We start from the raw sequence: 54,848 nt of genomic DNA, 5'->3' as shown, positions 1-54,848 counted from the left end.
GTTCGCCGTCGTGTTCGGCGAAAGGTTCGTCAGCCAATGACGAAACCGGCCTCGCGCACAGAATTCCTGACAGTCCCATCCCCTCCACGGCGCATGAAGTGAGCGCCTCGAACTGCCAAGACATAGGCCTGCTCCCGAGCTTCCAGCATCCGGCTAAGGCTGCTGTCCGCCCCGTAGACAGCGTCGCCCAGAACGTAAGCGCACGGGACGCCGGCATCGAGCGCCGCCTCGATCATGGCGCGCGCCATCTTCGGCTTGGTCGCAAACTCGACCGTCTCCGGGATCGCCGCCCTGGCACATCGCGCCCGATCCTTTGTCCAGCTCTCCGGCAGATAAAGGCGACGATCGACCAGCGCTTGGCCGTAGCGGCTCGCGTAAGCCAAGAACACGCCGATCTGGCTGTTCTCGATCCGCCCCGCCGTTCCCGAGTACTGACGCGCGACACCAGCCGAACGATCGCCCTTCTTCACAAATCCCGTCTCGTCGACGATCAGGACGCCATCCTCATCGCCCAACGCCTCCACCACATAATCGCGAACCTCGTCTCGGAGCCGATCAGCATCCCAGTGGCTGCGCCCCAACAGCGACTGCATCCGATAGGGGCGCCCCGCTCCGGACTGCTCGGCCATCAGCCAGCCCGTCTTGCGCTCAATACCGGAAAGAAGGCCGTCAAGGAAATCTGCGCCCGTCTCTCGCAGCTCACGGCGAGGAAGCACCCGTCCAACCCGCGCCTTTAGCGCTGAGAGCTCCTGCTCCCAACCCAACAACGACCCTGACCACGAAGCGACAGACATGGTTCCCTCCATAACCTCGCGAAGGGAATCACAAAATCAACTGATCCGCAACTGTAGTACTAATGCGGCGCCTTGGCCGGCGGCCTCGAGCCAGCTTCTGTCTCGCGCCTGCATGGCTTCCTGACAGGTCACGATGCGGCGCAGGTTAGGCGGCACGCCGATTTTGGTAACGCTTGCCTGTGAACTGAAAGATTGAAGGTCGGACTTGCGGCACATCGATTACCTTCAAATGAATAAGTTGCTGCCCGGCGAGGTCGTTTCAGCGCATCTCGACTGGTGGGTCGGCAAGACAATAGGGAACGGAAATGATCGCAGGCGTAAAGGGACGGCTTTGGGGCCGGAAGCTTCGGGCCTGGAACCGGACCCCAGTTGGGTGCAAGCATCGTGGCCTCCGCCCGGTCAGGCATTCACCGGCTCGGGAAATGCCAATTGATTCTGCTCAACCGGGCATGCCTAAACGGCCACCTGCGTCCCGATCTCGACCACACGTCCGGTCGGGATCTGGAAATACTCGGTCGCATCCGCTGCCGTGCGCGCCAAGCCGATGAACAGCTTGTCCTGCCACACGGGCATGCCGGAATTGGGTGACGCCTTGAGCGAGCGCCGCGACAGGAAGAAAGAGGTCGTCATGACGTCGAACTTCCAGCCCTGCTTGCGGCAGATCGCCAGCGCACGCGGAATGTTGGGCTGTTCCATATAGCCGAAGGTCAGCGTCACCCGCATGAACAGATCGTTGATCGTTTCCATCTTGACCCGCTCGCTGTCGGGCACGACGGGTTGTTGCGCCGTCACCACCGAGAGGATGACGTTCTGTTCGTGCAGCACCTTGTAGTGCTTCAGGCTGTGCATCAACGCGGTCGGCGCGCTGGCGGGATCGCTGGTCAGGAACACCGCCGTACCGGACACCAGCTGTGGTTTCTTCTTCAACAAATTGGCGGCAAGGAAATCGAGCGGGATCTCGTTCCGGCGCGTCTTGTCGAACAAATAGCGGCTGCCGCGGATCCAGGTCCACATGGTCAGCACAATAACTGCGGCAATGGCAAGCGAGGACCAGCCCCCTTCAAACACCTTGACTATGTTGGCTGCAAAGAAGCCGGTATCGACGAATGCGAACACCGCCATCAAGGCGACCGCGACGCCAAGCGGCCATTTCCAGATGCGCGTCATTACAACAAAAAGCAGTACGTTCGTCACCAGCATGTTGCCGGTCACCGAAATACCGTAGGCCGAGGCCAGGCGGCTGGATTCGCCGAAGCCGACCACCAGCAACATCACCACCAGCGCCAGCATCAGGTTGATGCGCGGCAGATAGATCTGGCCCGACTGTTTTTCCGACGTGTGCTGGATGACGAAACGCGGCAGCATATTGAGCTGCACCGCCTGTCTGGTCAGCGAAAAAGCGCCGGAGATCACCGCCTGGCTGGCGATCACGGTCGCCGCCGTCGCCAACACGACCATCGGAATAAGCGTCCAGCCCTGGTTCATCTCAAAGAAGGGATGGCCGACAACACCGCCATTTGCCAGCACGAAGGCACCTTGCCCGACATAGTTGAGCAACAGGCAAGGGAACACGATTGCCAGCCAGGCGAGCACGATCGGCTTGCGGCCGAAATGGCCGAGATCGGCATAGAGCGCCTCGGCGCCGGTGACGGCGAGGAAGACCGCACCAACCGTGACGAAGGCGACATCGGGCGAGTTGACCAGGAACGACACGATGTAATGCGGGCTGATCGCCAGCAGGATTTCCGGATCGGCGATGATGTGGTTAATGCCGGAAAGGCCGATGGCCAGGAACCACAGCGCCGTGACTGGCCCGAACACCAAACCTACGCCGCCGGTGCCGAATCGCTGCACCGCAAACAGGATCGCCAGGATGGCCAGTGTCAGCGGCACCACATAGGGCTGGAATGTCGGCGTGACGACATTCATACCTTCGACCGCCGATAGTACCGAGATCGCCGGCGTAATGACTGCGTCGCCGAAAAAAAGCGCCGCGCCGACGATGCCGATGCCGAGGATCACCGCCGAGCGCGTCGGGAAACTGTTGCGCGCCAGCGCCATCAGCGACAGCACGCCGCCCTCGCCGCGATTGTCGGCACGAAGGACGAACATGATGTATTTGATGGTGACGGTGATCGTCAGCGACCAGATGATCAGCGAGAGTACGCCGAGGATGTCGCCACGGTTGGCGACGTTGCCACCGGCCGATGCATGCAACGCCTCGCGAAATGCATAGATCGGGCTGGTGCCGATATCGCCGTAAACCACGCCGAGCGCGCCCAGCATCAGCACCTTGGTGCTGTGCTGCTCGACCTCAGAATGGCTCGATTGTTCGACAGGTTCTGCCTCGTTACCAGCATTGGTAAGGGCCATGGATGACACTCCGATAAGCGGGCGGTGCTCTACGCTTGCTGCACTGCAATATCAAGTGCCGTAACGTAATGTCTGCCGGCATCGCCTGTCGTTGCTCGCCTTGGCAGACTCGCCAGCCCCGAAGCCCTACCGACGAGCAATAGCGCACCGGCAGAACCCTCAAGCGCCAGATCAATGAATGGTTCTCGACCACAGTGCCCCCCGCGATGCGACCGATGGCGACCAGGGTGTCAGGGCGCACAAGGATGGCGGTTTCCTGAGAGATGATGGGGGAGAACAAGTCCGCGCTTGGGAGGGCCACAAACGCCCGCTCAGCGGCTGCCTCGGCCTCCGCAACGCTGAGGAAGGCCCGATCGCCTAATGGCAACTGCAAGCTCTCCTACCGAACAATCAGTTCGGCACGCCCGCTTCGGAATTCGTGCTTGGCAAGGAACGACACGATTCCCGCAATCTTTTTGCCGCCCTGTTCCGAAGGCTCGATGGCGTTGACAAAGTCGGCGTCCTCGCCGCAGAAAGACCCCAAGGCCGTGGTGCACTGGCTTAGGCACAACATGAAGGACCGGCTTCGGGTGGCGGGGTGTCGAAACCCACCCAGGATATGATCCTCGGGCATTCAAGCGGGGGTGTGGGGGAGGACTATGGGAGCGACGAGGCGCGGCTTAGGGTCGCTGGATGCGACGTTGGCTGTGGAACGCCTCATATGATTTCTTAAAACCAGCCCATGAAGTTCTGCAATGAGCGTTACGCCCGCGCCTTCACCCGAGGCTTTTCATTGATACGGAAGTAGGAGTGCAGCATCTTGACGACTCTAACACCGGTCCCCTCGCCGACCTCTTGTACGCCGATGATCGCGCGACCGCGATGAGAATACATCACAGGTTCATCGGGGGAGAGCTTTAGCCCTACAGCCCCGACCCTATACAAGACCGCAGCAACAGTCCTAATAAATTGCTTTCGGCTATGATCGGTGTACGCGTCACAGTGGGCGGCTGCCGATCTTGTGAGCGGGTCCGTAGCTGTCTTTCCCTGCCCCACCGCCTCCAGTGCTATGTTGTCAACTTCTGAATCGTCCAGGCCGGAAAGCTTGAACGAGATCTCTTTGGCCCGCAGAATCTCAAGCGCTGCAGCTAGAGACGGAAACGCAACTCTCCATTCGTCCACCAACGCTTCATACCTGAACTGAGAGTAGCTTACCTCGGCGGTGTAGACATCGCTTGGAGAAATGCTGCTCTTGTTGTCTGCTGCCTTGAAACATTCGTTTACGAACGAGATTAGGTCTCGCGGCCGCAAAAGGGTGCGGTCGAGAATATAATCGTACGGCATCTGACCGCGCACTTTATCAGCAAAAATGTCCTCAAAAAGAACCTGCCTCTGTGGCGAGTATTTCCGCCGAAAGATTAGCCCTATACGCTTGTCAATCAATTCCTTTAGCTTCTTCTCGTCCCACTCTATGGCTACCACGTAGTCTCGAAACTTCTCCCTTTGAAATCCACTATCTGCGTTCTCTTGAATGGATCGTTCTATTACATCTGATCTAAGGGCTACTATGACCTTCAAATTTCGTATTGTCCTAAATTTTGTAAGGGCCTCGACAAGCGAGTTAATCATCCGGTACTTCAGGCTATCGTCTATCCACCGCTCGTCCAGGTGGTCTACCAGAATGTAATAATTATCGTTATCGGTTCGTTCGGCAAGCAGTGATATTACCCTAGAGAGGTCTTGCAGCTGCTCGGAGTTCATTATTTTCCTAACTCTTGCGATGTACTCGCTCTTGTTCTGGTTGCTTAAATTTGCTCCGTACCCCGCTTTGCTTGCGAATTTCGAGATGTCGACCCCCAACTCTGCGAGAAACCGTTTCTCGTAGGTTTGGGTAAATTGGCGAACGTTCTCATCCATCTCAATCCAGAGGCTTCCGGCGTACTCGCGTAGATATTCTATTGCGCGAGCTTTGCTCCTGTCGCCCTTGACGCGATCAAGAATTACTAAGAACCAGTTTCTAGACTGCTGCTCGTCCCTGATCTTATAGCGCAGTCGAATGAACTCTACCAACAGCGCGTGCTTCCACACGGCTTGGAAGAAAAGGTTCAAATCTGCCCCTATGTCGTGGAGAAATCTTAGCACGTCAGAATTGGCGATGTGTGTCATCGCCATTTCACTCGGCGACACAAACGCGGCATTCTTATTTCGTGTTACATATTGGATTATCGCGCTTTTCCCCGACCCGGTCCTTCCTGATAATATTGAGGCATTTGTCGAGACGTCCAATACCTCATTCAGAGCCGTGTTGCCTACAAAGCACTCGTACAGAAGGTCCTCGTCTTCTTCGGCTGCATTTTTTCCAACTCGGATGTCTCGAGTTATAAGATGATTATTTCGCGCCACTGCCCGTCACTCCTCCCAAGTGAGCATAGTGCACATGCGCTGTTAGAGGGGCAACTCCCTCTGTTTATTCCGCACACACTTTTCTCTCCAGCCCAAGTTCTCGCTATGTGGTGAGGCTTGATGCAATGATCTTATGGGTTTGCTAACATCCTGCTGGGTTGGGGCGTTGGCACATGCAAGAATTTTGGAATCTCATTGTAGACAGCACTTTTTTCTACGAGACGCTCAAGATATTGATCACTGCGGGGTTGGCTGTAGCCGGAACGCACTTAGCTGCGAGATACTCAAGTCGGGTGAGCGACCGGAGAGAGAAAGAGGAGCGTCAGCGAAACGCTGAACATCTGGCGATCAGCGTTGTTTGCGCCCTAGACCCGCTTGTAGCGGCCTGCGCTTCTGTTGCCCACGATACCGGTACCAGGGACGGCGACGACTTCCTGACCACAACCACTTCGAGGTCGTCAGTTCTCATCCCTACAGACGCAGACTGGAAAGCTATCTCAGCCGAGACGGCTTACAGGATTCGGAGCCTTCCCAACCGGGCCGAGCTGGCCGATGCCTTGATTCAATCAGCTTCGTCAATTGCAACACCACCCGACTACGAGGAGGTTTTCGAGACGCGACGGGAGGAATATGCCAAACTTGGCCTAGCTGCGTTGGCGATCACACGAGAGCTGAGGTCCGTCTACAAGCTTCCGAATGCTGAACATTTGGAAGATGACGGAAACGCTTTGCATATGGCCCTTCAGCAGGTTGAGCAAATCCGTGAAAAAGCCACAGAGCACAAAGCGGCACTGATGCGGCTTCACGCGAAAGCCTTCGCCGAGGTCTATGGATTAGAGGACAAGGTGGCTGAATAACCTTACAAACAAGCAGGGCCTATTGAAATTAGACGGAAAAATCCGAGGGGTCGAACTCGACAGTTGTGGCCGCGCGATACCCCCGTAGGGTCCAGCTTTCTCGGGGTTGGACATGAAAACGATTGGAACACTTCTGCTTATGGCTCTTAGCGGCCCCGCATCGGCGGCGGTCTATTTGTCAGACAACGCCAACGCCGCAGCCGACGTGTGGGTCATAGTTACGGACAATCCGGGGGCGGTGGACTGTTGGTTGCTCCGATCCGACATCACCTCCGTTCCGTCGCCTGGACGAGGCGCTTCAGCGCGGCGTCGCGAAGGTCACGCGTCGTCAGCACGCCTCTAGGTAGGTTTGCGCGGACGCGCTGCTCGATCTCGGCATATCCGCCAGTCGGGCGCTGTGATCATCGCCTATTGGCAGCGAAAGGTCGGCCTGCCAGATTTTGGCGAGTGTTCTTGCGATGGCACGGATCATACCTGGAACCTGCCGGATACTTTCTACCTCGGCAAACCATCGGAGCGAAGGAAAGACTAATGAAAAGGCCAGACGTTATGATGAGATGACTCGGCACAGGTCGCCGTTGATGCCGCACTGCAATATTATGCGACTTTCGCCGCATGTCGCTGAACGGGCGGTAGCCGTATCCCACAAGCGAACATTCAAGCGAGCAAGCGGGAGAGCATGTTCACTCCCAAGTCCAGGGCGTATCCCGGCCTACTCTTTACTTTACCCGCCAAATAGACGGGAGAAGAAGCCACGCTTCGCTTGTTTCTGCGTGACATGCGGCGGTTGGACCTGACCGTTTTGCTTATTCGGCAGACTGGGAACGGCTCGGGACTCGCCTGGTACTGGCGGATGCAACAGCTACCGGACTGCCCGCCGCTTCCGTGGACGTCGTTGTTTCGTCGCTCGGCGACCCCTACAATTCGCCGCTCTTCTGGCAGGAGGTCTCGCGCATCCTCAAGCCGGGCGGAATCTGCCATTTCACCTTGCCAGCATTTGAATGGGCGATGGCTTTTCGCGACAAGGAAAACCTGTCGACCGCCGAATTCCTGCGAGCAGACGGGGTCAAGTTGCTTTTGCCGTCGCCAGTGTTGAACGAACTGGATCAGCGGAGGATGTTTGCCACAGCAGGACTCAGGTTGGTAGGCGAAGAGGCGCTCACCCGGCAAGCACTCGCTTCGAGGCCGGCTCCAAAGCTGATGTGCGTGCCCGTCGATGCACCAGCAGTCCGTGGGTACTCGTTGCAGCGGCCCTAGGCCAATTCCCAGACGTAGCTCTCAGATCTAGCATTGGACCTTGGCTAGACCCGGGCGATCGACGAATTGAGTGGAGGCGAACAGAGCGAATGTCGGGTTTTGGTAATCACGAATTTACACCTGAACGGCTGACATTGGGCGCATAGCTGAAGGGCGGCTTGGTAGGCGAATCGCGCCCGGCGGACTGGATGACCCGCCAAGGATGCGGAACCCTCAAGCTAACCCTGTTAAGTCAGCACGCTGCCTTAATGAGCCGCAAAAGAGTCGCGTTACGACAATCTTGGTTGTCTGGCCTCCTCATTCGGGCGGACGCCCTTGCCCGATGCTACGATCGCGATTGACGCGCTCGCCGTAAAAGCGGTCGAGACCATGATATGGCATGGCGTCTGCGGCTTCATCACTCGTGTATCGCGGCACGAACTCAACGAACTGAAAATACATGTCCGGCCCCCGTTTGACGATCAGATCACCCTCCTGCAGTCCATAATTGTGGGTCCGCCCTAGCAGCCATCGCCGGAGTGTCTCCAGATCATCATCGATTTCGGCGCGGATGCGAGGTTGGCCGCTGCCGAGAACGTAGCTGCTCCAGCTTGTCCAGGTATCGAGGTGCGCAAGGCGGGCCCACTCGTCAACAAATCGGCGTATATCGTGTCCTCGCGCAGTTTGATCCGGTCGAGCCCAAGCGATTGCTCGACCCACGCTTCGTGCGCCTGAGTGCCTCGCACCGTCCACGTTTTCTCGTTATCGTCGATGATTTTGTGATGGACATTGCATAGAAGAATAAGGTTTCCATATCGGTTGCGGTCTTCCACGGGCATAGCCGAATCGCCGCGCGGACCGTCATCCTTCTCGGCAACGATGTGGCAATTTTCGCCGACAAGGGTGGGATCATCGGTTTCGGTGATGTCTTCCACCAAGTGTCGCCTACACTCGGGAAATGCGCAGCGCGCAGCCGCGCGGCCCCATAGCACCTTCTGCGTTTTTAGGCTGACGGGCATTGGTTCGATACTCCAGAAATTGAACCGCCTTTCTTGATTAATTTTCGTTTTATAGCAATGAGAGTCGAATGGACGAATGGCGGCTTTTGGGATCCGCCTGTCGATAGCGTAATGATCGACTTGGGGCGCAGGTGTGCCGCCACCTCAGCGCGTTTTGCATTTCCGCTTCTAGGATGCCGGCATGGTCCGCTCGGCGTCCGAAATCGGCGCATTGCTAACCGGCAGTATAGGGGCATGAAAGCTGTCTGGCCGCTTTTGGAAAAGAAGATCGCCATTGCTGCCGTTCGTCTCGCGGAGCTGGCGCTCTTGTCATGGCCGTCAGGAACATATACAGAACATACCGAGCTGTAGCGAGGAAGCTGGACTAACGTCGCTCGACGGATTACTCCTCGCTGCATTGCAAAGCGCGACGCTGGCGGACATCGGGCGATCGGGGGACTAATGCCGGTTGAATATCTGCATTGCCTGTCGAGGTTGCGTTGATGGCACCGCTCAGCCAGAAGCATAGCGGCGCCTATTTCACGCCCGATCCTGTGGTCACCGCGCTGGTGCGCTGGGCGGTGAGTGATCCAAACGACCGGATGCTCGACCCGTCTTGCGGCGACGGGCGCTTCCTCGCCGGGCACCGTAACAGCGTCGGCATTGAGCAAGACGCGCGTTCGGCCGCGACCGCCATGGATCGTGCTCCTTGGGCGCTGGTCCATGAAGGCGATTTCTTCGCGTGGGCGGGCGAGACGTCGGAGCGCTTCGAATGCGCGGTCGGCAACCCACCCTTTATCCGCTATCAGACGTTTAAAGGCGCGGTGCGTGCGCGCGCGCTGAACCTCTGCAGCGAGCTCGGTGCTGAGTTCAACGGACTCGCCTCCTCCTGGGCGCCGTTCCTGGTCGCGACCGCGAGTCTGCTCAAGCCTGGTGGCCGGATGGCGTTCGTGGTGCCGGCCGAGATTGGTCATGCGCCCTACGCTGCGCCGCTGCTTGAGTATCTAGTAGCGAACTTCTCACATGTGCAGCTGGTGGCGGTTCGTGCGAAGCTGTTCCCTGACCTCTCCGAGGATTGCTGGCTGCTCTACGCCAATGGGCATGGCGATCAGACTGATCGCATCCGCTTTACCGCGCTCGATCGTTTCGAGCCGGCCAAGGCGATGCAGCCGCTTGCCGGAGGCGAAGATGTTCTGGTCACCGAGTGGCGCGGGACTTGGGGCCGGCGGCTGCGCCCGTTCGTGCTGCCGGCGTCGATCAGAGCGCTATACGCTCGAGCCGCCTCGCACCCCAAATCGCTCCGCTTCGGCACGGCTGCGCAGATCGGCATCGGCTATGTATCGGGTGCCAACGGCTTCTTCCACTTGAAGCCGTCGCTCGCGAAGAGGCTGGGGATCCCAGCACAGCTTCTGTATCCAACGGTGCGCAACGGCCGAGCGCTGCCTGCAAAGCAGCTGACCCAGAGCACGCTCCAGCAATGGCATGCCGCAGACGAACCCTTTATGCTGCTGCGGTTGCCTAAGGCGCCGCTTTCTGAGCTGCCCAGCCAGGTGCGTCGTTACCTCGACAGCGAAGCAGGGCGCGAAGCTCGGGAGGCCTATAAGTGCCGGGTGCGCGATCCCTGGTTCTCAGTGCCAGATGTCCATCAGCCCGATTACTTCTTGAGCTATATGTCAGGCGTATCAGCCAGTCTCGTGCGCAACTCGGGCGGTGCTACCTGCACCAATTCTGTGCATGGCGTGCGCGTTCGCGATGCCAAGGCCATGCGGCGCATTGCCGAGCACTGGACGGACGATTTTGTCGCGCTCAGCCGCGAGATTGAAGGACATCCGCTTGGTGGCGGCATGCTCAAGCTGGAGCCGCGTGAAGCGACTCGAATCTTGGTGCCGACCGACGAACTGGCGCCTGATATCGACGGAGATGCATTGGTCGGAGCGGTCACGACGATGCAGCGCTGGCGCCACTATGTCTGAACCCGATCTGCCCGATCCAGAGCTGCCCGATGAGGAAGATGCGGCGGCACAGCCGCCCGAGGATCCGACCTTCCCTAAGACGTGCCAGTGGATAAACCAAAGCGAGGCGCTCGCGCATTTCGCTTCCTATGAAGGCGCGACGCAAAGCCAGCAGCATATCAAGCCGCTGCATTGGTATGTCGCCTGCCGGCTGGTGATCGAGGGCGGCTTTCGGCCTGATGAGATCACGCCCCGACCACCCTTCACATTCAAGAAGCGCAAGGGCAAATGGCATCTCGCCTATGATCCAGCACTCGCGGAAGGCGGCGAGGCAACGGTGCTCGGCGGGTTGAAGACCAAAAACGTCGACGTGGTGGTGAACAAGCCGGGTCTGGGCCCGGTGCTCGCAGTGTCGTGCAAGGGCATGACCGGTGCATTTCGCAATCTCACTAACCGCATGGAAGAGACGATCGGCGAGTGCACCAACCTCCACATCACCTATCCGGCCATGGTGTTCGGCTATCTGTTCGTGATCCGCGCTAACCGGCTAATCGAAGAAGCCGCGGCAATTGCCGGGGCCGAGGATGCACCGCCCGCTAAGCAGCTCAAGGCCAACGACATCGCTATGGCAATGGGGGGCGAACCGGTGGAGAGCATCATCCGCTTTCACTCTGCGCTGCGAGAGCTTACCGGCCGCCGCGGCATCCGTAACGATGTGTCGCGATATGAGGCCGTGTCGCTGGCGCTCGTCGAAATGGCCGATGCTGACCTCGGGGCGCTGCTACCGACCTACCCGGCCGAAGACAGCCCTCTGCGGCTCGAGCAGTTCTTCGAAATGTTATACCTGCGGTACGATGAGCGGTTCGTCTATGCGGCGCCCGATCTCAAAAGCGTAACGCAGAGGCTCGAGTGGGCGCCGGAGTCCGCGGCTTTCCTAGCCGATCAGAGCTATCCGAATATCGACTATCCGGTGCGCTTCTCGGAATAGCTGGTGACGCGAATCCGAGCGGTTGCGTACCAAGCGCTCTGGCGGAATAGGTTGCTGCGACTTGGTTTCGTGCCAGAAGAGGACTAGCGGCTCTCGAGGTTGTTTCGGAGCTATGCAAAGCCGATCGCGCGGCACCGGCGCCCGTGGGTTGCCTAATGACCAATGACCGTTTGGCGCCCCCAAAGGCGCCGCCGCTGGAAGGGCGGTACGGCTCGAGTTCAAAGAGCTTGAGAAGCAGCGAAAGGTAAAGAAATGATGTGGAGGAACGAACCAGGTCTGCTTGCTTAAGGGGCCTTCATTTACACAAATCCCCACGCCCGGTAGCGCCCGCGCCCGGTCACCTCGCGGATACCAAGTTCGGCGACCAAGCCAAGAGCGGCGCGCTGGCTGATTTTCAGCTCCGCCGCGATCAATCCCGCCGACACCACCGGCCGCGCCAGCACGAGCTCGATCAGCGCCGGCAGGCTCGAGTTTTTTCGCCGGTTCCTGAGCCGGCGCTCCATCTGGCCTTTGGCCAGCGCCAGCCGGTCGAGTTCTTTCAGCCCGGCCGCGGCGGTCTCTGCAAAGGCGTCGAGGACGGCCAGCATCCGGATTGTCCGGATGGGGCTTTTGCGCCGGTCGCGCGGAACGATGCGCAGTCAGGCATGAAGGCAAAAAAGATGCGAAGCGACCTTGCCGCGCTCCCGGAGCAGCGCGGCAACCAGCAGCGGTCCGAGCCAATGCTGGTGCTGCAGCGGTTCGATGTCCTGCCACGCCTCCCAGGCGACTGCCGCGGCCAGTACGGCCGGCATGGTTTCGCCGCGCAGCTTGTCGACGACGGCGAGCCAGTCGGCCAGCCGCTGGTCCTCGTCCCAGTCGAGGTCGCGGATCAGCGGCCCGAGACTGTTCGGCAAGGCCTCTCGCGCTGTCGCCCCGTGCCCTGCTGTGTCGACGTCCGAGCTATCCGCCGCGCGGCGCGAAATTTTCGCCCGCCAGCAGCCGGCTGGAGCGGGCCAGCACGGCGTCGATCTCCGCCATTTCTTGCGCGAGGGCATCGGTTTGTTCAGTCTCATCGGCAAGCCCGCTGTCGCCAGCGTCCTCGTCTGGCCCACCGGCCGTCGTCGCGGCATCGGGTCCGGAGCCAGCCCGTGCCACGTCCGTCCCGTTTCCGCCGCCCTGCCCTTGTCGCTTGGCAGTTAATTGTGAGAATGCAGAGTCAATGATATCAGAGGTTTAGCTTTGCACGTAATTTGAGAATGAGCACTTAATTTGATAATCGTGCCGCGGCCGTGGCACTTAATGTGAGAATGGAGCACTCGAGAATCGGCGGAGCCGTATCTGCTGTGGCTCGGCCACAGCGCCGAACGAATGCCCAAATCGCGCGGCCTGAGAGTTAATACCCTCGGCAGTTAATTTTGAGAATCTCAGCCCGATGATTCTCATAATTAACTGCCGAAAATGACCGAAACGACCGCATTCTTACAATTAACTGCCAAGCGACATCGGCCAAGCATCGCCCACGAAACGGCGAAACTATCTCGATATTTTCGCGACGACGGTCCCCGATCCCGTCGAACTCGGCCTGGAGGCGACCGAAGCCCAAGCATAAAGAGCCGCGAATTGCGGGTTTTTGTGCTTGACTCGCAGGTTCGCGCCTAGCTTCGGATGCCCACGTCGTCGGCAGAGGACGCTGACTGGAGAAGGGTCGCCAGGATCGTTCTGCACAATAGATCAAGAGAAGGAGCCTAAGCGTGCATTCAGGGGTTGGGAGACGCCTCTCGACCGCGCCCTCTGGATGACGACACATGGCTACAAATATCTTCTGGCGGGCGGCACTCTGCACCGAAATTTGGTGACGTAGCGCGCTCACAAATCGTCGGCTGTGAACAATCTTGATTGCTAAGCGGCAAGCTGCTTCGGCCGGTTCAGGAACGCGGCGATCAAGAGCCACAAAAACGCCTTCAGCCACCTGAGCAGGAGGGAGAAGTTGTAACCGGCTGCGGCCAGGATGGCGTTGATCGCATCGCCTTGGGTGTGAGCGAGGTAATTGCGGCCCATTCTGTGTTCGTTCTTGATGTGGCCGATCACCGGCTCGACGGCCGATCGCCGCCGCATCTGGCGCTTGATGGCCGGTGTCACGCGGCGCTTTTGACCAGCGGTGAAGACCCTGAACTTATGACTTTGCGGCGCATTGTGGCCGCGGTAGCCGGCATCGGCGAGGATGCGGCCGATCTCGTTGCCGATGGTCTTTTCCATGTCGGGGATGACGCTTGCCAGCGTGTGGCCGTCATAGGGGTTGCCGGGGAGCGCCATGGCGTGCAGGGCGAACTGGCCGCCCTTTGAACGCTTCAGCGTCGTCGCCACGGACACCTTCACCCCGAACTCGTAGGGCGCGTGCGCCTTGCCCTTGCCGATGCATTCCACCTCGTGCGCATGCAGGCTGTAGATCTTGCGGCCGCGCTGGCGCTGACGCTGTTCGAGAACGGTGGAGGCCTGGTAAGAGCGACCATTTGAAAAGCGCGTCCAGCTCCGCGTCGCCGGCGATCTGACGGGAGATGTCGCGGACGGTGCGCCCCAGATACGTCCTGAGCCTGCGCAGCGCCGTGTTGGCCCGCTTGAATTGCTTGGCGTGGGCGTAGCGCTGATACATGATCAGCGCCTGTTTACCGACCCGGACATAGGACTGACGCAGGTCGAGCCGCGCCTTCTTCGCCAGCCGCACCAGCCGCTCGCGGGCGCGATGGATGAGCTTTGGCGTCGGTCGGGAACATCACGTTCTTGGGTTGAACCGTCGTGTCGACAATGGCCCGGCGCGTTTCCTGCGGCTTCATCGCCCCAGTCTTGACCGCAATGCTGAGGCTTTCCTGCAGCAGCACCATGATCCGCTCCTCGCCCATGCGGCTGCGCCAGCGCGTCATCGAGGAGCGGTCGAACGGCAGGTCGTGGCGGAAGAACTCCTCGCCGCACAGATACTGGAAATACGGGTTCTCGATCCAGCGTGCGCACAGCGCCTCGTCCGACAGGTTGAAGGTGTGCTTGAGGATGGCGAGCCCCGCCATCAGACGGGTCGGCAGCGGCGGCATGCCGGGACCGTCCGAATAGACCGCACCGAAGCGCGCCTCCAGCACCGGCCAGTCGATGGTGCGGGCCAGCCGCACCAGCTCATGGTTCATGTTGAGGATCTGATCAAGGCGAGCGCGGAACAGATCCTGTTCTCCAGTCTCGCGCCGCTCGCGTGGTCTGCCCATCGCCTGGCTCCCGATTCACTGCGATGAAAGCAGTGAATCACGCTTCGCTAGGCGGCGAAATCGCAAACTGGAATTGCAAGAAAACTATCCACAAACTGGCCGTTACCTGCAATTCGGAAGCCTGAAAAGTAGACTATTCCTAGCGGCTTCCGTATTTTTCACGGCCGACCAAATCACCAGGAACGCGACGGCCTAACCGATCGTTGACTCCCTTTGATCGAGCCGCCGTCATGCCGTCTACCTCGATACGCAAAACGGAATACGATCCGGATAGCAGAATGCTCTCGGTGTGGTTCGTCGCCAGCGGCACACGATACGAGTTTGAGGACGTGCCGCCGGATACCTTTGCCGCGTTCAAAGTCGCCTTTGCCAAGGGCCGCTATTCAACGAACACATCCGCAATCACTTCCGGTACCGTTTGGTTGCGGCTGGTAATAACCATGGATGATCTGCGCTCACGAGAAGCAGCTTTTTTGCTGACCGAATGGAACACCGGATTGGGAAGGAAGGTCGGCTCCTGCAGCATTATTTCCTGTGCCAGACCAATGCTGCGAGATCGGATCGTCCCCTCTGATCAGCCCGCGGCCTTTTCGTTCAGTTGGTCTCCGGAGGTGGATCCCGCGTTGGGTTAACCCTCGTACCGTTGCATATCAGATTGACGGGCCACCCCAGGCCCAGCAATCATAGGGACTAGCGTGGTGGGGCTATGTCTATGATGCCAACTGGAACGTCTGCCTCACACCCTGCACCAACTATGCCTGGCGCGGAGATCATGAGGAGGGTGTTCAGTTCTTGTCGGTTAAGGCCGCCGTGCAGACCACCTCCAAGGGGTACCATATCCGTGAAGGTGCCAGTTCCCGCTAAACCGTAGGGGCCCGGGTTGGTTAAACGCGAAGGTGTAGCCAACCGAGATTGGCGACGAGACCCGCGTTTCGGTGTGCTTCTAGCCCGCGATGCCAGTGCCTGATCTTCGGGCTGTTAAGAGCCGTGCGACACGTCAAGTTTCTGCCCCGATGCGGGCAACAGTTGGCAAAGAGCTCGCGTAGCGGACAACGTAGCTTCGAGCTCGTCCCAAAACCTCTCGAGAAGCTCGATTGTGACACGGGTTCCTGGAGCAATCGACAAACCGGACATCGCTTCCTCGAAGGGCACCGTACCCCAACCTACGGGCAGGTGAAGGTCATAGACGCCATAGGCGACGTCGTCAGAGAATCGGGCTTGGGGCTCTAGAGGTGGTTTGCCGTGTGAATCATGGATGTGAAGATGCCCAACGGCTGGCCCGAGCGCTTTAATTGCCTCGATGAAATCGAACCCGCAATATGACGCTGCAATCCAAGCGTGGCTGAAATCTAACGTTGCATGCAGGTTAGAATGAGCCGCGCGTTTCACTTGAGACAGAACATCGGATGGATTCAAGCCATGAGCATCGATATTCCCTGCGACGACGTCGCGACTTGGTGGGGGATTTTCGAGTGATATTGAGGCACCAATGCCTGCAGCGCGCTCCGCCAGATACCACAGCCGTTCCCTCTCGTGATCAAGTAGCGCTTCCCGGTTTGATGTAGTCAGTCCGGTCGGCATTCTGCCTGGGTGCAGCACCAGCACGTCGGCATTAATCTCCCCCGCCACATCGATGAAAGCGCTCAATACCTGTTGATCCGAAGAAGTTCGAGACGGATCCGTGAGATTTGAAACCAGCGGAAGGTGAAATGTGTACCCGAGGGAGCGGGCCCGGCAGATCTCGCGGAAGCGCCGAAGTCGATCTGGAAGAACGCGACCACCAGACACAACGTCGAGCTCTCCAATGTATAGTTCACAATGACCCGCGCCCGCTCCAACCAAACGATCTAAGAAGGCCTCGAGTTGAGTGAAACTGCCGTTGATGTGGCCGGCACTAAACCCGTATGTAGAAATTGGATTTACCATCGCTAGTCTTCCTGAATATCCTTGCGGGTCAATGATTTGGTGGCCGAATAGAAAATCAGACAGGACACCATCGACGTGGCGCCCAGCATCAGACTTTGCAGGTTATATCCCCATCCGACTGCAAGAAGCAGTGCGAGGACTATCGGGCCTGTAGCCCGTGCGACTATCGCAGGCCCCATCAGGTATCCCTGAACACGGCCAAACTCCTGCCGCCCAAATATCCCGCGAATTGACTCGGCCTGAAGCAGCAACATTAGTCCTGATGAAACGCCGTGGAGCACCGAAAAGCATCCGGCGAACCACGACGACAACGATGCAAAAGAGAGGCAAATGAGGGCGCAACTCTCGAAGGCAAATGTCAGGAAGCCAAGATGAGGGGTCGCTAAGCGGGCGCCCCACAATATTAGAAGCAACCGAACACCAAATTGAACTGGTCCGCTCAACGCGGAAATTGCGACGGCGGTCACTTGGTCGATTCCGGAGGTGGTGAGGATGGGTAAAATATGAACTGCGAGCGCCGCGGACGTCAGCCCTGTAGTCGAGAACGCAATCATCAGGAACCAAAACCTGTAGTCACGAAAAAGTCTTGGCGTTCGCTGAGCGGTCGACTCAGTCTCGGGCTTCAGCGTGGGCTTTGCTGAATTGCGACCCGAACCACGAAGACACGCGGCTTGAATTGCTGCAACGACAACGTGTACGACTGCATACACATAGAAGGTGCCGCGCCAACCGATTGCGGAGACCGCGAAGCCGGCAAGCCCAAGAAATATAGAACCACTAAGGCCGGTGAGTAGTGTAACGAAGCTGATTGATTTGCGCACATCAACTCGCTCCTGTTGCACGATGGACACAAACAACGATTGAAAGAACACCATTTCCATGCAGACCCCGATCACGATCCACACCACAACGTAGCTGTCGTAGTCGGTGACGTTTGCCAAGACTGTGAAGCAGCCCGCGATGAGAAGAGAGCCGGTAACGGCTACGCTGCGAGGTCCGAAGCGTTGAATGGCTTCCCCGATGATCGGTGTAGTCCCTCCGGAAATCACAATCGCGAGGGAGAATGGGGCTATAAGGCTGCTCTGATCCCAACCGAGATCAAGCCTCATCGGCTCGACAAGTGCCGTGAACGAATAGTAAATCGTTCCCCACGCAGCAATTTGGCAAAGAGACAAGAGGAAAAGACGGAGGACATTGGCAGGCAACACTGTTTTTGCCGCCGAAGACTTGACCATCCGGGGTGGTGTTTTCGAAGCATAAATCTCATGTGGTGCAATATCGGTCCGGTCCATGTCTGTCAGCCGACCGCAGCTACCACGGTAATTTCAAAAAGGGTCCCGGGGGACAGCGCCACGACTACGCAGCATCTTTGGGGCCAGTTGCGCTGATCAGGACCGATCCAATCGTCCCAAAAGCCATTGAGAACGCCACGATGACCTTCCTCAGTCAAATACATCGTGACCGAAATTATGTTCTCGCGGCGACTGCCGAGCTCCTTTAGTACACGATCGACTTTTTCGAATGCGGACGGGATCTGGATTGATATGTCTGGCGATTTAGCTTCGTCTGTCGCCGCTAGCCACGCCAGCCCAGCGCAAGATCCGCCGGAGCTCCGTCGTGACACAACTCCTGCAACCCTCGCGATCGGTACAATTGCCGCATTATCTATTGCTTCATTGGAAGACATCATCGCCCCTATTGGTTGGTGTATTATGTTCAGGGCAGCAGACCTCAAAAAAGCCCAGGATATGCTCCTCCATCGACTACAATGTTCTGCGCGGTGACTTGCCCAAACTGAGTGCCGCATAAGATTGTGCACAACGCGGCAACCTCATCGGGTCTAGCGAGGCGCCCAGAGGGAATCCGTGCCACCGCTTCCGCACGAATGGCTTCTACACTTTTCCCGGACGCACTAGCGCGTGCCTGCCAAGTCGCCGCAAGTCCCTCCGTTTCGGTGGGTCCGGTAAGCACGTTGTTGATGGTGACGTTGAAGCGCGCCACTTCACGCGCGAGGCTCGCCAGCCCACCCGCCAATCCGGTCCGGGCAATATTAGCCATTATGTGCGAGGGTTGCGGGGCCTTCGTCGAACTTCCTAAGATGGTAACTATCCGGCCGAACCTTCGCTCGCACATACCGTCAAGAACGGCGAGCGCCACACTCAGAGGTGACATCAATCCAGCAGCCAAGCCGGCTCCCAGTCCCTCATCCGTCGATACGGCCGCCCGGCCTTCTGCGAGGCGGGGAGTTGTCAGAACGAGTATGTCAGGTTTGGGACAGACGCGACGAATGACGCTCGCGGCTTCGAGGGTGGCTAGATCCGCTGCGACGACGGCTATTCGGGTGTCGTACTCGGCTTGCAGCAATTTGGCGGCGGCGGCGAGACTGGCGTTATCGCGAGCTACTAAGGCGAGATTGGCCCCCTCCCAAGCGAGCGCCCGCGCACAGGCGAGACCTAAACCTCGACTGGCACCACACACTACAGCTTTCTTACCCCTCAGTCCCAGATCCATGGGTTCATCTTCGCTTTGCTTGAATATTACTAATTGCTCGCGGCAGGGAAGCCGGGGCGGCCCCAGCCGACGTAATCCAGCTGAGCCCACGGCTCCGCGTCGCCGGCATCCGTTTGGCTATCCAGCAACGGACGTATTTGTGGCTCTGAATAACGCCATACCGCCCTCGTCGAGCAGTCGGGTAATTCCGGTGAAACCGGCATCCCGCAATAAAAGGGGTTGCTCATCGCTAGTCACGTACAGCTCCGGGTTCTTCTTGCTGCCAGCCTCCGTGTAGTGATCACAGAAGAGAAAGACTCCGCCGGGCCGGATCAGCTGCCGTGCCCGCTGCAAAAGCAATGGTAGGTGCGTTTTGTGCCGAACCTCGTGGGCCGCTTGCATTGTGACGACGGCATCGAACAAGCCTAGGCCGGCAGTCCAGTCAGGCTTCCGGAAGTCGCGCTCAACGAACCTTGCCCTGTCCGCTAGATCGCCCAACTGCTCCTTCGCGAGTATGTGCATTGCGGCGGAAAAATCGAGCGCGGTGTACGTGTCGATCGGGCAATTTCGGAGGATATGATCCGCCAAGTGACCGGGCCCTGACCCCATCTCCAGGACATTTCCGTGCGCGGTAAGGTGCGCATTCAGAGCCGCCGCGAAGGCCGCAAAGAATCTCGGCCGCCATGGCCTGGTAGCAACCGTGTTGTTGACCCACTCACGGACTTGTTTGATGTCATGAAAGTCAACGGGAGAGGCTACTTCTATCGCCGGCATGGTAAGGGCCTTTCTGAGCGTTGCGGACTAGAATTACGCCAATAACCGAACCGGCAGTTCCTCATGATCTTGTCGCCAGTACGATGGATGCTCCGACACAAAATGCCGTGACGACGACGTCGCAAATCGGTCAGCGGACGTAATCGAGAGCCGAAGCCGGCGGCGAGAATGACGGCTTTTTTGGGAGCACTGACAGTCATTTCATTTCCCCTTTTTTGCTCGCCGCGTCATTCTCAAGCGTTGAGGACTTCGACGAGCCGTTTGAGGCCGGTCGATGACCCCGTCACCGGCAAGACTTCCGCTCCAAACGAAATCGCCTCGCCCATTGTATGACCTCCTCCATAAACTCAGGTCCAATGAACTCGGTGAAACGGGATGATTACTCATCGTCGCCCTGACCTCGCTGTAGAAAAGTCCTTTGGCCTACATATGCGCAATGCTCGTGAGATCCGCTGGAAGCGGCTCTGTGCCGGAGCGCACGTTACAGTTCAAGTGGCAAGAGCCATGCCAGCTAAAACGCTGTTGTTATTGCAATAGGTTGGCTTTGCGCGGCTGGTTCCGTTTGTTAGCGACGATACAATTCTGTCGGGATCGCGACAGTGGACAAGCTATATCACGGTGCGAGATTGGCAGGTCGCCCACTAATCGTGATGTCCTTGGCCACGCTAGAGCGCGTCCTGTTTAATCCGGTTCATATCTTGCAGCCTTGAATTAGTTATGCGCACTCGACGGGGGTGAATTGGCCGAGGACCGAGCCCACGGCGTCCCATAGTGCCTTGATGGTCCTCGCTCGGCCTTGGCGCGCAGCAGCGCCTTGAGCTTGGAAAAGGCGTCTCGATCGTGTTGTCATGACGACTCTCCAGTCCGGATTCCTGTTGAGGCGTGGGACAGGCTGACGAGCCAGATCCGTTGTGCCCCTACATTGGCGATGCGCCCCTTAAGCTTTCCGCGCCGGAGCCAGCCGTAGGCGGTCTGACGATGGACGCCGAGTTGTTCGGAGAGTTCATACAGTGTCACCTCGTCGTCGCCGCGACGGGGGACATTGCCGGACCAGATGGGTCGTTTCTTTCCAAGCCCCTTTCGTGCCAGAAGCTTCTGGACGATCAACGCGTCGAACATTGGTTTCTTCGCAGGCGTCCAGCCTTTCGCATTGAGATCGTCGGCGATCTGTCGGGCGGTCACCCCCTCGGCACGCAACGCCGCGATCCGACCCAGTATTTCGTCGTGATGCTCGAGTTGTTCAAAGCGTCTCACGGTTCGAATGATCGGATGTGTCGTCACGACCTCGCCTGCCCAGTGGCATTTTATTTCGGCACGTTCGGTCTCTCCGAACACCCGTATGACCACGCGATCGAGCATCATACGGGCGATAGTCTGTCGGTCTCGCGATGTAGTGGACTGCGCCTTCCACAGGGAAGGCACATCTTCTGCCAACTGGCGAACCGCGTCCTTTTCCTGCGCCGTTAGCCGCTCAGGTTGTCGCGCAAGGGCTCGCTGGTGGTCATCCGCGAGCGCCTGTTTCGTCGCCAGCGCTGCTTCCCAGTCTCGTTCCAGCGTCCGCGCGACCAGGCGGTTGTCAGGGTCGACAGCTTCGTAGGGGGCCGGCTGCAAAGTGGGACGACTATGACGAGCGAAAACGATCGGCCGTGGACAAGGCCCTGAAGGGAGCTCCTGAAGAGACTGGAGACCGAGTTCGTGAGGCATTGCTTAAAGTCGAACATATTGGGTTGGCTCGTCGATTTCGGTCATTTGCCCTCGAGAACTTGGGTCCTTACTTCAGGCAGGAGGCGGAGGGCCAAGTGCGGCCGGTTGGCAAAGCCGACCTGGCCGAGGCAATCTCGCAAGCCTACACCATCCGGTCGAAGTACATTCACACGATTGCTCCTGTTCCGAAGCAGATCAGCAACATCTGGGATCTGGGTGAGACTGCCAGCCACGACGGCCGACCTGTCTTAACGCTGAATGGACTGGCGCGTTTGGCCCGCCATCTCATTTTTGAATATGTGCGCAATGGCCCGAAGGTCGAGAAGGAAAGCTATCGATACCAAAGCGATTTTCCAAACATCGTCGAAGTTGAAATGGCTCCCCAGTATTGGGTTTGGCAACACGAACGATTTCGGCCTGGCATCGCGCTCAAAAAAATGAGCGGCTTCTTGGACCTACTTGCCCAAGTTCAGCAGAAGGTTCCCGATGCGGCGCTAACGGACATCCGCGACCTACTTCGCAAATACGAACTTCTTATCCCTCGAGCCAAAGCCGTCCACAGGCTGCCCATGGTCGCTCTCTATGGCCTCTTCCATGTTCTCGTCGGGCAGGAAGTTCAGCTTCCAGAGGGCGCTAAACTAGTCGAGCGCTACGATAAGCTCCTTGACCCGCCGTCACTCGAAGGTCTCGCCGTGCGGTTCGCGCTGTCACGAGACGTCGAATGGCCGGTTGCTGCAATCGCGTCATTGTATCAGGGATACTACAAGCAAAAATACCAGAAGAACGGACTGAAACTGACGGGTCTTTATGAGACAGCGTTCGCGCTGACGCTCGCTGAAGCGTACCGAAGGGACGGCAATGTGGCGGCCGCCAGCAAAACTCTATATAGCGCGATTGATAATCAGCCAAAGACCAGGGCATTTCAGTCCTCCCTTGATGCTCTAGAGTCGAATGAGAGCGCGCCCATTTCGTGGCAAGCGCTGCTTCTGCCGGAACCCAGAGCTATGGCGGAAACTGGGTGATGACGGTTTGAGGAGAGCGGCGTATCAAGGCGGGTGATGAAGCCTGCCAGAACCTCTCAAGGAGAGCGATACGCCATGAACGAGACTATCAACATTGTTCGCCTTCGTCAGCCCGACGAAATCGATGATCCCCGGATGTGCTTCGCAGCGGCGCGCGCAAATTGCTTGCGCAGGCGATCGAGATGGAAGCCGAGGCGTTTCTTGCCGAGATGAAGGATCTCAAGCTTGCCGATGGTCGTGAGCGCCTTGTCCGGCATGGTCACGGCCCGGAGCGGAGCATCCAGACGGGGATCGGGCCGGTGCCTGTCAGCCGGGTGAAGGTCCGGGATCGCGGCGCGACCGGCGAAGCGGACCGGGTCCGGTTTTCCTCATCGATCCTGCCCAAATGGGCGCGTCGGACGCGCAGTCTGGATGCGCTGCTTCCCGTTCTCTACTTGCGCGGCGTTTCGACGGGGGATTTTCAGGGCGCTCTGGCGGCCCTCTTGGGCAAAGAGGCGCCTAACCTGTCACCCTCGGTGATCACGCGACTGACGGCACAGTGGAACGCCGAATACGATCGTTGGCAAAAGCGCGATCTTTCGGCGCGCCACTATGTCTATGTGTGGGCGGACGGGGTCTATCTGCAGGCCCGGATGGAAGACCATGCCGAATGCATGCTGGTTCTGATCGGCGCCACACCCGAGGGCAAGAAGGAACTTGTCGGCTTCCAGACCGGTATTCGCGAGGGTGCGCAAAGCTGGCGCGAGCTGCTGGTCGACGTCAAGCGTCGTGGCCTTAAGATCGCGCCCAATCTTGCCGTGGCCTTTAGAAAAAACTTCTTGCATCCGAAGGGGCGTCCACACAGGGATGTTGGTGCGGCCGATGTTAGCGGCGACCGGATGTGAGTTTGAAGCGGCATCGGAAAGGGGCCGGGTCATGCAAACGGCTCAGACCTTGGATACCGAGCAACGAGCGGAGATTTACCATCGAATCCTGATCCGAACCTCTTGACCCGCAAATCCCCATGTGAGCCAGATCCAGGCGCTCGATCGCACGCAGCCAGGACTTCCTTTGAAGAGGGGCCATGATTACAAGCGCCATGGCACCACGACACTCTTCGCTGCCCTGAATGTTCTCGACGGCTCCATCATTGGCCGCAACATGCAGCGTCACCGGCATCAGGAGTTCATCCGCTTCCTCATGCGGCGCGGCAATCAACGTGAGAGCGCCGTCAGCGTCAATCAATCAGGGGTTCTTCCGCATATTTCGTGCAGGTGCCGGGATCCACGGGCGGTGCGAATGAGTCCATAGAGTCGGAATCGCAGTCGACGCCGGTGATTCGCCCGTGCTCCATGCCTTCCGCTCGCTGGTCTCGCCCGGTCTTTCGATTGTCCAAATTCTCCCACAGGCCGACAAGGTGGTGCTTGTAGCCCGGCCAAAGGCGACAGAAAACGACGGACCCGGTGGTCTCTGCCGCTGCAACGTGCTGACGAACGAGGTGTTCTTTCGCGATTTCCAGAACCGCCGTGAGGTCGCCGGCTATCTCGGCCTTGCATCCAGCCCCTGGAGCAGTGGCGCGGTTATCCGTGATCACGTGATCAAGGTATCCAGAGATCAGGCAACCCGCGTCCGCGTCGAACGGCTATCGAGCTTGCCTGGCTGTGGCTACGCCATCAGCCCGATAGTGGTCTCGCACACTGGTTCCATGAGCGCGTCGGCGCCGGCAAGGGACGCATTCGCCGCACCATGATCGTCGCCTTGGCGCGCAAGCTTACAAGCTTATGACGCGGAACTCGCTATAGCGGTGGAGGAACTGACGCCCGAACGAGATTTTCCAGCGCTGGCCGTCGGTTGACGACTTGGCGAGTTCCCGTGGCCGACAGGACATTGATGCGACCACCCTGCGGCCCAGCGTTCAGCCGTTCCCGCTTGTAGAGGCCGTCGGTCTCAAATTTCCGAAACGACGCCATTTCTATGGTCGCGAAATTTCGCACTCATGGCATATCCTTCGTTTGTCTTGCTAGAGCAAACGTCCTCCACGGCGGATGAACCACCGTGTCTCATCACCGATGAGATCGATCTCTTGAGACCAGCTGCCATTTCGTACTTCGTAGCGCTCCGGCTCTGGCGGGGGTTCATTAAGCTTCGCCAGGGAGATGCCGGTCATCGACTCGGGGACGGCTATCCCGAGTAGGTCGAGAACTGTGGGGGCAATATCTATTATTCCGGCTGGCATACTGGTGACGCGAGCCACCGGAATGATACCGGGCGCTCTGACCATCAGAAGCGTATTCATCTCGTATCTGTTCAAACCGCCATGGATGCCGCCACCGACGGGCACCATGTCCGTAAACAAGCTTCGTCCTGGCAAACCATGCTGGTCCAAGCCCTCGTCTGACTGCATCACAAAGAACAGATCGGGAGCACGATCGTGCGCCAGGCCCGCAAGTTCAAACGAGAATGTGCCCGGCAATTGCCCCTCGATATCGTTGCGGCCCTTCGAGAAGAGCATGCCGATAAACTCTTGATCCTGTAGCCAGACACACACATGCTCGATCGTCCGGCGATCTTTGTTCAAGACACGGATCTCGCCGCAGCTTCCACCAGTTGTCGCAAGGATTGCTCCGTCGAGATCCCCCTCCTTCGCCGGAAAGCCCGCCTGAGTCAGAAGACCATTGAGATCGATCTGAGCCGTGGTTGAGATGTGCCCGTGGTCTGACGCCGCAATCACCGCGTACTCTTCACAATCTGCCTGTGTGGAGATCCATTCGAGTAGCCGACCGAAGCATCGATCGACGAAGTTCAGCGTCTGGCGCGATGTTGGGGAACCGATTTCCTCGTAGTGGAATGCAACGTCGGGTTCACTATACCAGATGAGCGTCACATCCGGTCCCAGCTTCGGAAATACATAGTCCGTCGCCAGCCGTGTTGCATACTCGATATCGCCCAAACGTGGTGATCCCTTGTCCGCAGCGAAAGGGCCGAGTGCCGCAACAGCTTCGTCTACTGCGCCGGGAGTCGGCGTGGAACCCCGTCCATGAATGGAAAAGGTCCAGTGATTGTGCTCGGCGGCACGCGGATTGAGAAAATGTGTCGCGCCAGGGGTGCCCGTCTGGATGACCGCCAACCGCTTTCCGGCTCTTGCCAGGTGATCCGCCAAGGTCTCGCACGTGATGAAGCGGCCGCCTGTCGCCTGTTCTGCGATCAACACGTCTTTCCGAAGTCGGGAGTCAAAAGTCTTCGTCGTAGATACAGGAGGGAACAGAAACAGATTTCCGATCATTCCGTGCCGCGCAGGTATAGTGCCAGTCGAAATGCTGGTGGTTGCCACACGAGTGACGCTCGGAAAGACGCTTCGCGCCTCGCGGAACCACGTCCCGCTTTGAGCAAAAGAGGTAAGATTTGGGGTGCGCTCCTCGGAGAGCAAATCGGGACGAAGACCGTCGAAGATTACGACGACGACTTTCTTTATATTCTGCATGTTTGCGACTCGATTATTCATGAATAGCGGATGCGGCAAAAGCGAACTCGCTCTTGCCGCAAAAGAGTTCCTTAATGCTAGAACATGCTTTCCGCTTGGTCGGCCAACTGACGAAGCGCTTCATCGGGCTTGGCTCTCTGATAGATAACGTCCAGCAGATTGGTAGCGATCAACTCATCGATGCGTAGCCCGTTCTCTCCTGGAAAGGCATAGCGCTCGGCAGCGTACTTGGCCTCTCTCAGCGCAACAGCGTGCAGCGGGTGCTGAGCGTAAAAATCGCCGAGAAAAGTTTTTGCGTTCTTGGCTGTCAGGTTGATCGGGAGATAGCCTGTCGCCTTGACCATGGTTGTTTGGGCTTGAGGACCGGTCGCGAATTTGAGATAGCGCCAAGCGGCTGCCTTATTTGCCGGATCGCTGGCAAGTATCACCGCGGTATTCCCGCCGGCGGGGAGTCGGCTTTTCTCGTTGAGGCCGGGGTAAGCGTACGACTTAACCTCGAACTGTCCGCCACTTGCGGCGACCAGACCTTCGGTGTTCGAACTTGAGCCGATGAGGATGCCCAACTGCCCGGCACTGAACTGCTGGCGCGCCTGATTCCAGGTGACACTCGGCATTTTGCCTTCGGCGCCGAACCGCGCAAGAAGACGTGTCGCCTTAAGTCCGGGCTCTTCATCGAACAACACGGATTTTTCGTCTTCCGACATCATCCGGCCACCCGCTGCATACACCATGCACTGCCAATTCCAGGTATCTTCCATGCGGATATAGATGCCGGCAGTACCCTCGTCCAACTGGCTGATCTTGGCAGCGAGCGACACGACTTCATCCCATGACCCAGGGACCTTGTTCGGATTGCCGCCCGCTTTTCGAACGAGGTCCGTATTGTAGAAGATAACCGGCAGCGAGGTGGAGAAGGGAATGCCGAATTGCCCTCCGTCATACTGAGCGATGCGGAGCATCGGCTCGTCGAAACCGAGAGCGTCTCTTTCCGGCTCGGCATCGATCATCTCATCCAGTGGCTGCGCCACCTTATGCTCGACCAGTGTGCGCAGCGTGTTGTTGCCGAAGAAGCCGATATCCGGAAGCGTATTGGTCTGGGACGCCAGCAAGGCTTGCCTGACCAGTTCAGCATAGTCGGAAACGGGAGACCGGAACTCAATCTTCACATCCGGATTCTGTTTCATGTATTCGGAAGCGATCTGCTCGTGGTATTTGATCGTTCCGGCCTCCACCAGGACAGAGACGGTGGATTGTTCGGCGGCGGAAGCGGTTAGGACGCCGGCGGCCGCAAAGGCCATCGTGGCAAATATGCGAAGGGTCATGTCTCACTCCTGATGAGAAGGGTAGAGTTGTGTTGACGGGCTTGCTCGACACGTATCGTCCCAAGCCGGAGCGTCGAGCGCGTCTCCAGCCGGATTCAGAGCCGATGCTAAACTGGCTACTTCACTGCGGCTAACCCGCGGCGCTATCCACGTGCATGAGTGTCACCTCGACTGAACCTGAAAACCCGAGAGAAACCACTTCTGGGCGAAGAAAAAGACGACTACTAGCGGAGCAACGATGATGGTTGCCGCCGCCATCATATGCCCGTAGTCAACGCCCTGGTCAGCCGTCTTGAAGAAGACAAGGCCAAGCGGTGGCGGCGCCAGTTCCCGCGACTGCACCACGATCATCGGCCACAGGAGATCATTCCAGTGGCTCGAAATCGAGAAAGCGCTGAAGGCAAGAACAGCGGGTACTGCAAGGGGCACCATAACGCGGACAACGATTCCCAACTCACTCATGCCGTCAATACGGGCAGCATGAACATAGTCATCCGGAATCGACCGAAAGAACTGCCGGAACAGGAATATCCCGAACGCCGAAATGCAGTGCGGAAGGATAAGGCCTAGGTAGCTGTCGAGGAGCCCTACGTAGTAGAAAAGAATATAGAGCGGGACGACCAATGCTTGTCCTGGGATCAGCAGCGCTGACACGGTAAGCAGGAAGAATTTCTCTTTGCCGGGAAAGCGAAGCTTGGCCAGAGCATAGGCGCATGGGAAGGCGATAACCAACTGCAGCACCAAAATTCCTACGCAGACGATCACGCCATTGGCGAGAAATCGGAGCATGTCGGTATCCGCGAAGACACCCACATAGTTATCAATCACGTTCCAACGCTTCGGTAGGATGTGCCATAGACTGGGTGACTGGAAGATCTCCTGGGATGACTTGAACGACGTGCTCAGCATCCAAACGAACGGCAAGAGCATGAAGGCGCCGGTCAGACAGAGGGCGACATGGCGCGCAATGCGCCGCGACAACGGCAATTTGCGATACGTTGTCAAGAGTAGTGCACCCTTCGTTCACCGAGCCTCATCTGGAGAAGAGTGAGCACGAACAGGGTTGCGAGGAACACAACCGTAATTGCTGCGGCATATCCTGTTCGCAAGAAGCGAAAGGCCTCTGAATAGACCATGTACATCAGGACTTGGCTGCTCGAACCGGGGCGGCCCTGGGTCAGCATTGCAACGGTGTCGAAGACTTGGAACGCACGGATTGCAACGAGAACGAACACGAAGATAGTAACCGGTCCCAGTTGTGGCCAAATGACCGTCCTGAAGCGATCCCAGAGTCCGTCCGCGCCGTCGACATCCGATGCTTCGTACAATTCTTGCGGGATCGTGCGCAGACCCGCCACGAACAAGACCATGCAGAAGCCAGCGTTCTGCCAAATCCCAATGATCGCGAGACTAATGACGACTAGCCTGGGGTCGGTCAGCCACGCTTGCTTGGCAAATCCCAGGGGGGCAAGAAAACTGTTCAGAGCGCCTATGGTTGGATGAAAGAGAACTTCCCATGACAACGCCATGGCGGCCATGGTCGCGAGCACCGGTAGAAAATGGATAGTTTGATAGATCGTGCGTCCACTCGGCGCAGCCTCGATCAAAAGAGCCACCATCAAGCCAAGAGCAATAGAGCCCGGAACGACAATTGCCGCATAGGTCGCGGTGTTGCCGAGGGCGGCCCAAAATATCGGGTCGCTCAAGAGCTCTCGGTAGTTTCCCAAACCGGAGATCTGAAAGGTGCTATCGCCGAGTTGCCAATTCGAAAGGGAAAACACAAACACAGCGACGACCGGGCCAAAGACAAACAAGAGCAAGGCGATGGCAGCCGGGCTGATGAAGATGTAGGCCTTCGCTGCCTCGTTTCCTGTTCTCGACGGCACTTGATCGGTCACCGCTAGCGGGATGTAGCCTCTGCTGGAATCAAGCAACTGACGTCTCCCTCGTATTCTGGAGCGATACGGCGAGTCGTCCACCTTCACTACTGAAGACAAGGCATCTTGTCGGGTCGAGAGTCAGGAAGACTTCCGCCCCTCGCTCGGGGACGGTTTCCTCGTAGGGATGGAGACGTAGAGTGATGCGTTCATTCCGGCCATTCTCCAGAACGACGGCGAGCAGTACTTCGCTGCCAAGGTTACGAATCAGTTCCGCACGGCCGACGAACAACGCGTCGCCTTTCGAGGCAAGTCGAACGGATTCCGGCCGAATTCCGAGCTTCACTGGCCCGCTCACCATGTCCGACATACGGACTGGCAGTTTTTGGCCCGAAACACAGAGAAATCTATCTATGACTTCGCCGGCAATTACGTTGATCTCCGGCGTGCCGATGAAGCGGGCAACACGAATATGTTTCGGGTTTGAGTAGATCTCGGAGGGACTATCGATTTGGAAGATTCGCCCATCGAACATGACCCCAATGCGATGAGACATCGTCATTGCTTCAGCTTGGTCGTGCGTGACGTATACAATGGTCGCAGCAAGTCGAGCGTGAAGGTCGATGAGTTCCGACTGCATCTGAACCCTGAGGCCTGCATCTAGGTTTGACAGCGGCTCATCCATCAGGAACACGCGTGGATGGCGCACGATCGCTCGCCCGATCGCCACCCGTTGCCGTTGACCTCCCGACAACTGACCGGGTTTTCGGGACAGAAGATCCTCGATACCGAGAAAATTTGCAGCCTTTTCAACCTCGCTCTGGATCGTCCGGACTGTGTCTCCGTTCTGCGTCAGATGACGAAGAATTGGGATGCGGTCAGCAAGTTTCAGGCGCCGCATACGCAGCGGCACGGCCATGTTGTCGAAGGCGGACATGTGCGGGTAGAGAGCATAAGTCTGGAATACCATCGCAATGTCGCGTTCCTTTGGAGACAAGCCGTCGACTTGTTTGTTGTCGAGCCGGACATTGCCGCCGTCCGGGTCGAGGAGACCCGCGATGACACGCAACAAGGTCGACTTCCCGCTACCAGACGGCCCAAGCAACGATAAGAACTCCCCTGGCGGGATCGAAAGATCAATATTATCGAGTATTGGCTTTTGTCCGCCGAATGTTTTAGATATTCCCCTCAACTCCAAAGACATCAGAGTATCCATTCCGATTTCGAGTTCTTAGACGGCGACTCTGACTTCATCGCCAGGTCCCCATGGGGCGAACTCTGACCGGATTTCTGCACCTTGCTGAAAGCGGCTCGGGCGATAATCCGCGAGTATCGCCTCTTCTTTGTCGTATAGAACCTCTGATGCTGCGAGCATGCCAATTAGTCCCGATAAGGAGATGCCACTATGGGTAACCGCGATCCAGCTTCGCTTGTGCCCGGGAAGTCGGCCAACCATCGGTTTTCCGTCGCCAGGAATTGGGCGGACACCTATGCGGAAACTCTCCATCTCATTTTCGCCAAAGCCTCGCACCCACGGTTTGACGAGCGACGTAGTCTCCCGTCCCGCCTGTTCAGCTTCTTCCTTGCTCGGCATCTCTTTTCGATAGTCGGTACGGCCCGCGAGAATCCTTCCGCTCCCGTCTGGCTTGAAATGGACCTTGCCCGCATAGACAACATGCCGAAGCCTGATCGGTAGCGGGCGAGTGATGGTCGTGACGCCAGGCTGTGTAGCTACAGGCAAGTCGACGCCGATCTTTGCGAGCAAGTCTGGCGTTTGCGGCCCCGTGCAAACGAGCACTCGATCCACGGTGAACGTCCGCTGATCAGTTCTAATAGTTACATCGGAGTCATTTTCCTCGAATCCCAGCACATTCTCGCCAACGAAGAGACGAGCTCCTCGATCCCTCGCGCCTGCGAGTAGCCTACCGACGACAGGGATCGGCTCCATCCGACCTTCTCCTGGCATCCGGTACACCGGGTAAGGCGTTTCCGGGAAAATGAGGTCCGGTTCAAACCGAGCAATAAACTCCTTACCGGAGTAGCGTTCGCAGGCGAGTCCTGCCGCAGACGAGTCGAGGGCGTGTTTTTCGAGCTGAGCGGCACCGGCTTCGTTGTCGACATAGTACACACTCCCATCCCGGTGGATGAACTCTGAAGCCCCAATCTCCTTTGCTAACTCATCCCAGTAGTTGAGCGCGGCAATTCGCAGTTGGGCATATCCGGCAGCGAAGCGGAACGCGTTCAAATAGGCGAATGTCGATGTTGACGTCCCCGCACCAGGACGCGCGCTATCAAAGATGTGGACCTTTGCGCCTCTCTGAGAGAGGTGATACGCAACTGAGGCGCCTATGATCCCTGCTCCGATAACGACTATATGCACAGTTTTAACTCCGCTCGGTATGAAAGATGTAGATGGCTATCATAACATATATACCTTTATCGGTGGTTTGTTACAAACATGTGAAGGTGCGCAAGCCCAGGTTTTTGGCCGCGTTTAAATAGGCTATAGGTCAGGAAATCCTAGCCAAGCAGAGAGTTGGAGAATGCAGCAAGCTGCTGAATATGTAGCGAAAATGCCGGTCTGGCGTCACATCGAAGAGACGATCAGGGGCGAGATCCTGGATCGTCGGTGGGGTCCGGATGACCGGCTGCCGCCCGAGGGAGAGATCGCCGATCGATTTCAGGTCAGCAAGACCACAGCCAGGAAGGCGCTCGCCAGTCTCCAGCAGCATGGCTTCATCCGAATCGAACCCGGACGTGGTACATTCGTTCAGGATGCGATCCTGCCTTACGATCTCGGCGGCGATAACCGATTTTGCCACTATTTGACATCGATCAACGTCAATACCAGAAGCGAGGTGATCGATGTAGGGCCGATTGCCGCCTCTCAGGAAGTAGCGTCGCTGCTTAACCATAGGAAAGGTGAGAGCGTAATTTACATAAAGACGAAAGCTTTTGCCGATCAGCGTGTCGTCATCGTTTCAAATAATTACCTCCCAATTGGTAAATTTCCCGGATTCTTGGAACGGTATAAAGCAATAGGATCTATAACTGACACTTTGAAATCGTACGGTATTGCTGAAAAAAGGCGATTAAGTAGCTTTCTTCTAAGCCGGATGCCCGCAGTTGAAGAAGCGAGGCTGCTTCAGCAGCCACGAACTAGGCCCGTTACGGAACTCGTTTTGGTGATGTGCGACCAGAATCGAGCACCGATCTGGGCTGACATATCTTGCTTCGCGGGCGACCGGGTGAAGTTTATCCTTCCATCAGAGGACTGATCAGGGGGACAGTTCGGTGACAAGTGGCACCTGGACGAATGCGTGGTCGCAATCAATGGCAAGAAGCACTGGCTTTGGCGCGCGCCGTCGGCCAGAATGGTTTCGTCCTCGACGTGGCGTTGGTGCACGGATCTTTTATTGGCGTGGGTTTAGGCAAGCGGTAACCGCAATAGCCTTTGTAGCGTAGCCATGCCTTTCAAACACAATACCAGCCGCCGCCATCATATTGAGAAGATGAAGTTCAGGGTGACGAACTGGCCAGAATATGAGGCAGGACTTCGTCATCGCGGCAGTTTGACCCTGTGGGTGACGCCGGAAGCCCTGTCCAGGTGGCAAGCGCCAAGACGCAAGACACGTGGCGGCCAGCACCGCTATTCTGATCTGGCGATCGAGACCACCTTGACGCTGGGCCTTGTGTTTGGCCTGCGGCTGCGCCAGGCAGAAGGCTTGCTGGAATCGGTGCTGCAACTGAGGGGGCTGGCGCTCGCTGTCCCCGATCATACCACCCTGAGCCGTCGGGCGCGGACATGGCAATCGCCCAACAAACGGCATGATCGCCAGGTTCCGCCGGAGGGACCAGTGCATGTTCTTGTCGGCAGCACCGGCCTGCAGGTCTACGGCGCGGGTCAGTGGCTGGAGGAGAAGCACGGCGCCAGATCCCGTCGCAGTTGGCGCAAGCTGCATCTGGCACTGGATGCCGACAGCGGCGAGATCATTGCCCATACCCTGACTGATCAGGACACTGGCGATGTCTCTCAAGTTGAGCCACTACTCGACCAGATTGGCGGTCCGATCGGACAGTTTACTGCTGACGGCGCCTATGACGGAAAACCGACTTACGACGCAGTCATCGATCATCGCGCTGCCGCCGCAATCGTCATTCCGCCTCGTGCCAATGCGGTCGAACCATTCGACGATAGACCTCCCGGCCAAAGGGACCAGCATATCGCCGCAATCGGCAGAGACGGCCGGATGAAATGGCAGGTCTCCAACGGTTATGGCAAACGCTCGCTGGTCGAGACCGCCATAGGGCGATACAAGTCCACCATCGGGCGGCGTTTGCGGGCACGGTCGCTTCCCGTTCAGAAGACCGAAGTCGCCATCGGCTGCGCCGTCCTCAACCGCATGCTTGCCTGCGCACGCCCGAAATCCGCCCGCCGCAAGGCGGCCACGGCATAGTCTGCCGCTTCAAAGATCGACATCCGCTCAAGTCCGGACCCATGCACCAACGCCATCGAAACAGGCTATCCGAACATGCGCAAGTTCCTGACCGCCATCGGCGAGTTCCAGGCCTACATCGCTTCCAACAGTGCCAGTCTGATCAATTATGGCGAGCGCTATCGGTCCGGAGAACGCATCTCCTCGGCCTTCGTCGAGGCCACCGTCGACGCCGTCATCTCCAAGCGGTTCGCAAAGAAACAACAGATGCAGTGGAGCAGGATCGGCGCACATCTCCTACTGCAAACCCGCACGCAGGCGCTTGACGGCTCCCTGCGCTCGACATTCCGGCAATGGTATCCCGGCATGGCGAATGACAATCACGAGAACGGCGAAATGGTCCGCGCCGCTTGACCGCCCCACAAATCCTTATGCTCCCCTATCTCACCAAATCCATTGATGAATAGATCACACCACGGTGTCCGCGCCTTCCAGGTGCATCTGGTTTCGACCGGAATCTCGTGGCCGGCGCTGAACCAGACGGTGTGCGCACTGCGGTTCTTTTACGGCGTGACGTTGGGTCATGCCGAGATCCCTGACGGCGACGATCGTGTTATCCTGTTCAAGAGCGGTAAGGGACCGGCTCGCGTCAAAAGATTGCGACATGGGGACGCTCCTTCTGCTGGATGTTCTTGGAGCGCCGAGGATGCCACACCCTCGCCGCTCGCCCCATATCATCTGAAGCTTCGACAACCTCAGTCTTCTCGGTCAGGGTCGGATGGAGAACCTAAAACTCACATCTAGCTAATTGAATGATTCAGCTTTTTCCCAACCCCCAGGACTATGGCCGCTATTTTAGATAAACCGAATGCAGAAGAGTCTTTACCAGTTTGACATGAAATGCAGCGTCACCGCGCGGCGACGAACGCGCGGCTACTTGCGCTTGAAGCGGAAGCCAACGGAACCGCTTTTTGAGGGTGGAAGCAGCGCGCGCGGAGCCAGCCCGCGCCACCCGGTAGATCCACCCGGGCGACTTGAGCTCGGGCGGAATCAAGATCGACGCGTTGGAGGAGAGGGGCGAATGCGGGTATTAAACCGTCCCTCGCCAAACGAGGATCATCGACGCGGTCACGGCGAAGAGCGTGATCGCCAGATACATCGCCCAGTTCGGTGATGGCACGCGAACCGACGCCACATGGGCAACGCTCAAAAGAGCGAACACGATGTTCACGGCCGGCAGGAACGTCGCCGCGGGCATGAAGGGCTGGACGAGGACCAATGCTGCCATCAAGGGAATGTCGTAGGAGAGCGGCACACCGAAAAACCGGCCGTCATCTGACTTTCCGAAGTTCGCGAAATAGCTCAGGCGAATGGCGCCGGCGAGCAACAGCGCCGTGGCGACGAAGAAGGAGACGAGGGACGCGCCATTCAGCTGCACGACGACGGTCGCGGGAAGGATGGCACCATAGATGATGTCGCCGAAACCGTCGAGGCTCTTGCCCATTTTCGCCATGTCCGGCGAGCGGTTTCGGGTTCTCCTAGCGACTACCCCGTCCAGGTGATCCGCGAGGACGGCCCACAAGGCAGCGCCGACCGCCAGCTCGATGCGCCCCGCCAACGCGAAATAGAGAGCAATCGAGGAGCACAGCAGCCCGGCCGTGGTGATGGCATTGGCGGGGTCGACGAGGTAGCGAAGCATCTTCCACTCTCCCAGGCTTGGTCTTCAGCAGACGACTTCACGTGCCGTCATAAACATGGCTTCGGCGAAACGGAGGTCCGCCTCGTTGTCGATCTCGTACCATTTGAGGTCGTCACACCGGGCGGCAGCGATCTGCAACCCTTTCTCGCGCACGAGGTTCGACAGAAGCTCTTCGGTGTAGGATTTGACGGCCCCGGCGTTGATGGTGTCATTGAGATACGGAACGATCGTCCGACGCAGATCTTCTCCGGAAAAGCGGATCAGGTTCATCGTTTTGAAGAGAGGCGGCGAACCATCATTGAGATTTGCTGCCGTCTGCTTCATCCGCACTTCGGCGATGTAGCCGTTGTTCGTCAGGACGACGGCGGAACCTTCCATCGCCGGGCTGAACGGCGCGACGGCCGCGACATTGTCCGCGTCGCCCAGCGTCAGGCAGCGAAGCGCATCCGGCTCGAAAAACACGTCACCTTCGAGCAGATAGGTGTCCCCGGTCAAAAGCGCGTCGCGCGCCAGCCACAGCGAGTATGCGCTACCCGTCCGGTCGAAGACGTCGGACTCGACATAGTCGATGCCGAGATCACCGAAGCGTCGGCCGCAGGAATATTGGATCGCGTCTTTGCGATAGCCGACGACGATCGTCACCTCCCGCACGCCGACTGCCTCGAGGTTCTGCAAGGCGTTGTGAAGGATCGGCGTGCCATTGACTTCGACCAGCGGCTTCGGCCGCAGATCGGTGAGCGGACGCAGGCGTGAGCCAAACCCGGCGGCAAGAATCACCGCCTTTCTCGGAGCAATTTCAGTCATGGGTCTAAGCCCTTCTATGTTGGTTGCTGCGACGATTCCTTCAGTTCCAGGCGTTAAGGACGCCGACCACACGCTCGAGGCCCACCTCGAGTTGCTCCGGCGGAATGCCATAGGAGAGCCTGAGGCCCATGGGATCGCCGAAGGCATTGCCTGACACACCGGCCACGCCGGCCTGCGTGAGCAGCGCGGCCACGATGTCGTCGGCTGTCTTGGCGTCATCATTGGCGAGCGTCGGCCGCAACAGACCGGACAGATCGAGATAGAAATAGAACCCGCCCTGTGCTTCAGGCATCGGCACGCGCTGCAGCTCGGACAGGGCGGTAAGCCCAAATTGCCGCGCCGCCGTCAATTGACCCTTGAGCCGGGCTTCAAAGGCGCCATCTCCCTCACGGAGGTGGTGCAGCACGGCGTGCTGGGCAACGACATTCGGGTTCGATGTCGTGTGCGACTGCAGCGCTTTGACAGCCGAGATCAATTCCTCCGGCGCAGCGAGATATCCAACGCGCCAGCCGGTGAGGGCCAGGCTTTTGGAGAACGCATTGACGATCACCGTCCGTCCCCGGACCTCCGGGGCCAGCGACACGATCGGATGATGCCGACGGCCATCATGGGTGAAGGGGCTGTAACATTCATCGAAGATGATCCAGAGGTCCCGCTCCATCGCCAACTGGGCGATGCCCGCAAGGGTCTCCGCGTCGTAGACGGCGCCGCTGGGGTTGGCGGGCGTGTTGACGACGATGGCCCGGGTCAGCGGCGTGATGACGCGTTGGATGTCGTCGATCCGTGGAACGTAGCCGGTTGCTCGCGTGTCGACATGGACTGGGGTGCCGCCAGCGATCTGGACCTGCGCTGGGAATGTCGTCCAGTAGGGTGCGGGAATGATGACCTGGTCACCGGGATTGATCAGCGTCATCGCCACGTTGAAAAGAGCCTGCTTGGCGCCGTTCGTCACGGCGAGCTCGTCGGCACGCCAGAGTTGCCCCGTCTCGACCGAGATCTTCCGTGCCAGCGCCTCGCGCAACTCCATCAAGCCGACCGTGTCAGTGTAGCGGTTCAGGCCTTGTTGAATGGCCTCGATCGCTCCGTCCCGAATTGTCGGTGCCAGATCGCTCCAGATCTCGCCGGCCGTGAGATCAACAATCTCCATTCCGGCATCAGTCGCAGCCTTCGCCGCGGCGCGGGCGGCCGCGGTCCCCGACGATTTGAACAAGTTTGTCCGTTGCGCCAACATGCGCATCTCCATCCATGCTTTTCGACGGAACCGCTTGCCGCGGCTATGCTTGGCAGTCCACTGCACGCGGAAAGTATTTCTCTTCTGCCGCTGAGAGCTCGCCGTAGTTCATCAGTTCGAACAGCTCGTCGAGCGTGGCGACTTCACCTTCGATACCGGCAATGCTCTCTTGCTGGATGATGCGGTCGCACACCTGACGCATCGCGGCGATCGCAGCGCGCAAATTGTGGTTTGCCCAGATCACCGTCGAGATACGTGCGGCGCGATACTCGGCGACCGGCGTGCGGTAGTATTTCGTCGGCACGATCACAACAGGAAGGCGGTTCTGCCAAGCTCGCGCGAAGGTGAAGATCTCTTCCGCGTCGGACTTGCGGGAGTGGATCAAGATTGCATCAGCGCCGGCGTCCGCATAGGCGTGCGCTCGTGCAAGCGCCTCGTGCTGGCAATATCCGGCGATCAGCGCTTCGGTTCGAGCGACGAGAATGAACTCTGGATCCGGAACCAGGTCCTTGACGGCCTTCAGGCGACCGCAGAACTCGCCGATGTCCGCCAGCGGATGGCGGTCGCCGAAGAAGGAGTTCATCTTCGGGAACGCGGCGTCTTCGAGACAAACGCCGCTCGCGCCGTGCTGCTGCAGCTTGCGAGCGACCAGACGGGCGTTGTTGAAATTGCCGAATCCGCTGTCTCCGTCGACGAGGATTGGAATTTCCGCTGCGTCGGCAATCCGTTCCACGACGTCGACCACCTGGGTCCAAGAGGCCTCATTCGCATCGCGGTAGCCGAGGCTGGAGGAGATCGAGAGGCCGGACGCCCAAAGCGCCTTGAAACCGGCCCGCTGCGCGATCGCCGCGGAGAGCGCGTCATGGGCTTCCATAAGGAATGACGGTCCGTCACGGATGCAAATGAGGTCACGAAGCGTAGATATACCTTCGCTTGCATTGCCGCCCGGATTCCGCAGGTGATGCCCGTTTTCCGATAGTATGCGCACCCGACGCAGAAATGACATGCCGCTTTCTTCCCTTCATTCCATCGATCGCGATATCAACCACGACATGAAATCGCTCGGCAGCTTCTGCCGCCTTTCTAGCTAGGAGGAAGTTTCAAAAGTCGTGCCAACTGCGCAGGAAAAGCCTCAGAAAAAGCGTTTTGGATATTATTCAATGACTTGAGTGATGGTGGGAGCGGGAGCCAAGCCGAACAGCCCGTGTCGCTCACCCGACAAACCCGGCAGTAGTGTCGGTTGCAACCGTCTTCCCAGGAATGGCGGGCAGAATTCCTCCGCGACGAGCGGAATTCACGCGTCATTCGGCTGCTATCCGCGCTGTCCGGATGTCCGATGTCGTGGGCTTCTTCAAAATTGACTTGTAGGGGATTTTCTCTGGCGCTTTTCTCACTATCGATAATTACCACTTATCGATAGTGATTGATCTCGCCACGCAAATCAGTCATTTTCGATCCCAAGATGGCCGCCGGCGACGTCCCGCGCGGCCGAGAATGACGCAAGGCGGCCATTTCGCCGCGCGAGAAAGGCCGCCCGGCATGTCCGACCAAAAACCCGTCCGCCTGCCCGACCCCGCTTCCGTCGAAACCGTGCTCGCCTCTCTGGAGGCGCAGTCGGCCGACGCCAAGCTCGCCCCTGCCCTCAACAAAACCTTTCCGGGCTTTGCCTTCACCGTCGCGACGATCGACGATTTTTATTGGTGCAGCCCTCACGCCGTCGTCGCTGCCGACGGCACCCGCCGCGGCGATCATCCCGCCTGGATCGAGAGCGAGCTGGCCGAACTGGGCGGCGATCTCACCGCCTTCTGGCACCGGCATCGCCAGGCCGGAGAAAAATTCGCCGAATGGCGCGGCGCCAGCGCCTTCGCCTTTGCGCCGACCGGGCCGGGCGTCGCCGATTTTTTGCAACTCTCGCTCGGCCGCGAGCTCGAGGTTTTGGCCGGTCCCGTCGTCGATCCCGACTACCGTCCCCGCAACGTCGACGACCTGTTCGAGCCGACCTGGGTTTCGCGCGATCCCGCTGCCGAGGCGCAGCAGCTCGCAGGACCAGTCTACGGGCTGCGCGGCCGCGCCGGCGGCGGCATCGTCCACATGCGGAGTTTTTTGGCGCGCCGGGCGCGCATCGACAGGGAACAGCGCGAGGCAGGCCGTCCCGAGCTCGAAAACCGCATCATCCGTGAGGTCGGCCCCGACGGCACGCGTGACACCGCGTTTTTAGACGCCAATCCGGACTGGTTCGATTTTGTGTCGCGCGAGAACCGCTTTTTTGCCGACTGGGAGCGGTCGAGCGCTTGCGCCCACCGCATTTTTGACCATTGGGCCTTCGACATCCACGATCTTGAGGGGCGTGGCCAAAAACGCGAGATCGGTTTTATCCCGCGGCCACTAAAAGTGCCGGCCGAAAGGCTGTTGCTGGATGAAGGCGTATCCGTGCACCGCCTGATGGAGCGGACCGAGGCGATAGACGCCGAGGTGGGCCTGCCCTTCGCCTGGTTCTTTTTGATGACGCACGGGCACTGGGTCGATCCGGACGTCGGCAATGCGATCGCTGAAGGCCTGCGCCAAGGACGGGTGCGTTTGCCCGATCGAGACGCCGCCGTGCTGCTCGCCTGGGCAGACAAAAAATATCTGTTCTGAGCCGCCGTCATGGATCTTCGCCTGCCAAAACCCGCATCCGACCAAAAACTGCGCCGTGCGGAGGCCCTCGATGCGCTGGAGTCGGTGCTGCCATTCGACCGGCGCGATTTGCTGGCCGAACTTTTGACCGACGACGACGTCGCCACACTGCGCCATCTCGCCAAAGAAGGCATCGGCGAGAATTCCCTGCGCGCCCTGGCCTCCGATCTCGGTTACCTCGAAGCCTGGTCTCTCGCCGCGACCGGTTTTTCGCTCCCCTGGCCGGCGCCGGAGGCGCTGCTGATAAAATTCGTCGCGCATCACCTGTGGGATTTGTCGAAACACGACACGGATCCGGCGCACGGCATGCCCGCCAACGTCGCGATCGCACTGAAAGCCGACGGGTTTTTGCGCAGCGACGGCCCGCACGCCCCCGCCACCGTGCGTCGGCGGCTGTCGAGCTGGTCGACCCTGACCAAGTGGCGCGGTCTTAGAGGAAAATTCAACGCGCCGGGACTGCAGAGCGCGCTAAAACTGGCGGTGCGCGCCAGCGCCCGCCCGCGCGGCCGCAAGAGCAAGAAAGCCGTGACCGCCGATATTTTGACCACCCTGCTCAACACCTGCGCCGGCGACCGTCTCGTCGACGTCAGGGATCGCGCGATCCTCATCACCGCCTTCGCCTCCGGCGGCCGCCGCCGCAGCGAAATGGCTTCGCTCAGATTCGAGCAGATCATCGAAGAAGACCCGGTGCCGGCCGATCCCAAAGTTCCCGATGGCGACAAACTGCCTTGCCTGTCGATCCGGCTGGGCCGGACCAAGACGACACAGGCCGACAGCGACGCCTTCGTGCTGCTGGTTGGCCGGCCGGTGACGGTGCTGCGAGCGTGGCTGGAGCGTGCCGAAATATCGGAGGGCGCCGTTTTCCGCGGCATCGATCGCTGGGGCAATCTCGAAAAACGCGCCCTGACGCCGCAAGCCGTCAATCTGATCCTGAAGCGCCGCATCGCCGAGGCCGGCCTCGATCCGGCAGTATTCTCCGCCCATGGCCTGCGCTCCGGCTATCTCACCGAAACCGCCCGTCGCGGCATTCCGCTGCCGGAAGCCATGCAGCAGTCGCAGCATCGCTCGGTGCAACAGGCCTCGAACTACTACAACGATGCCGAGCGGACGCTCGGGCGGGCAGCACGGGTGATCATATAGATTCGGAGCATTGGAGGCCCGCTTGCGGCACCCAATACATGTCGATAGATTGAGATTCTATCGACACGTTTTGACGACGTGTCGATGTCGACGACATATCCCGCCCGACATGTCGATCGCATGAGGATTGACCGACATGCCGTTTCGCCCGGATCGCCCCTACAACGACCTCCCTCCCCTTCCTCCGCGCGAGGATGTGGAGACCAAGGCGGTGCTGAAGGCCTGCATCGCGGCGCGAGCAGCACTGGCGGAACTCCGCGTATCCGGACAGCTCATCCCCAACCAAGCGGTCCTAATCAATTCGATTCCACTGCTTGAAGCGCAGGCAAGCTCGGAAATCGAAAACATCGTCACTACGACCGACAGACTGTTCCGCTTCGCCAATGAGGCCGGCAACCAGGCCGATCCGGCAACGAAAGAGGCGTTGCGCTATCGCACCGCCCTCAGTGAAGGCTTCCAGACGCTCAGGCAGCGCCCGGTGTCTACGTCCACGGCGATCGCCGTCTGCCGGACCATCAAGGGCGTGGAACTGGATATTCGCACGACGCCGGGCACGGCCCTAATGAACGAGGCGACCGGCGCGGTCATTTACACCCCGCCGCAGGGTCAGGCGCTGCTGCGCGACAAGCTCGCGAACTGGGAGCGCTACATCCACGAGGCCGAGGATATCGACCCGCTGATCCGGTTGGCCGTGATGCACTATCAGTTCGAGGCCATCCACCCTTTCACCGACGGCAATGGCCGAACCGGACGGGTGCTGAATCTGCTCTATCTCGTCGACAAAGGGCTGCTGGACATCCCGGTGCTCTATCTCAGCCGCTATATCATCGGCAACAAGCGAGCTTATTACGACCAGCTTCTGGCCGTCACGACCGAGGCGGCATGGCAGGACTGGATCCTCTACATGCTCGAAGCGATCCGGGAGACAGCCAACTGGTCGACCGCGCGCATCCGCGCCATCCGCGACCTGCTCAATCAAACCGCGGAGCGCATCCGGCGCGACCTGCCGAAGATCTATTCGCGCGAGTTGGCCGAGGTGATCTTCGTGAACCCCTATTGTCGAATCGGCGATCTGGTGGCAGCCGGGATCGCCAAGCGACAGGCGGCATCGGTCTATCTCAGGACCCTCGCCGAGCAAGGCCTGCTCCAGGAGATCAAGGCTGGCCGGGAAAACCTCTACATCAATCCGGCCCTCTTGGCGCTTCTCACCGATCGGTCGCCGCCGCGAACTGCGCAATAATCCCAAAACAACAGAGCGCGGGAAATCGAACAACAGATCGCGACCGCGATCATACCGACGCGCGCGATTGAGACCGTCCCCGTGCTCATCCCGTCATCTTTGCAGTCGCGCCGTTCGTGTCGCTTTGCAGTTAATTATGAGAATCGCATTTTCAATGATTTCAGTTGGTTAGCTGCGCCCTTAATTTGAGAACGTGCACTTAATTTGATAATCATACTGGGCCGTGGGCATTTAATGTGAGGAGCAGCGTCGGCAACGCAACGGGAGCGAATTTCTCGAGGACGGTGTATAAAATTCAAAGGTTTCATGACCTTCACGCTGATGCGATTGCAGTTAAATTGAGAATCTTAGCTACCCCATTCTCGCAATTAACTGCCAAACCCAACCGAAACGACCGCATTCTCACCATTAACTGCCAAGCAACAGCACCAATCACCGCTCGAGCCGGCACCGCTTGAGCCGGAACTGCGCACCGGCTCGCACGGCGATTTCGAACACGGCGTCGATGTCATCCTCTCCGAAACCAGGCCGGGGCGATCCTGCAGCTCGCTGCCTGGCCGGGCGAGGAGAAGGAGTTGATATCAGGTATCCGCACCGTGACCGGCCTCGCTCTGCCCGATGGCGCCGGCGCCGGCAGCACCGACGGCGTGAGGTCGGTGTTCGGCTTTGCGCCGGGAAAATTCACTGTGAGGCCGAAGGCTTGGCATCGGCCTTTGCCAATGTCGTCACCCCGGCGATCGGCACGATGACCGACCTGTCGCATGGCCGCACCGCGATCCGCATCGCCGGACCGAAGGCCGAATGGGTGCTGGCGAAATTCTTCGCCATCGACTTCGCGCTGCCGGCCTTCCCGGTCGGTGCCGGCCGCTCGACCATGCATCATGACGTCTTCGCCCAGATCCAGCGCACCGGCGCCGACCAGTTCGACATCTATGTGTTCCGCTCGTTTGCGCGCTCGTTCTGGAAGGCGCTCTGTCACGCCAGCAAGGAAGTCGGCTACGAAATGCAGTAGACTGAGAGACGGCGCGTCGTCACCTCACGTGGCGCCAGCTCATTGGCGAACGTCACCCACTCTTCCAGCGGCGCGCGGTCGGTGCGGAAGGCGTTTTCGGGCTTGGACGTGTCCTCGTGGCCGAGCGCCATGCCGCAGACGACGATCTCCTCGTCGGGGATGTTGAGCACCGTCCTGATCTGCCGGTGATAGGGCGCGAAGGCAGCTTGCGGACAGGTGTGCAGGCCCCTCCCCCGCGCCGCGACCATGATGTTCTGCAGGAACATGCCGTAGTCGATCCACGACCCCTTGTTCAGCCGCCGGTCGACGGTGAAGATCATGCCGACCGGCGCATCGAAGAAGACGAAGTTGCGGTCGTGCTGGGCACGCATCCTGTCGACCTCGCGCCGGCCGATGCCGAGCACGCCGTAGAGGCCGAAACCGTTGGCCCGCCGCCGGGTGAGATAGGGTTCGAAGAACTGGTCGGGATAAAAGCGATACTCGTCCCACTCGGCCTTTTCGGCGCGGATGCCGGAGTTGAGGATGGCGTCGGTGATCTGCTGCTTGACCTCGCCCGTGGTGACGTAGACCCGCCAGGGCTGCATGTTGGTGCCCGAAGGTGCACGCGCGGCAACAGAGAGAATGGCGCGGATCGTCTCGTCATCGACCATGTCGGGCAGGAAGGCGCGCACCGAACGGCGCGACGTGATTGCCTCGTCTACGATCGCCGCATCATCTGTAACTGTAGTTCTGTTTTCCAGCATCGGCCGTCCTTAGCGCATGACCCCGGAAACCGGAAATCGGTTTCCGGAAAGGATCATGCGCAGTCTAGAAATGATCCAGCGTGACAATGGGATCACCTCGAGCGAGCCGATGACGCGCGCGCCTTCGCACCGGGCAAGACGGGCGACTTCGCTGCCGACTCCGGGGGAGACACCGGTTATGACGATGATTTTACCTGTAAGTTTCAACGGCTTCTCCAATTTAATGGCTGAGGGACGGCACCCTCGTGCAGGCGACCTTCCAAACGAGTTGGCCTGATGAGGCGCGCGGCGTCCTTGACCGGAGCCGCCGCCGCTCAATTGAACTTCTCAATGACCGCCAGAGACCGCGCCCGCGCGTGCCGTTGCCCGACTTAAGCGTTGGTCCCACCTGGCGATCGAAAGATCGATGCGCCGTTAGGCGCTGTCCTTATCCAGCATCGGGCAAGATTGATAAAATCGATTGTTTGTATGAATCTTATCGGCGCTGTGGATACACGAAGCCGCTCTGATTTTGGTCTTTTGAGGCTGCCGCTGAGCCCTTCGGCGACGTACGGATTTGCCCGCATCGGCTTCTTCAAGCCGGCGCATGTGAAGTGACTTCTGGCGTTTGCCGTTCGCGCGCTGACCATCGCCCGCAAGAACCTGGTCGGGCAACGCGTCATGCCCACCAGATCCGCGGTGTTGTCGTGGGTGTTTCAATCCCGCTTAATCAAACAGGCGCTGCAGGCCGGCGAGGGAATAGCCGGGCTATCCGCCGCCGTGCAGAGCCTCATTGCAGCGCGTGCCGCGATGCACTCGGCCGTCGGCAATCGATGGCAACATCAAGAACGTCGCGAAACGTTCCACGGCATGCCGCCGGCTAATGATAGTCCCAGGCGTCGACAACCTGACCGCGCTCGCATTCTCCGCGGTGGTGGACGCTTTAGGCGCTCCCGCGATCTGGGCGCCTATCTTGGCCTGGTGCCACGCCGCTTCCAGTCGGGCGAGGTCGACCACATGACAGTATGTCGAAATGCAGCGCCGGCGGGTGCGTAACCCTGCTCTATGCGGCGGGCGATGTCATGCTGACATGCTTATCGAGACGCATTGAAGCCTGTTTGGCGACGCCGATCCCCAGCATTTCAGCTTGTTGCTCGGACCTATCTTGCGCTTTGCACGCGGCTACAATGTCATCATCGCCCAGGAAACGCGGGGCCTTTAATTGACAGGTGATACCGGTAAGTGGGTGCTCGATCTGACGATCAGTGCCGTCACTGATCACCTGCGCGCCTGGGGCGAGCGCTATTCCTTGCTCGAGGTCGCCTGTGACGATTCAAAGCCGCTCCACGCACTTGCGAGCATTTACGATGGCATGCCGAATCGTCCGGATCCCGTCTACATCAACGTTTTCGGAAAGCGCCGACGCCTGACCTGGAACATGGCCAAGCCGATCGCTTTCGCATCTTCAGCCGAGAATCCTGCGGTGCAACTTGCCGATCTTGTTGCTGGCGCAACCGCCGCCATTGCGGCTCATGAAGATAACGACGATTTCCGGCCACTCAGGGAAGCGGTGTTTCCGCATCTGAGTGACGAGTGCATTCTCCCGGACCTCAGCATCATTGACCTTGCGGGGGATGAAGCCCGGTCAATGCACTCGTGCTGGAGGATCTCGCCTCCCGGGCAACGAATAATCCCGACGGCGAAAAGCTGCCTTGCTGTCGATCCGGCTTGGCCGCACCAAGACGACACAAGCCGATAGCGATGCTTTCGTGCTGCTCGTCGGCCGTCCGGTGCTGGTCTTAAAGGACTGGCTCGAGCGCGCCGGCGTCACTGAAGGCGCGGTGTTTCGCGGCATCGACCTTTGGGGCAATCTCGAAAAACGCGCGCCGACGCCGCAGGCGGTCAACCTGATCCTTAAGCGCCGCCTCGCCGAGGCTGGACTCGATCCGACGCTTTTTTCCGCCCATGGCCTGCGCTCCGGCTATCTCACCGAAGCCGCACGCCGCGGCATTCCGCTGCCGGAAGCCATGCAGCAGTCGCAGCACCGCTCCGTGCAGCAGGCCTCGAATTACTATAACGACGCCGAACGGACGCTCGGTCGAGCGGTCCGGATTCTTGCCTGACCAGATTGGTAGATGCGTGAGATGATCTTGGTTCTATGGAATTCACTCGATATAGATCTGGCCGACGGCGCCGAGCAGTCATCGTTCAATCTCAATGACCTCGACTGTTATCCCGCCAACGTGCTTGGAGCCCAAATGTTTGGTTTTGAATCCAACGAGATCAGCAATGCCGTCCCTATCGGTCAGCAAGACGACACGTTCATGATCTTCGAGAAGGCTGCTGACGGGATCGTGGAGGCTTGTATGGCCGCGACGTGAGCGTCTAATGTCGTTAGTGATGAGGTCGAGCTGCCCGACGCTTTGAATCTCGGAATCGACGAGGGCTACGGCTGCTGTGCGCCCTTCCGCAACCGAGGATAAAAGCCCGGCGAAGTCTGGCGCGTCGATCGCAGCCGACATCGACGCTGATACATCGACCGCAAGCATGAGGAGCGGTCCCGCATCGACACCAGTCCTGCGGAAGACTGGCTCGCCCACGTAGTCCCGAACAATCTCCTTCAATGTTTCGCGCTGTCTCAGGTGGCTTGGAGTCAAATCACCGATGACGATACATCGGCCGCTGACATCGCGATCGGCTGCGTGGAAGCTCTCCCGCGCCGGGCCATGATTGACGAGTAAGACCTTCGCGGCGCGATGCGCCCGGGCATAGTCGATCAGTGCCTCGCGGAATCGTGCCGGCGACCCGCGCTTGTAATGCTTCACCTCGACCACGAGACCACACTCTTCCCGATCTCCGGAGCTGCGCCACAGGCTGTAATCGGGTTGGACGTGGCCCGTGCGGCCATGCCCGATCGGTGCGATGAGAGGGCTGCGCCGCTCGGCGAACAACCTCACTTTCGGGTGGCTCGAACGCACTGTCGCAATGACAGACTCTCGAAACGCGAAAGTGATACGGCCTTTCTCGTGATGGAGCGCGCAATCGTGGCCGTCGAGGGCGTTGACGATCTCGGTCGCGATCCAGACGGCGTAGAGCTCGTGGCGACGCTGCCAGAGAGGCAGAGATAGAATGCGCTCCAATTCCGGCAGCTCCGCCCGAATGCCAATCTTGCGTCTGGGGTAGCGGCTTAACGCAATGGCGAGCCGTTGCCCGACCATGCGTTGGCGTGCCTCATCCAACGACACATACCGCCCAATCTGCGCCACTATGAAGCCAAGTTGAAAGTCAGTCTCGTGCTGCGCGATGGTTCCTAAGTTGAAGCCGTCGCCGCTATCGAACCCGAGCCTGCGGTCCCGATAGTCTCGCATCATTGTCTCGCGATCTGGCCAAGCACGGCGAGCGCTTTCGACCAGAACAGTGGCGATCGAGATCGCATCCCGAAACCTAGCCGGGACACGATCGGCATGGAGCGAGCGAGGGAAAGGAAGATAAAGTCCCCCATCATGATACATTTGCTGCCAGTGGTCGATATCTGGGACACCAGTCTTCGCGCGCCATTCTGCATCGATCAGGTCATCACCCGCGCGCAAGATTGCCGAAGCGCCTTCGGAATCGACAGCTGGAACATCCACTTCGCAATCGAGCGCGTTCCAAGTCTCGAGAAACTTCTCGAAATGCTTCAGTTCGAAGTGTTCCTCGTCGATATGGATATCCCATTGGGAGCGGCCTTGCTGCACTCCGGCAGCCTGGAAGAAGCTCAGGATGGCGCGGAACATAGCCACGAAGGGCTCTGCCAAGTCAAAGACAGCTCTGACGAGATGATCGGTGGAACTGGAGCGCAGCGCCTCCTCTAGTGTGGCGGCCGATGGCGAAAGTGCGGTGCGTAGGTTCTCCCCGAAATCGGCATCGCGATCGTCGAGCTCAAGCCCGCCCGCCGCACAAAGCCTGCTCCATGCCTCGAAGCTGTCGCGCGCCACACTGGTCATATTTTCCTCCGCAAAGATGCGCGTCGATGCTAACCGAGAACCCTCACCCTGTCCTTGTTTGATCGGCTTTGCGCCCGCAGCGCCGCAATCAGCATCGGCGGTGACGAAATCCGCCAGCTGTTGCTTGTCGGCAGGCACACGCTGATAGCAACAGAAAGCCCCGGCCTCCCACGTTACGCGCCAAACAGCCGCCGGTCCCAGTAGACGGGCTGGTGCAGACTTGTCTGGATCCTTGAAAATTCCGGATGCGCCGGATTGATCAGCACATTGCAATCGAGACGCGCCACGACACTCGGCACCAGCAGGATGACGCTGCGCCGTTCTAGACACCAGTTTTCGCCAAATCCCTTGCTCACCGTCGCCGGCATCGTGTCCCAGCCGGGCAGTGACGGTTGGGAAAAGACCTCGTAGCTCAGCCCGGGCGGGATTGTGATTTCGATGTAGTGCTGGTTGGGCGGCAGTCGGCCGCTGCCATGCACCAGCTTTTCCAACAGGGCCGTCGAATAGTGCTCGCTGGTGTAGATGATAGGACTTCCGGGCGTGTTCCATCGCCCTGGCGCAATTGTCGAGCCGGTCGCGTCGAAGATCGGGTAGGTGCCGGCGGGATCACCGATGCGAAAGGATGATAGCGTGCGATCGAGAGTCTGCGCCGTCACGCAGCACTGCCATATTTCAGACCTGCGAGGATATCGACCACCATTTCGGCGCCGAACTCGCTCAGGATAACGAGGTCGATCGGTCGCTTGTCCTCAATCATCGGGTGCGGCCGGAACAAGAAATCGCGCGCTTCCTCTTCGTTCTGCCAGACATCGACAGCAAGACCCCAGACGCGCGCCACGCGGGCCAATCGTGTGCCCTCGTCCGACGAGAGGCGATGTACCAGCTTACGCCGCTCGTAGGTTGCCTTGGGGATCAGCCGGTATTTGAACTGAGCATCGCCAGGCGCTAGAAGATGCGCAACGCGCTCGAGCGCCCCGATGGGAAGTCCATCCTCGATCCGGGAGATCAGCCCGAACGGCGACCGCGCCGCCACCTCTTTGACGGGCAGCCCCAACACGTCGGCGACATTTCCGAACGCTGGCATTTCATTCTCCAATCCATTTGAGACAAAATATAGCCTCACATGATGCGGCATACAAGCCGCCGCATCAGCGCGAACGATCCGCCAACGATTACCCGGTCATCTTTGCTGTCACGCCGTTCGCTCGCAATGCCGCCATCAGCATCGGCCCGACCGAAAACGCCCCTGCCCTGGCCTTATCGGTCAGCACGCGCAGGTATCCGCCGGCTGAATTGATGTGCTGAGCGCGTTGCAGGATGCAGGCAATCACGATCGCGGCGGTTTCCTGGCCCATCGCATGGCAGGCCTCCTCATACGCCGACGGCGAGACGCCAAGGTAGCCCCTCACCTGGGCGGCGGTGATCATGAGATCGCGCCAATTGTCGATGCCATCGACGGCGTAGTCCGCAATTTCGGGGCAGGCTTTCAGCACAAGTCCGATCGGATAGCCTTTCGGCTTCTCGTCGGCTGCCCGTCTTGGTTCGACCGTCGACCCGCTTTTGTCTAAAGCAGGTTCAAATTCAAAAATAGAGTCGGTATTTGAATCAGATTGCTGCCGCTCGTTTTGAAAGTCATTGCCGCTCGGATTCGTGGATTTCATGTGGATTTCCAGCAGCTTGTCCACATCATCACGCAAGGCGGCCAGATCGGCTACGATCGGCTCGAGCTCGGGGACGCTGGCACGGCGCGGAATCGCCTCCACAACGCCGCGGAAACGCTTCCACAGGCTTCCCCAGTCGCCTTGGACATCTTCGTCAGAGGCCGCCTCGATCAGCTTGTGGATGTCACGGCGGTGCAAAGTGATCCGCTCGCGCATAAGCCTAAGCGCCCTATTGTCGGCGCGAACACGTTCGGCAGCCGCCTCGAACTCGTAAGCACGGGCCAGCAGCGGCGCCAGGGAGAAGCCAAAGGCTTCCTCGACCTCCCCTCCCCTGCCCTTGCGGGCGTAACGCTTGCCGTTCGGGCTATCCCGACGGATGATTAGCCCGCAGTCAACAAGAGCCGCCAGGTGCCGCCTGAGCGTGGCATCGGGCATTCCGTGCGCCCTGAGCGACAGCTGTGCGTTCGAGGGAAAAACGATCAGGTCGTTTTCCTCGCTCAATTCGCTGTCAGGATAGAATGATAGCAACGCATTCAGGACGGCCAGGGCACGATCGCCAATGCCGACGATGCTCTTGCCTTCGCAGAGGTTGCGATAGATCTGCCACTTGTCGACGACCCTGCCCTTGGGGATTTCACGTGAATCGTTTTGCGCTGCCAACATGGCAAGCGACATCGGCCGCCGCCCGAAGGGCGTCGTTGCAATACCCGTCTCCATTTCTTCTTTCACCCTCGATTAGGCAAAAGAAATCTGCTCGCCAAAACGACGCCAAAGACTCTTGACAGTGATTCGCGAAAATGTGATTCTCAGCTTGCTTATGGTTGAGAAGGGCTTCCGCGACGGTGACGTTCGGGGGCCTTTTTCTTTTGCGGTTTCAGTCTCCTGTTGATGTCTTCTCCGATTTTCTGAACGCCTCATAAAGGTTGCCCAGATTATCGGAAATCCACGTCCCAAAGCGGCTGCCGTCCACCTCCTTCACGGCGATCGTGATGGCCTTGCCTGCCTTCTTGACGCTGACGCTAACTGATTTGTCCTCGGGGACCCAGGACTGAGCTTGGGACCTCACGGCTACCTTGCGAACCGGCTTCCCCTTCGCATTCAAGGCTGCTAGCAACCTTTCGAAGCGTTCGTTGCTCTCAAGTTCACCGAATTCTGGTTCGGACAAGATTGCATTGACCACTTCGGATTTCTTGCCGGCGAGCAGAGACAGCTCAACCCACCGCTCGCGGCCTACAGACGTAGCTGATCCAATCTTACCGATCACAGATGCCGGAATTCTGGTGACAACCGATACCATCTTCGAGACCGCAGCGGCGTTCGAGGCCAATGCTGACGAGATCACATCTCTGTCGTACCCCAAATCCTCAAGGCGCTTTGCGAACATCGCCTTCTCGATGAAACTGAGATTTGCCCGAGCGGAATTCTCCTGACCCTGGGCAATTACATGGGTCTTGTCGTCGATCTCCTTGACCACCGCCCTCACCTTCCGTCCCAGTTCGCGGGCGACTCGGACTCTGCGATGGCCGAAGACGATCATGTAGCGGCCGTCTGAGCTCGGATGCGGACGGACGAGTATGGGAGAATCCTGCCCTCTCTCCCTAATCGCTTCCAGCAGCTCTTGATATTGTTCCTCGTTGTCGCCCATGCGGTCGGAAACGAACGAGCCATCGACTGCGCTTGGGTCGAGTTCGACGACATGCTCCCCCTCAAGATACGCATCCGCTTGCTTTGCCAACTCGTTGACTGAGCGGATCATGGATTTTGACGCGCCGCGGATCGGATATGCCGCAGCGGAGGCTGATGCCCGGTCCTCGGTCTCCGCTTCTACCAGGCCTGCAAGAAGATTCTTACGTGCCATATTTTACCTCCAGACAGCGCGTAGGTCGTTGAATACACTTGGCAAATATCCACTTTTGTCAGCAGACAAAGTCAACGGCCCCATGCTTCATGAATCAAAGCTACGATTTCGCCGTTTACGACGTCCAAGGCTTCCATTGCTCGCTCGTATGTGGAACGAGTCATCGCATTCTTTTCGACTTCGTAGAGGGTCTGCTTGGTAATCCCCGCATCGGAAATCGCCGTTGATTTCAGCATCTGGTTCTTGAGAATGAATTCGCCGAACAGCGTTTGCAGGAACGCCACCATCTGCGCTTGCGGCTGATCCGTGGGTTCGAATCGAGTAACAAGATAGCGATACCACTCCAGATTCACCTCCGCACCGGCCGCCCTGATCGGCTCCAGGATGTTCCCGAGCATCAGCAGAAACTGGCCCATGCTCATAACATCGAGCATTTGCGGATGGATCGTGATCAACACTGAGGTCGCCGCAGTCAGTGCGGTGATCGTCAGGTAGCCAAGCTGCGGCGGACAATCGATAACTATGACATCGTAGCGATCGTCGACTTCCATCAATGCCTTCGAGACGCGCGTGAAAAACGCCCTGCCCACATTCGAAGACTTGTCCGTCATTGCCAGAGGCGTGTCGTATTCGAATTCCTGCAGCTCTAGGTTCGCTGGGACGATGTCCAAGCCCGGAAAATTCGTCGGCTTGATGATTTCCAAGAGAGGCACCCTCTCGTCGTCATAACGAATCGCGTCGTAAAGCGATTTCGTCTGGTCGAGTTCAGGTTGGAACCCATGCAACGAAGAAAGCGACGCCTGCGGATCGAGATCGACAGCTAGGACACGGTGCCCGGTAAGTGCCAGGTATTGGGCGAGGTGGGCAGCGGTAGTGGTCTTCCCGCTGCCCCCCTTGAAATTAACCACAGCCAAAATCTGAAGCTTCTCGCTCGGTCGCCGATGGGGAACATACATGCGGGCATCGGATCGACCGTACTGGTCGAGATACTGGCGCAACTCAAGCATCTGTTCAGCAGTGTACGAGCGTCTGCCCGACGTCGAGGTTTCAGGCACCGGTCCCTTTCCTTCCAGATGCAGTTTCTTCAGATGGCTCTGGGACACCCCCAGATACGTGGCAACCTCCGCCAGCGAGAACGAACGAAGATTTTTCTTTGCATGGGGAGGGAAGCGCTGCATCGAAAGCAGGTGCAACTTCTTCGATATCTGGTCGCCCTGATCGAGGATACTTTTCTCGAACAGCAGCGGGACTTTCGTAGGAACGGGCGAACTCACGTTCATTCGATCGAGACTCTCTAAAAACGATTTTTGACGTAAAAGCGCCAAGCAACCGTCATTATGTCCGATTCGTTCGCCCGGGCAAGAAATTTAAAGTTAACAAAAGCTTAATGGTCTCAGGATAGCATTACATGATGTGATTCATGCAACTGAATATGCTACATAATTCGGCGATTTTGTCTGCGGACAAAGCGTGCTTATCCCAAGCACAGCTCCCTGCTTACCCAAGCGTCCCGCGCAAATTCTTATCGGCTTTCCTTAGGCGACCCGCACCGGGGCCTGGCGAGTGATCGCGACATTGAGCTCCTGGCGGCGATCGCGTGACCGACATTCGGATCGAACCAATGGTCGTGGGTCATCAGAAAGAACCAGGCGAAGGGCAGATCGATTTCGGTGTCAATCGCCTTGATCCGTTCCATCAGCCGGTGCACGGAGACGCCTTCGTCGGCGAGCAGCCGCTCAGTCCAGGCAACAAAGAAGCGGCTTTCGCGCGGCACGAAATCGAACCAGTCGGGATTGGCGTCGAAAAAACGCGGTGTCGCGCGTGCCATCTGGCCCGACCTCGCGGATGACACGGTTTCCAGCTCGGGCCGCTGCGCCTCGCGCAGTTCGCGTTCGATGCGCGTCCGGCGCGCCAAAAAACTGCGCATGTGAACGATGCCGCCGCCGCGAACGGCCGCGCAGCCGGTGGACTGGCCCTGCGAGCTGTTGTGTCTCGACCGCGGAACCGCGCAAAACCCAGGTCGGCTCGAACAGATCGTCGACGTTGCGGGGGCGATAGTCGGGATCGACCACCGCGCCGGCCAGAAACTCGATCTCGCGGCCGAGCGAGATCTGCACGAACGCGGCGACGCTGGGAACCGGTCGGGGCAAAGGCGAAGGCGGTGGTGCCTCGCCATTCGGCGAATTTTCCCCGCTCTGGCGATGCCGGTTCCAGAAGGCGTTGAGGTCACCGCCGACCTCGGCCAGTTCATGCTCGACCCAGGCGCGATGATCGCCCAGGCGGGTGCCGTCGGCAGCGACAACGTCGTGAGGGTTGCACCAGTTGGATCGTCGATGGTCGCGACGGTGAAGACGAAGCTTGGAAAGGCCTTGTTCAGGGCAGGGGCGAGTCCGACGTCGGCCGACTGCGGCTCTAAGGCCGTGGCCGGATCGCCGATGGTTCGGAAGAGGGCGGCAACTTGTGCGACAAGCCTGAAACGGCTATCTTGCACGCATGATGAGCAAGCATTTGAGTTCAGTCCTGACGACGGTGAACGCGCCCTACAGTGATCAACTGGACGACGCGGCGCTGGCGCATTGCCTTGCTGATATCGATCTGGCCAAGCAGCATCCCGGTCATGTCAGCGCCTTTCTCGGCGAGGTCCCTCTCGCCCAGCAAGTCGAGTTCGCAACCGCGCACCACATCGCAGTTGAGGACCTGAAGGCGTTTGCCGCCAAGTTCTCTGCCTGGTCCGGCGAGAGCTATCCGCTCGCCGCGTAATGGCTGGACTTGATAGCCGACGCCCGTCCGAATGGCGGCGGCTTTTTGGTATCACTATCGACCTGATCGATCAGCTTCGCGAGAATGCCGCGGGCGATGACTTTGAATGGTCATTTGGCGGCGGAACGGCGATGATGATCCAGATCGGCCATCGCGAAAGCCATGACATCGACATCTTCCTCGACGACCCTCAATTGCTCGGGTTCATCGACCCCTCCAGAAGCCACCTGCACTTGGAAAC

Annotated in this window: 44 protein-coding genes and 14 pseudogenes (1 of these 58 only partly in view); 24 read left to right on the top strand and 34 right to left on the bottom strand. The window is 58.8% G+C overall.

The window, feature by feature from the left end:
- Positions 1-77 precede the first annotated feature (77 nt).
- The 3 genes and pseudogenes from AC0L2P_RS26355 to AC0L2P_RS26345 all read right to left on the bottom strand — a co-directional run.
- Positions 78-794, bottom strand: a pseudogene (locus AC0L2P_RS26355) (IS701 family transposase); the annotation flags it as partial.
- Between the two features lie 453 nt (positions 795-1,247).
- Positions 1,248-3,167: a potassium transporter Kup gene (locus tag AC0L2P_RS26350; RefSeq protein ID WP_473505414.1), complete on the bottom strand. Its 1,920-nt coding sequence runs from the start codon at positions 3,165-3,167 to the stop codon at positions 1,248-1,250.
- 741 nt (positions 3,168-3,908) lie between these two features.
- A complete protein-coding gene (locus AC0L2P_RS26345) occupies positions 3,909-5,549 on the bottom strand; it encodes a P-loop ATPase, Sll1717 family (RefSeq protein WP_473505412.1) in 1,641 nt (546 codons plus the stop codon).
- Positions 5,550-5,722: 173 nt separating this feature from the next.
- Between AC0L2P_RS26345 and AC0L2P_RS26340 the strand changes: the two genes are divergently transcribed.
- Positions 5,723-6,406 carry a hypothetical protein gene (locus tag AC0L2P_RS26340; RefSeq protein WP_473505411.1) on the top strand — a complete coding sequence of 228 codons (684 nt, stop codon included), beginning with the start codon at positions 5,723-5,725 and terminating at the stop codon, positions 6,404-6,406.
- A gap of 840 nt (positions 6,407-7,246) precedes the next feature.
- On the top strand, positions 7,247-7,663 hold the full coding sequence (locus AC0L2P_RS26335) for a methyltransferase domain-containing protein (protein ID WP_473505423.1): 417 nt from the start codon (positions 7,247-7,249) through the stop codon (positions 7,661-7,663).
- Between the two features lie 500 nt (positions 7,664-8,163).
- Here AC0L2P_RS26335 and AC0L2P_RS26330 read toward each other — a convergent pair whose 3' ends face one another.
- Positions 8,164-8,577 (bottom strand): HNH endonuclease, encoded by a 414-nt coding sequence (locus AC0L2P_RS26330; protein WP_473505409.1) that lies wholly within the window; start codon positions 8,575-8,577, stop codon positions 8,164-8,166.
- A gap of 566 nt (positions 8,578-9,143) precedes the next feature.
- Between AC0L2P_RS26330 and AC0L2P_RS26325 the strand changes: the two genes are divergently transcribed.
- Positions 9,144-10,613 (top strand): Eco57I restriction-modification methylase domain-containing protein, encoded by a 1,470-nt coding sequence (locus AC0L2P_RS26325; protein WP_473505407.1) that lies wholly within the window; start codon positions 9,144-9,146, stop codon positions 10,611-10,613.
- On the top strand, positions 10,606-11,580 hold the full coding sequence (locus tag AC0L2P_RS26320) for a hypothetical protein (RefSeq protein ID WP_473505405.1): 975 nt from the start codon (positions 10,606-10,608) through the stop codon (positions 11,578-11,580). The genes AC0L2P_RS26325 and AC0L2P_RS26320 overlap by 8 nt, the downstream gene beginning before the upstream one ends.
- Positions 11,581-11,879: 299 nt before the next feature.
- On the opposite strand, the gene AC0L2P_RS26315 is transcribed toward AC0L2P_RS26320, so the two are convergent.
- From AC0L2P_RS26315 to AC0L2P_RS26300, 4 genes and pseudogenes are all read right to left on the bottom strand, one after another.
- Positions 11,880-12,083: a helix-turn-helix domain-containing protein gene (locus tag AC0L2P_RS26315; RefSeq protein ID WP_473505421.1), complete on the bottom strand. Its 204-nt coding sequence runs from the start codon at positions 12,081-12,083 to the stop codon at positions 11,880-11,882.
- A gap of 45 nt (positions 12,084-12,128) precedes the next feature.
- A pseudogene (locus AC0L2P_RS26310) lies at positions 12,129-12,473 on the bottom strand (DUF1612 domain-containing protein); the annotation flags it as partial.
- Between the two features lie 46 nt (positions 12,474-12,519).
- Entirely contained in the window at positions 12,520-12,714 is a 195-nt protein-coding gene (locus tag AC0L2P_RS26305) for a hypothetical protein (protein ID WP_473505403.1), read from the bottom strand.
- A 744-nt stretch (positions 12,715-13,458) separates the two neighbouring features.
- Positions 13,459-14,807 (bottom strand): annotated as a pseudogene (locus AC0L2P_RS26300) (IS5 family transposase).
- Between the two features lie 278 nt (positions 14,808-15,085).
- Between AC0L2P_RS26300 and AC0L2P_RS26295 the strand changes: the two are divergent.
- Positions 15,086-15,439, top strand: coding sequence for a hypothetical protein (locus AC0L2P_RS26295; RefSeq protein WP_473505401.1), 354 nt, complete (start codon positions 15,086-15,088; stop codon positions 15,437-15,439).
- A gap of 346 nt (positions 15,440-15,785) precedes the next feature.
- Here AC0L2P_RS26295 and AC0L2P_RS26290 read toward each other — a convergent pair whose 3' ends face one another.
- The 8 genes and pseudogenes from AC0L2P_RS26290 to AC0L2P_RS26255 form a co-directional block, all read right to left on the bottom strand.
- Positions 15,786-16,733 (bottom strand): sugar phosphate isomerase/epimerase family protein, encoded by a 948-nt coding sequence (locus AC0L2P_RS26290; protein ID WP_473505399.1) that lies wholly within the window; start codon positions 16,731-16,733, stop codon positions 15,786-15,788.
- Positions 16,734-16,735: 2 nt separating this feature from the next.
- On the bottom strand, positions 16,736-18,025 hold the full coding sequence (locus AC0L2P_RS26285) for an MFS transporter (RefSeq protein WP_473505397.1): 1,290 nt from the start codon (positions 18,023-18,025) through the stop codon (positions 16,736-16,738).
- A 5-nt stretch (positions 18,026-18,030) separates the two neighbouring features.
- On the bottom strand, positions 18,031-18,420 hold the full coding sequence (locus AC0L2P_RS26280; RefSeq protein WP_473505395.1) for a Rid family hydrolase: 390 nt from the start codon (positions 18,418-18,420) through the stop codon (positions 18,031-18,033).
- A 44-nt stretch (positions 18,421-18,464) separates the two neighbouring features.
- Complete coding sequence (locus tag AC0L2P_RS26275) at positions 18,465-19,244, bottom strand: SDR family oxidoreductase (protein ID WP_473505393.1); 780 nt, start codon at positions 19,242-19,244, stop codon at positions 18,465-18,467.
- A gap of 117 nt (positions 19,245-19,361) precedes the next feature.
- Entirely contained in the window at positions 19,362-19,997 is a 636-nt protein-coding gene (locus AC0L2P_RS26270) for a class I SAM-dependent methyltransferase (protein ID WP_473505392.1), read from the bottom strand.
- 122 nt (positions 19,998-20,119) lie between these two features.
- Positions 20,120-20,197: pseudogene (locus tag AC0L2P_RS26265) on the bottom strand (sugar phosphate nucleotidyltransferase); the annotation flags it as partial.
- 511 nt (positions 20,198-20,708) lie between these two features.
- Positions 20,709-20,831: pseudogene (locus AC0L2P_RS26260) on the bottom strand (IS630 family transposase); the annotation flags it as partial.
- A 12-nt stretch (positions 20,832-20,843) separates the two neighbouring features.
- Entirely contained in the window at positions 20,844-21,359 is a 516-nt protein-coding gene (locus AC0L2P_RS26255) for a hypothetical protein (RefSeq protein ID WP_473505390.1), read from the bottom strand.
- A gap of 284 nt (positions 21,360-21,643) precedes the next feature.
- Here AC0L2P_RS26255 and AC0L2P_RS26250 point away from each other — a divergent pair, with 284 nt between their 5' ends.
- From AC0L2P_RS26250 to AC0L2P_RS26235, 4 genes and pseudogenes are all read left to right on the top strand, one after another.
- A complete protein-coding gene (locus tag AC0L2P_RS26250) occupies positions 21,644-22,723 on the top strand; it encodes a hypothetical protein (protein WP_473505388.1) in 1,080 nt (359 codons plus the stop codon).
- Between the two features lie 75 nt (positions 22,724-22,798).
- Positions 22,799-23,523: pseudogene (locus AC0L2P_RS26245) on the top strand (transposase); the annotation flags it as partial.
- Between the two features lie 208 nt (positions 23,524-23,731).
- Positions 23,732-23,902: pseudogene (locus AC0L2P_RS26240) on the top strand (IS630 family transposase); the annotation flags it as partial.
- A 145-nt stretch (positions 23,903-24,047) separates the two neighbouring features.
- Positions 24,048-24,452 (top strand): hypothetical protein, encoded by a 405-nt coding sequence (locus AC0L2P_RS26235; protein WP_473505386.1) that lies wholly within the window; start codon positions 24,048-24,050, stop codon positions 24,450-24,452.
- 270 nt (positions 24,453-24,722) lie between these two features.
- Here the strand turns inward: AC0L2P_RS26235 and AC0L2P_RS26230 are convergent, their stop codons facing one another.
- From AC0L2P_RS26230 to AC0L2P_RS26205, 6 genes are all read right to left on the bottom strand, one after another.
- Complete coding sequence (locus AC0L2P_RS26230; protein ID WP_473505385.1) at positions 24,723-26,183, bottom strand: alkaline phosphatase family protein; 1,461 nt, start codon at positions 26,181-26,183, stop codon at positions 24,723-24,725.
- Positions 26,184-26,260: 77 nt separating this feature from the next.
- Positions 26,261-27,505 carry an ABC transporter substrate-binding protein gene (locus AC0L2P_RS26225; RefSeq protein WP_473505383.1) on the bottom strand — a complete coding sequence of 415 codons (1,245 nt, stop codon included), beginning with the start codon at positions 27,503-27,505 and terminating at the stop codon, positions 26,261-26,263.
- Between the two features lie 162 nt (positions 27,506-27,667).
- On the bottom strand, positions 27,668-28,510 hold the full coding sequence (locus tag AC0L2P_RS26220; RefSeq protein WP_473505381.1) for a carbohydrate ABC transporter permease: 843 nt from the start codon (positions 28,508-28,510) through the stop codon (positions 27,668-27,670).
- Positions 28,507-29,439: a carbohydrate ABC transporter permease gene (locus AC0L2P_RS26215; protein WP_473505379.1), complete on the bottom strand. Its 933-nt coding sequence runs from the start codon at positions 29,437-29,439 to the stop codon at positions 28,507-28,509. The genes AC0L2P_RS26220 and AC0L2P_RS26215 overlap by 4 nt, the downstream gene beginning before the upstream one ends.
- The gene (locus AC0L2P_RS26210) at positions 29,432-30,598 is read right to left on the bottom strand and encodes an ABC transporter ATP-binding protein (RefSeq protein ID WP_473505377.1); all 1,167 of its coding nucleotides are present in this window, start codon (positions 30,596-30,598) and stop codon (positions 29,432-29,434) included. Before AC0L2P_RS26210 ends, AC0L2P_RS26215 begins: the two co-directional genes overlap by 8 nt.
- A gap of 15 nt (positions 30,599-30,613) precedes the next feature.
- Positions 30,614-31,762 (bottom strand): NAD(P)/FAD-dependent oxidoreductase, encoded by a 1,149-nt coding sequence (locus AC0L2P_RS26205; protein WP_473505375.1) that lies wholly within the window; start codon positions 31,760-31,762, stop codon positions 30,614-30,616.
- Positions 31,763-31,925: 163 nt separating this feature from the next.
- Here AC0L2P_RS26205 and phnF point away from each other — a divergent pair, with 163 nt between their 5' ends.
- The 5 genes and pseudogenes from phnF to AC0L2P_RS26180 form a co-directional block, all read left to right on the top strand.
- Positions 31,926-32,660 (top strand): phosphonate metabolism transcriptional regulator PhnF, encoded by a 735-nt coding sequence (gene phnF, locus AC0L2P_RS26200; RefSeq protein ID WP_473505373.1) that lies wholly within the window; start codon positions 31,926-31,928, stop codon positions 32,658-32,660.
- 18 nt (positions 32,661-32,678) lie between these two features.
- Positions 32,679-32,776: pseudogene (locus tag AC0L2P_RS26195) on the top strand (DDE-type integrase/transposase/recombinase); the annotation flags it as partial.
- 73 nt (positions 32,777-32,849) lie between these two features.
- Entirely contained in the window at positions 32,850-33,839 is a 990-nt protein-coding gene (locus tag AC0L2P_RS26190; protein ID WP_473505371.1) for an IS5 family transposase, read from the top strand.
- A gap of 51 nt (positions 33,840-33,890) precedes the next feature.
- Positions 33,891-34,232: pseudogene (locus tag AC0L2P_RS26185) on the top strand (ISKra4 family transposase); the annotation flags it as partial.
- A gap of 66 nt (positions 34,233-34,298) precedes the next feature.
- Positions 34,299-34,418 (top strand): annotated as a pseudogene (locus AC0L2P_RS26180) (tyrosine-type recombinase/integrase); the annotation flags it as partial.
- Positions 34,419-34,908: 490 nt separating this feature from the next.
- On the opposite strand, the gene AC0L2P_RS26175 reads toward AC0L2P_RS26180, so the two are convergent.
- From AC0L2P_RS26175 to aepX, 4 genes are read right to left on the bottom strand one after another with little or no spacing between them, the layout of a single operon-like run.
- The gene (locus tag AC0L2P_RS26175) at positions 34,909-35,517 is read right to left on the bottom strand and encodes a CDP-alcohol phosphatidyltransferase family protein (protein WP_473505370.1); all 609 of its coding nucleotides are present in this window, start codon (positions 35,515-35,517) and stop codon (positions 34,909-34,911) included.
- Between the two features lie 24 nt (positions 35,518-35,541).
- On the bottom strand, positions 35,542-36,321 hold the full coding sequence (locus tag AC0L2P_RS26170; RefSeq protein ID WP_473505368.1) for a phosphocholine cytidylyltransferase family protein: 780 nt from the start codon (positions 36,319-36,321) through the stop codon (positions 35,542-35,544).
- Between the two features lie 40 nt (positions 36,322-36,361).
- Positions 36,362-37,552, bottom strand: a complete 1,191-nt coding sequence (locus tag AC0L2P_RS26165; RefSeq protein WP_473505419.1) for an aminotransferase class I/II-fold pyridoxal phosphate-dependent enzyme — start codon at positions 37,550-37,552, stop codon at positions 36,362-36,364.
- A 43-nt stretch (positions 37,553-37,595) separates the two neighbouring features.
- The gene (gene aepX, locus AC0L2P_RS26160; RefSeq protein ID WP_473505366.1) at positions 37,596-38,558 is read right to left on the bottom strand and encodes a phosphoenolpyruvate mutase; all 963 of its coding nucleotides are present in this window, start codon (positions 38,556-38,558) and stop codon (positions 37,596-37,598) included.
- Between the two features lie 533 nt (positions 38,559-39,091).
- Between aepX and AC0L2P_RS26155 the strand changes: the two genes are divergently transcribed.
- The 4 genes and pseudogenes from AC0L2P_RS26155 (at position 39,092) to AC0L2P_RS26140 (ending at position 43,620) form a co-directional block, all read left to right on the top strand.
- A complete protein-coding gene (locus AC0L2P_RS26155) occupies positions 39,092-40,189 on the top strand; it encodes a hypothetical protein (protein WP_473505364.1) in 1,098 nt (365 codons plus the stop codon).
- Between the two features lie 9 nt (positions 40,190-40,198).
- Positions 40,199-41,368, top strand: a complete 1,170-nt coding sequence (locus AC0L2P_RS26150; RefSeq protein ID WP_473505362.1) for a site-specific integrase — start codon at positions 40,199-40,201, stop codon at positions 41,366-41,368.
- 136 nt (positions 41,369-41,504) lie between these two features.
- Entirely contained in the window at positions 41,505-42,608 is a 1,104-nt protein-coding gene (fic, locus tag AC0L2P_RS26145; protein ID WP_473505360.1) for a protein adenylyltransferase Fic, read from the top strand.
- 465 nt (positions 42,609-43,073) lie between these two features.
- Positions 43,074-43,620 (top strand): annotated as a pseudogene (locus tag AC0L2P_RS26140) (sarcosine oxidase subunit gamma).
- Here AC0L2P_RS26140 and AC0L2P_RS26135 read toward each other — a convergent pair.
- A complete protein-coding gene (locus tag AC0L2P_RS26135) occupies positions 43,605-44,363 on the bottom strand; it encodes a nitroreductase (protein WP_473505359.1) in 759 nt (252 codons plus the stop codon). The pseudogene AC0L2P_RS26140 and the gene AC0L2P_RS26135 overlap by 16 nt on opposite strands.
- A gap of 558 nt (positions 44,364-44,921) precedes the next feature.
- Between AC0L2P_RS26135 and AC0L2P_RS26130 the strand changes: the two are divergent.
- From AC0L2P_RS26130 to AC0L2P_RS26120, 3 pseudogenes are all read left to right on the top strand, one after another.
- A pseudogene (locus AC0L2P_RS26130) lies at positions 44,922-45,433 on the top strand (transposase); the annotation flags it as partial.
- A gap of 281 nt (positions 45,434-45,714) precedes the next feature.
- Positions 45,715-45,849 (top strand): annotated as a pseudogene (locus tag AC0L2P_RS26125) (hypothetical protein); the annotation flags it as partial.
- A 131-nt stretch (positions 45,850-45,980) separates the two neighbouring features.
- Positions 45,981-46,465, top strand: a pseudogene (locus AC0L2P_RS26120) (tyrosine-type recombinase/integrase); the annotation flags it as partial.
- 78 nt (positions 46,466-46,543) lie between these two features.
- On the opposite strand, the gene AC0L2P_RS26115 reads toward AC0L2P_RS26120, so the two are convergent.
- The 7 genes from AC0L2P_RS26115 to AC0L2P_RS26085 form a co-directional block, all read right to left on the bottom strand.
- On the bottom strand, positions 46,544-48,466 hold the full coding sequence (locus AC0L2P_RS26115) for a hypothetical protein (RefSeq protein ID WP_473505358.1): 1,923 nt from the start codon (positions 48,464-48,466) through the stop codon (positions 46,544-46,546).
- Between the two features lie 35 nt (positions 48,467-48,501).
- Complete coding sequence (locus tag AC0L2P_RS26110; protein WP_473505356.1) at positions 48,502-48,984, bottom strand: RES family NAD+ phosphorylase; 483 nt, start codon at positions 48,982-48,984, stop codon at positions 48,502-48,504.
- On the bottom strand, positions 48,981-49,412 hold the full coding sequence (locus AC0L2P_RS26105; protein WP_473505355.1) for an antitoxin Xre-like helix-turn-helix domain-containing protein: 432 nt from the start codon (positions 49,410-49,412) through the stop codon (positions 48,981-48,983). The genes AC0L2P_RS26110 and AC0L2P_RS26105 overlap by 4 nt, the downstream gene beginning before the upstream one ends.
- An 88-nt stretch (positions 49,413-49,500) precedes the next feature.
- Positions 49,501-50,706, bottom strand: a complete 1,206-nt coding sequence (repC, locus tag AC0L2P_RS26100) for a plasmid replication protein RepC (protein WP_473505353.1) — start codon at positions 50,704-50,706, stop codon at positions 49,501-49,503.
- A gap of 157 nt (positions 50,707-50,863) precedes the next feature.
- A complete protein-coding gene (gene repB / locus AC0L2P_RS26095) occupies positions 50,864-51,847 on the bottom strand; it encodes a plasmid partitioning protein RepB (RefSeq protein WP_473505351.1) in 984 nt (327 codons plus the stop codon).
- Between the two features lie 71 nt (positions 51,848-51,918).
- The gene (gene repA / locus AC0L2P_RS26090; protein WP_473505418.1) at positions 51,919-53,127 is read right to left on the bottom strand and encodes a plasmid partitioning protein RepA; all 1,209 of its coding nucleotides are present in this window, start codon (positions 53,125-53,127) and stop codon (positions 51,919-51,921) included.
- Between the two features lie 242 nt (positions 53,128-53,369).
- Positions 53,370-53,774 (bottom strand): hypothetical protein, encoded by a 405-nt coding sequence (locus tag AC0L2P_RS26085; RefSeq protein ID WP_473505349.1) that lies wholly within the window; start codon positions 53,772-53,774, stop codon positions 53,370-53,372.
- A gap of 7 nt (positions 53,775-53,781) precedes the next feature.
- Between AC0L2P_RS26085 and AC0L2P_RS26080 the strand changes: the two genes are divergently transcribed.
- The 3 genes in view from AC0L2P_RS26080 to AC0L2P_RS26070 are tightly spaced (each overlapping or abutting the next) and all read left to right on the top strand, a layout consistent with a single transcriptional unit that may run on beyond the window.
- The gene (locus tag AC0L2P_RS26080; protein WP_473505348.1) at positions 53,782-54,396 is read left to right on the top strand and encodes a hypothetical protein; all 615 of its coding nucleotides are present in this window, start codon (positions 53,782-53,784) and stop codon (positions 54,394-54,396) included.
- Positions 54,356-54,607, top strand: a complete 252-nt coding sequence (locus AC0L2P_RS26075) for a hypothetical protein (RefSeq protein WP_473505346.1) — start codon at positions 54,356-54,358, stop codon at positions 54,605-54,607. The genes AC0L2P_RS26080 and AC0L2P_RS26075 overlap by 41 nt, the downstream gene beginning before the upstream one ends.
- Positions 54,607-54,848, top strand: the beginning of a protein-coding gene (locus AC0L2P_RS26070) for a nucleotidyl transferase AbiEii/AbiGii toxin family protein (protein ID WP_473505344.1). Its footprint extends 451 nt past the window's final position; only the first 242 of its 693 coding nucleotides appear in the window; it begins with the start codon at positions 54,607-54,609; the stop codon falls past the right edge of the window. Before AC0L2P_RS26075 ends, AC0L2P_RS26070 begins: the two co-directional genes overlap by 1 nt.

The sequence above is a fragment of the Mesorhizobium sp. WSM4836 genome (assembly GCF_055811815.1).
Note: the sequence above shows the minus strand (reverse complement) of the source record. Positions and strands in the feature narration are given on the sequence as shown.

Bases quoted from the DNA above. Each gene is read 5' to 3' on its own strand.
- AC0L2P_RS26350 (WP_473505414.1), bottom strand. From the start codon at position 3,167: ATGGCCCTTACCAATGCTGGTAACGAGGCAGAACCTGTCGAACAATCG.
- AC0L2P_RS26340 (WP_473505411.1), top strand. From the start codon at position 5,723: ATGCAAGAATTTTGGAATCTCATTGTAGACAGCACTTTTTTCTACGAG.
- AC0L2P_RS26325 (WP_473505407.1), top strand. From the start codon at position 9,144: ATGGCACCGCTCAGCCAGAAGCATAGCGGCGCCTATTTCACGCCCGAT.
- AC0L2P_RS26320 (WP_473505405.1), top strand. From the start codon at position 10,606: ATGTCTGAACCCGATCTGCCCGATCCAGAGCTGCCCGATGAGGAAGAT.
- AC0L2P_RS26315 (WP_473505421.1), bottom strand. From the start codon at position 12,083: ATGGAGCGCCGGCTCAGGAACCGGCGAAAAAACTCGAGCCTGCCGGCG.
- AC0L2P_RS26295 (WP_473505401.1), top strand. From the start codon at position 15,086: ATGCTCTCGGTGTGGTTCGTCGCCAGCGGCACACGATACGAGTTTGAG.
- AC0L2P_RS26290 (WP_473505399.1), bottom strand. From the start codon at position 16,733: ATGGTAAATCCAATTTCTACATACGGGTTTAGTGCCGGCCACATCAAC.
- AC0L2P_RS26285 (WP_473505397.1), bottom strand. From the start codon at position 18,025: ATGGACCGGACCGATATTGCACCACATGAGATTTATGCTTCGAAAACA.
- AC0L2P_RS26280 (WP_473505395.1), bottom strand. From the start codon at position 18,420: ATGTCTTCCAATGAAGCAATAGATAATGCGGCAATTGTACCGATCGCG.
- AC0L2P_RS26275 (WP_473505393.1), bottom strand. From the start codon at position 19,244: ATGGATCTGGGACTGAGGGGTAAGAAAGCTGTAGTGTGTGGTGCCAGT.
- AC0L2P_RS26270 (WP_473505392.1), bottom strand. From the start codon at position 19,997: ATGCCGGCGATAGAAGTAGCCTCTCCCGTTGACTTTCATGACATCAAA.
- AC0L2P_RS26255 (WP_473505390.1), bottom strand. From the start codon at position 21,359: ATGATGCTCGATCGCGTGGTCATACGGGTGTTCGGAGAGACCGAACGT.
- AC0L2P_RS26230 (WP_473505385.1), bottom strand. From the start codon at position 26,183: ATGCAGAATATAAAGAAAGTCGTCGTCGTAATCTTCGACGGTCTTCGT.
- AC0L2P_RS26225 (WP_473505383.1), bottom strand. From the start codon at position 27,505: ATGACCCTTCGCATATTTGCCACGATGGCCTTTGCGGCCGCCGGCGTC.
- AC0L2P_RS26210 (WP_473505377.1), bottom strand. From the start codon at position 30,598: ATGGATACTCTGATGTCTTTGGAGTTGAGGGGAATATCTAAAACATTC.
- phnF (WP_473505373.1), top strand. From the start codon at position 31,926: ATGCAGCAAGCTGCTGAATATGTAGCGAAAATGCCGGTCTGGCGTCAC.
- AC0L2P_RS26190 (WP_473505371.1), top strand. From the start codon at position 32,850: ATGCCTTTCAAACACAATACCAGCCGCCGCCATCATATTGAGAAGATG.
- AC0L2P_RS26175 (WP_473505370.1), bottom strand. From the start codon at position 35,517: ATGCTTCGCTACCTCGTCGACCCCGCCAATGCCATCACCACGGCCGGG.
- AC0L2P_RS26170 (WP_473505368.1), bottom strand. From the start codon at position 36,321: ATGACTGAAATTGCTCCGAGAAAGGCGGTGATTCTTGCCGCCGGGTTT.
- AC0L2P_RS26165 (WP_473505419.1), bottom strand. From the start codon at position 37,552: ATGTTGGCGCAACGGACAAACTTGTTCAAATCGTCGGGGACCGCGGCC.
- aepX (WP_473505366.1), bottom strand. From the start codon at position 38,558: ATGTCATTTCTGCGTCGGGTGCGCATACTATCGGAAAACGGGCATCAC.
- AC0L2P_RS26155 (WP_473505364.1), top strand. From the start codon at position 39,092: ATGTCCGACCAAAAACCCGTCCGCCTGCCCGACCCCGCTTCCGTCGAA.
- AC0L2P_RS26150 (WP_473505362.1), top strand. From the start codon at position 40,199: ATGGATCTTCGCCTGCCAAAACCCGCATCCGACCAAAAACTGCGCCGT.
- fic (WP_473505360.1), top strand. From the start codon at position 41,505: ATGCCGTTTCGCCCGGATCGCCCCTACAACGACCTCCCTCCCCTTCCT.
- AC0L2P_RS26135 (WP_473505359.1), bottom strand. From the start codon at position 44,363: ATGCTGGAAAACAGAACTACAGTTACAGATGATGCGGCGATCGTAGAC.
- AC0L2P_RS26105 (WP_473505355.1), bottom strand. From the start codon at position 49,412: ATGCCAGCGTTCGGAAATGTCGCCGACGTGTTGGGGCTGCCCGTCAAA.
- repC (WP_473505353.1), bottom strand. From the start codon at position 50,706: ATGGAGACGGGTATTGCAACGACGCCCTTCGGGCGGCGGCCGATGTCG.
- repB (WP_473505351.1), bottom strand. From the start codon at position 51,847: ATGGCACGTAAGAATCTTCTTGCAGGCCTGGTAGAAGCGGAGACCGAG.
- repA (WP_473505418.1), bottom strand. From the start codon at position 53,127: ATGAACGTGAGTTCGCCCGTTCCTACGAAAGTCCCGCTGCTGTTCGAG.
- AC0L2P_RS26085 (WP_473505349.1), bottom strand. From the start codon at position 53,774: ATGCGCAGTTTTTTGGCGCGCCGGACGCGCATCGAACGCGAACTGCGC.
- AC0L2P_RS26080 (WP_473505348.1), top strand. From the start codon at position 53,782: ATGCCGCCGCCGCGAACGGCCGCGCAGCCGGTGGACTGGCCCTGCGAG.